Here is a 57,671-nt window from a genome sequence, read left to right on the forward strand (position 1 = left end):
ATCAGGGTGTAGCGGCTCAGCCCGAGCGGGCCCGGGCCTTTGACCAGTGACCGGTGCGCCCGTCGGAGGTCGGCGTCGTGCTCGACCAACCGGTCCGGGCGCATCACCTGTCCGGCGTGCCGGACCGCGGCCGCGAGCCCCTTCTCGCCCAGGCCGTCGACGCCGCGCGCGGACTGCAGCAACACACCGGTGACCTGCTCCAGCTCGGCCGGGTCGGCCAGCCCGCGGATGCTCTGGTGGAACCGGACGATCTGGGCGGCCTTGCCCACCGGCAACACCTCACCCCGCCCCGGGTCGGCGTCATCGGCGTCCGTGCCGGCGGCGACCGCCTCGACCACGCCGCCCAGCCGCAGGTCCTCGCAAGCGGCGGTGGCGGCGACGGCGTCCAGGTCGCGCAGGTCCCGCAATGGGATCAGTGGCGCCATCGCATGCGCCCAGTCCACCGGCCCCCAGCCGTCCCCGCTGCCCAGGCTGCGCCGTTTCGCCTCGGCCAGCACCGCCACCAGGTGCGCGTCGACACTGACCGCCAAGTCGCCCAGCGCGCTCATCGCCGCCGCGACCTCGGCATCGCTCAGCGCCCAGACCCGGCCCGGCTCACAGCCAGCCAGCGCCGCAACCGCCGCCGAGACCACACCCAGCACCGGTCGGCCGCGGTGACCGCTGGGGTCGCCGCCCGTTCGGGGGGTGGTGTCGGGACTGATTGCCATGACGACCACGTTAGACCCGACCACTGACAGTCCAACTCACTCCCGCTGGCGCGAGATCGGTTGCACCCCAACGCAATTCGACACCTGTGGACAAGCTGCAACGAGTATGGTTCGTGATGCGATATCGCGCAACCGCGACGCCGCAACGGCACCGATACGGCACCACAGGACCACGCGAGGGTGCGGCGGTCAGTGGGTGACGAGCCGGGCCTTGGCGGTCTTGACCTGAAGGGTCTCGGGGGTGCCCTGGATGGTGACGTCGCCGGGGATCGTGATCCAGGTGCCGCCGTTGACCCGGTACTGCCCACCGTAGGTGACGTCGGCTCGCACCTGGTAGCTGCCACCCCTGGCGTACTCGTGACGGATGTCGCCGTCGGGGTACGGGCCACCCAGCGAGCCGGTGCGGCCGCTGCTGGTGCCGTCGCCGTAGACGTAGACCACGGACTTGAGCCGAGGCCGGATGTCTACCCGGAACCCGGCCATCCGGCCCGGGTCCACGGAGTCGACCTCGTCAGGCTGAAAACCACTCGAAGGCCATTTCAGCTCGAAGTAGGTCGGCAGCCTCACCAAGGTGACGTTCCCCTCGGGCTGGATGTTGACCGTGGCAAGCGCGAACTTCGTGTCGTGGAACGCGGCCTGGATCTGAGCCATCGTCAGACGGGGCTGGTTGCCGGGGACCATCTCCGGCAGGCAGGTCACACCCAGTCGCTGCCACGCCAGGGCGGCAACGGGCTGGTCCTGGTCGTTGACCGGCTTGCCGTCCTTGTCGATCCGCGCTTCCCAGACAGCCACGGGCGGACCCTGACCCTGTGCTGGGGTGTTGCGCTCGCACCGGGCGTCGGCACCACACGCCGTGTCGACGTCATTGTCCGGTCGAGCCCCGCCACACAGCCCCGTCGAGGCGTACCTGAAGAACGGACCCTTGGGCACCGGCAGACCGATACGACCCGCCTTGCGCTGCAGCTCCTTCATGTCGGACTGCCCCATCGTGCCGACCGTCGTGCCCGTGTCGGTGTACTGGCCGTTGGTACCGTCACATGAAGGTGGGCATGCCGCCCATGCGGCACTCGGAACGGCGATGGTCAACGCAACTGCAGCGACCAGGCAGAGGGCGATCCTGCGACTCATGCCTTGTCCGCTCCGTAAAGCTTCCACGACCCGTTCGCCCAGACGATCGCGATGCTCACTTCCAGTGACGACACCTTGTCCTGGTGGACCTTCTTGCCACCCCCGTCGACCACCCACGCCCCAAGCTGAGCGGAGGTCGCCTGGTAGTAGAGCTGCCCCTTCGGTGCGCCCTGAAGTGGGGCAAGGTTCTTGAGTGCCAGCGGCGGAGTGGAGTACTTACCTCCGCCCGCGACAAGGTCCTTGACCGATTGTTCGTTCCTCTGACAGAAGACGCACGAGGTGGCCGCGATGCCCGGGATGACGCCCACCCGTGGGCGCTGAAAGACCTCATTGAGGGTGGCGTAGTAGTACTCGACGAAGGCCTTGCCGCCTTCGACGGTGTGTGCCCGCGCCGCCGCCGGATAGCCGTCGGCTGGACCGCTCGTCGTGGTCGTCCTCGTGGTCGACGGTGCGCTCGGCGTCGTCGTTGTGGACGACGTCGACGTGCTCACCGGCGGGTCATCACCCCCACCCGTGCACCCCGCCAGGCCGAGCAGCGCGACCAGGCCGCACGCGGCATACCCATGACGTCGAAGCACGCCCGAACCCCCCTCCGCAGCCTCCCCGGCCGTCCCGAACTGCAGGCGAGTCTACGCAAACACCGGACAAATGGCCCGTTGTCATCCACAGGCCACGGGCGCGCTCAGCCGCCGTAGGGGACGGTGATGATCTCGAGGCTGTGGCCGTCGGGGTCGTCCCAGTAGAGGCCCCGGCCACCGTCGTTGGTGTTGATCTCGCCCGCCACGTGGTGGAACGGGTCCGCCCAGTAGGTCAAGTCGCGTTGCGCGATGCGCGCGTGGATCTGGTCGAACTCCTCCTCGCTCACCAGGAAGGCGTAGTGCTGCGGATGCGGGCTGCCGTGGTCGTCCGCGTAGTCGAGCGAGACCCCGTTGCCCAGCTCGACGACCAGGAACGGTCCGTAGCGCGTGGGCGGCTCCAACCCCAGCAGGTCCACGAGGAAGCCCGCCGATACCGCCTTGTCGGTGCAGTGCACGATCGTGTGGTTCAGCTCGGCGGCCATGGACCTTCCTCCCAGGTGTGCGGCACTCGAGTGTGCGGCTCTCGAGTGTGCGCCTCCCGACAGCACGGTATGCCGGGTGGTGACCACCCGGCATACCGAACGGTGGGCGTCGTGTGGCTGCCTGCCGGCTCAGGCCTGGAGGCCACCCGCCAGCCGGCCGAGCGCGTCGTCCCAGTGCTGCAGGTCTCCGCGGGGGTCACCGGCGATGCCACGGCCTTCGTGGAAGACCTCGACCCTCGTGCCGTCCCCGTCCGGTCGCAGCTGGACGTCGAGCATGCTCAGTGGCCCGTCCTCGTGCGGGTGCCACGTGACCCGCACCTGTTCGACGGGATGGAAGCTGCGCACCACGCCGTACGACCCGTCGGCCGCGTGCCACGGCTCACCCTTGTTGCCGATCCGAGCGCCCTCGCCGATGAGGGCTTCGGTGCCGGCGGCACTGATCAGGTGCTGCCAGACCTGCTCGACCGGCGCGGGGATCGTGACCCCTGCGCGCACGCCTGCCTCGAGGTCGCCGGGATCTGTGTCATCCGGGACCGTTTCGACCACACTGCTCATGGAGAACCTCCGTCCGAGAGTCACTCCCCGGGTGGGCGTGACCCACAGGGAACAGTCGACCAAGCCTTGGGCCCGCTGGCAACAGGTGCGCACGATTTCGGGCAGGTATGCCGGGTATTGGACACCCGGCACACCTCGCCCCTCGTGCTCAGACGAGGGATTCGGCGAGTACGGCCTCCGTCAGCTCGTTGCCGCGGGCTCCCTTCGCCACCAGCCTGCCCCCGAAGACCAGGGTCCAGGCCAGGTACACGGGGATGGTGAAGTAGACCGGCAGCAAGATCCCGCAGATTCCGGCGATGACCGAGAAGGCTCTCAACCAGCGGGGCAGCCCGGCCCGCGCCGCCAGCAGGATCGCCAGGGCCCCGATGAAGAACGCCGGACCACACAGCGCCAGCAGGTTGGCGATCTCGCTGATCGTGTAGATCACGGGGTGCGGGACACCCTGCTGGACGTCGGTTCCTCCCTCGGCGAGGGCGACGACGAGGCCGCCGCCGACGAAGGCGCCGACCACGCTGATGACGGTGCCGGCGACCGACATGCCCCATGCGGTGTCCCCGACCACGCCTCCCAGCCGCCGAAGTCCGTGGCCGAACGCGAGCAGCCCCAACGCGGCCAGGGCGCCGAGGTACCAGAAGGCGAACGAGCCCAGATAGTGGCTGGGGTCGACGTAGCCAGCGACGATGTCCGGCTCGTAGTCGCCCCCGGGACCGCCTGCACCGACGAAGGCCGTCGTGGTCCCGACTGCGTAGACCAGGAGCCCGATGCCGGCGCTGCGTGGAATGGTGTTCATGGTTCCTCCCTGTGGTGGTGGTTGTCTGTTCGACGGTAGGAAGCCGAACTCGGGTCGTCGTCCTGCCCGGGCACGAAATCGTGGTGTCCGACAGCAGGATTCGCGCATCCTCCGCAAGGAGGACGTGCAGTTCGCGGCGCGCGGGTACCGTCGGTTCCGTGACGCGCAGGAACTGGGCGTTCGACACCGCCGTCGCGGTGGTGGTCGGCGTCCTCGGTCAGCTCGAGGCGTGGTGGGGCATCACATCGACGCACCGCCAGGGGCCGTTGTGGGCCCAGGCCCTCCTGTATGCCGTGACCGCTGTCCTGCTCGTGGGTCGCCGGCTGAACCCCCTTGCCTGCCAAGGGGCGATCGTCCTCGCCAGCACGGTGGAGTTCGCCACCTTCGGCTCCCCCGAGGGAAACGGCGTCATGCTGCCCATGCTCGTCGCCACCTACACCGTCGGACGACGGCTGCCGCCACGGCGGGCGTGGTGGGGGCTGGTCCTGGCCGCGACGTTCTGGCTGTCGTGGTCGAGCCTGGACCCGACTGGCATGCACGCCACGATGAGGGAGCGGCTGCTCACCCTCTTCTGGCTGAGCCCGTCGGTGATCGCCTGGCTGGTCGGGGCAGTCGTGCGTCTCACCGTCCTCAACACCGAGCAGCGACGGGTGAACCGTCAGCAGCGGGCCTCACAGGCGGTGGCGGAGGAACGCAACCGCATCGCGCGCGAGCTGCACGACGTCATCGGGCACAGCGTCAGTGTGATGACCGTGCAGGCCTCGGCGGTGCGTCGCCGTCTCACGACCGACCAGGACGCCGAGCGGCAGGCTCTGGAAACCGTTGAGGCAGTGGGCCGCGAGGCGCTGGCCGAGATGCGCCGGATGGTCGGCGTGCTCCGAGAGTCGGGCGAGGAGACCCAGCTGGAGCCGCCACCCGGGCTCGACCAGCTGGACCGCCTCGCGGAGAAGTTCCGCACGGCCGGTCTGCCCGTCGACCTCCAGGTGACCGGCGTGGTGCAGGCACTGGCGCCGGGGCTGGACCTCACGGCATACCGGCTCGTGCAGGAGGGGCTGACGAACACCCTGCGTCACGCGCGGAACCCCCGCAAGGCGGCCGTCGCCATCGACTACGGTGCCGAACGGCTCGAGCTCGCGGTGCGCGACGACGGGCAGCGTCCGGCGAGCGCGACTCCCCCGGCCGAGGCAGGCAGTGGACTGCTCGGGATGCGAGAACGCGTTGCGGTGTATGGGGGTTCGCTCGTCGCGCGGGTTCGTCCGGAAGGCGGCTTCGAGCTCGTCGCGACCCTTCCGCTGGAGTCGGCATGATCGACGTGCTGATCGTCGACGACCAGGCTCTCGTACGGGCCGGCTTCCGGATGATCCTGGAGATCGAGCCTGACATCCACGTGGTCGGTGAGGCCGCCGACGGGGAACAGGCGGTGGCCCAGGTCGCCGCCCTCAGCCCGGACGTCGTGCTCATGGACGTGCGCATGCCCGGAGTCGACGGCATCGCGGCCACGAGGCGGCTGATGGCCGACGGGCCGCGCGCCACCCGGGTCGTGATGCTCACGACGTTCGACATGGACGGGTACGTGTACGAGGCGCTGCAGGCGGGGGCGAGCGGCTTCCTGCTCAAGGACGTGCAACCGGAGCTCCTGGTCGCGGGGATCAGGGCAGTGCATTCGGGCGAGTCCCTGCTGGCGCCCACGGTGACCCGCCGCATGATCGAGTCGTTCCTCGCGCGGCCGCGGGTACCGGAGGGTGAGGCCCGGGACCAGCTGGCCTCCCTGACGCCACGGGAGCTGGAGACGCTGTCGTTGCTCGCGCGCGGGCTCACGAACGCCGAGGTCGCCGAGGAGCTGTTCGTCTCCGAAACGACCGTGAAGACCCATGTCGGTCGGGTGCTGATGAAGCTGGGCCTCCGCGACCGCGTGCAGGCCGTGATCTACGCCTACGAGACAGGGCTGGTCAGCGGTGCCGGTGCGGAGCGCAATCCCAGGTAACCCGGACCTTCGCCAGCTGCGCTGAGGTATGCCGGGTTCTCGCCACCGGCGCACCTCACCCCGGGCTGCCCTAGTCCGTTTGGTCCGTCTGCTGCCGGTAGCGCGGTCCGCGCCCGCTGGGTTGGGGACGATGGACGGCGACGTGAATGCCCCCGACCGGGGCGTGGGGAGGGCCGGTGTGGAGCTCGACAAGGTGGAGCTGTTGTGGCTCGAGGTGTCGGCGCAGTGCGGCTGTGGTGAGCCGTTGGCGCGCGGTGAGCAGGTCGGTTTCGAACCGACGGCCAAGGAGCTCCTGTGCCTCTGGTGCCTGGCCGACCTCAGAGCCGGACGGCCGCGCCCGGCGCGTCGAGCTCCGCGCCCGGACACCAGCGGTGCGGTCGCAGGCGCGGCCGCCCTTCCCGCCCCGGCGCCGTCCATGCCCAGTGACCCTTGGGCAGGCACCTCGGTGCCCGCCATGCCCGCAGACCCGTGGGCAGCCTCCCCGGCACCGGCCATGCCCGAGGATCCTTGGGCGCGCCCCGTGGCGCAGGACCCCGCTGGGTCGCCCACGGCGTACCTCCCCCCACGGCAACGACGGTCCGGACCGGGCACCGCGAGCACGCTGATCGTGGCAGTCCTCCTGGTCGCCCTCGCCGTCCTGGGGATCCCGCGCCTGATCGCCAGAGGTGCTGCGGTCAACGGCACCGGCCCGGGCGCGCAGTCAGCGTTCGGCGACATCGCGATGGGTGCCCCGATCACACCTGTCGCCCCGTCGGGATCGGGCCTGGCCGAGCCGCCCGTGCCCGCGGACGCACGATCTACCAGGCTGAGTCCGTCACCCACGAAGCGGTCCTCGTCCACCGCCTACACGTTCCTGCGCACCACCGCGTCCGGACTTCCGGTGGCCTTCGACCCGTGCCGCCCGATCCACCTCGTGGTGAACACGGATGAGTCTCCTCGCGGTGGTGAGGAGCTGATCAAGGAAGCCGCCGCGGAGGTCAGCGCTGCGACCGGGCTGGTGCTCACCGTGGACGGTCGGACCACCGAGGCGCCGACCATCAGCCGGCCAAGTATCGACGAGAAGCTCTACGGCAACCGGTGGGCGCCGGTCCTGGTGGCCTGGACGCACGACAGCGCCAACGCCGAGCTCGTCGGCCCGGTCGTGGGGATCGGTGGGCCTGCGATGGCGCCCTATCGCTCGGCGGCCGACATGCACTACGTGACCGGCACGGTGCTGCTGGACGCCCCTGCGTTCGACCACATCCTCGACGAGCCGGACGGCCGCGTCATCGCGCGAAGCATCGTCATGCACGAGCTCGGGCACCTCGTCGGCCTGGGGCACGTGGCGGACCAGCGCCAGCTGATGTTCGCGTCGATGGTGGGACAGACCGGCTTCGGCGACGGAGACCTCGAAGGACTGCGCCAGGTCGGCTCGGGCCCCTGCTTCAACGGCTAGCGCCCCTGCTTCTCCGGCTGGCGACTCAGAACCACTGGTGGGGATGCTGACAGGACTCGCGCCGGCCGGCGATCAGGCGCCGACCGAACCGGACGACGGTCCAGCACCACCAGCGGTCGATGTCCCGGGTCGCCAGGTCCGCGCGCCACTCCCAGTAGCCGCACAGTTCCTCGAGCTCGGCATCGTTCAACGACAGGCACACGTCCACGAAGAACCCGGGGCGTCCGTCGATGGGGTTGACGTACGGCGGCCCGTCGTACGTCACCCAGGTCGTCCCCGCATCGAGCCGGTTCACCTCGCCCATGAGGCGATCGTCGTCCCGAACGAGGGGTTTCGCCTCCGTCGATCGATGGAGATCGGACTCGCGCCGATGCCGCACAGGCGGGGTATGCCGGGTGGTGACCACCCGGCATACCCCGCCTGTCGTGTCCCGTTCGAGGCGCGGCTCAGTGCTGGGCGATGACGGTCTTCCAGCTGTAGTCGTAGGCGAAACCGGTCGGGAAGTTGTCGTCCGTCGCGCTGGAGTCGAACACGCAGAACTGCACCCACGCGGCGCCCTTGGCGAGCTTCCCCGAGACGTAGTCGGTGCCGAACGGGTGGTCGACGAGCTTCACCGTGAACCGGTTGACGTGCCACCGGCCGTCGCACTGGATCGTCTGTCCTGCAGGGTCGTTCGCGTACTGGTAGTTCGTGTCGTACCACGCGTCCGACAGCATTCCGGATCCCTCGGCTGTGGGGTCTGCGCCGCCCTGCTTGATCGACGCCCACAGGTGCGTGCCTGTCTCCCCGCCTCCTGTTGTGGCGTGGTCCTGATGCGGCGCACCTCGACGCTAAAAGGGCTCGGGCATGCCCGGATCCCGCCGAAGGGTGACGGGTCCGGTACGCAGGGTGCGGTAGCGCCGGGCGGGACTGCCAGCGAGAGGTACCGCCCGGATCCGCGGGCAAACTCAGGTATCCGCCAATTGCACGATCAACGATGCCGGGCGACCGGAGGATGATGCGGTGGGCAGGGCACACCCCCACCGCCGGGCCCAACCCGGTCGGCTGAGCAAAGGCCACGGCATGGCTGTCGATTCAGGCGTGAGTGTCGGCGTCGCCGACGCGGTCAGGAACTCGATCCGGGACGCCCGGACGTCCATCGCATCGGTCTTCCGCAACCCCGCCCTACGGCGCATGCAGCTCGCCCTGGCGGGGTCGATGATCGGCGACTGGGCGTACAGCACGGCCGTCATCGTGTGGGCCTACGGAGTCGGCGGCGCCAAGGCAGTGGGTGTGTGGGGAGCCATCCGGTTCCTGCTCATGGCGGTGACCTCCCCGCTCGGCTCGGCGCTGGCCGACCGACTGCCGCGCAAGAAGGTCCTGATCGCCTCCGACCTGCTGCGCGCGCTGGTGGTGGTGGCGGCCACTGCCTGTCTGGTCCTCGACACCCCCGCCTGGCCGATCTACGTCCTGGCCACCGCCGCGTCGCTCATCGGCTGTGTGTTCCGGCCGGCCCAGATGTCGTGGATGCCGTCCCTGACCAACCGGCCAGAAGAGCTGACGGCGTCGAACGGCACCTCGAGCACCATCGAAAGCATCGCCTTCTTCGTCGGCCCGGCGATCGGGGCCAGCTTGATCGCGCTCACCAACATCGAGACGGTGTTCCTGCTCAACGCGGCCACCTTCCTGTGGTCCGCGTTCCTGGTCCTGGGCATCCACCCCCACTCGTCCGTGGTCGCATCGACGGTCGCGCGTGCCGAGGCGGACACGGACGGGGGCCCGGACAGTTCCGACGGGGGTGTCGGGGTCGTCGGTGGCGGAGGCGCGGGCGACGGCGACGACGCCAAGCCGGGCATGCTCGCGGAGATGGCCGCCGGGTTCAGCACGATCGCCAAGAATCGCGACCTGCTGATGGTCGCCATCATCGTCTGCGCCCAGACCGTGGTCGCCGGCGCGACGCTCGTCTTCACCGTGATCTTCGCCGTCGACATCGTCAAGACCGGCCCGGAGGGCGTCGGCTTCATCGACTCGGTCTTCGGCGTCGGCGCCATCGTGGGCGGCTTCTATGCGATCGCCCGCGCCAGCCACAACAAGCTCGCCGGCGACATGGCGACGGGCACCATCCTGTGGGCCATACCGCTGCTGCTGGTGGTGGTCTGGCCATCACCAGTGACCGTGTTCGCGTCCGCGATCATCATGGGGTTCGGCAACCCGTTGGTCGACGTCAACTTCGCCACCATCGTCCAGCGGATCACCCCTGATGCCGTCCTCGGCCGAGTGTTCGGCGCCTACGAGGGCGCGCTCATCGGGACGATGGCCCTGGGCTCGGCTGTCATGCCCTTCCTGATCTCCTGGGTGGGCCTGCGCCCCGGACTCGCGCTCCTGGCGGTGCTCGTGGCTGCACCCGCGATCGGGTTCCTCCCACGGTGTCGCAGGCTCGACGCGACGCTGATCGAGCCGGAGGACGCGAAGCTGCTGCGCGGCATACCGATGTTCTCTCCCCTCACCCGCGCCACCCTCGAGCTGCTGGCGACCCAGCTCACCTCGGAGTCCGCACCTGCCGGCAGGACGGTCGTTCGTGAGGGCGAGGAGTCGGACCGGTTCCTCGTCATCAAGTCCGGCGCTGTCGAGGTGAGCCAGAACGGCATGTTCCTCCGCATCGAGAGGGCCGGCGACTACTTCGGCGAGATCGGCCTGCTGCGCGACGTCCCGCGGACCGCCACCGTGACGGCGACAGAGGACACCGAGCTGCTCAGCCTGTCGCGCGCCGACTTCCTCGACGCCGTGAGCGGCAGCGAGGAGTCGCGGGTCGCGGCCGACGACATCATCTCCCGCCGGATGGGCTGACCTGCATCATCACGGTTCGAGCCGCAACACGGTTCGAGCTGCACCACACGGGTCCTGAAGTCGGGACCTTTGGCCAGGATGCGCTGTCGCGAAGCGCCATACGTTCGGTATGCCGTCCACGTCGGAGAGTCCCCTGCTCCCATCCGACGTGGACGCCGGCCCGGCTGTCACAACCGACGCCCTCGTCTTGTCTTTGATGGTGGAAGGACAACCGACGAGGGAGACGATGATGAAGATTTTCGTTGCAGGAGCGACCGGGGCGATCGGCCAGCAGCTCGTGCCACAGCTGGTCCAGGCGGGCCACCAGGTCCACGGGATGACCCACAGTGCTGCGAAGGAGCAGCTCGTGCGCGAGCTCGGCGCGGAGCCGGTGCTGGCCGACGCGCTCAACGCCGACCAGGTGGCCGAGGCGGTGGGACGAGTGCAGCCAGACGTGATCGTCCACCAGCTGACCTCCATCGGGCCGCTGGACTTCCGGCACTTCGACCGCGGTTTCGCGATGACCAACCGGCTGCGAACCGAGGGCACCGACCACCTGCTCTCGGCTGGGCAGGCGATCGGCGTGAAGCGGTTCGTCGCCCAGAGCTTCTTCGCGGCCTACGAGCGCGTCGGTGGGCCGGTGAAGACCGAGGACGACTCGTTCGGTGTCGGACCGGCCAAGGAGATGCGGCAGACTGTGGCGGCGATCTGCCACGTCGAGGAACGCGTCCTCGCAGCGACGTGGACCGAGGGAATTGTGTTGCGGTACGGCGGTTTCTACGGTCCGGGCACGTCGCTCGGACCCGACGGCGAGCAGACCGAAGCGGTCCGGGGACGCAAGTTCCCCGTGGTGGGCAACGGTGCCGGCGTGTGGTCGTTCATCCACATCGCCGACGCGGCGGAGGCGACCGTGGCGGCGATCGACCACGGCCGCGGCGGGGTCTACAACGTCGTCGACGACGAGCCCGCCCAGGTCGCCGAGTGGCTGCCGGTCCTCGCGCGTACGTTGGGTGCCAAGAAGCCGATGCACGTGCCCCGGTTCGTGGCGCGGCTGCTGACCGGAGAGATCGGAGCGGTGATGATGACCGAGCTGCGGGGCGCGTCCAACGCGAAGGCCAAGCGCGAGCTCGGCTGGAGCCCGTCGCACCCGACCTGGCGGGAAGGCTTCGCTGGCCTCACGACTCCACACCCAGTTGGCCAGGAGGTCAGGTGAGCGACCGGGACGCATTGCTCGACGCGCTGCGGCCGACGGCGTTCGCGATCGCCTACCGGATGCTGGGCAGCGTGTCCGAGGCCGAGGACGTGGTGCAGGAGGCGTTGCTGCGGGTGCATCAGTCGCTCGACGCCGGTGAGGACATCGCATCACCGCGCGCGTTCGTCGCCACCATCACCACGAGGCTGGCGATCAACGAGCTCCGTTCCGCGCGCGCCCGGCGGGAGCACTACGTGGGCGAGTGGCTGCCCGAGCCGATCGTCACGGATGGCCGGGAAGACCCAGCTCGCCACGCCGAGACGGCGGACTCGCTGTCGCTGGCGATGTTGGTGCTGATGGAGAGCCTGTCCCCCGAGCAACGTGCGGTGCTGCTGCTGCACGACGTGTTCGGCTACGGCTACCCCGAGATCACCGACATCGTCGGGAAGAGCGAGGACAACGTCCGCCAGCTCGCCAGCCGCGCCCGCAAGCACGTCAAGGAGCGGCGACCCCGGTTCGAGACCACCCGTGAGCAGCAGCACGAGCTCGCCGCGCGGTTCTTCGCAGCCGCCGAGCAGGGCGACCTGGCCGGGCTGGAAGCGCTGCTCGCCCACGACGTCGAGCTGACCGGCGACGGTGGCGGCAAGGTGCCGGCCCTGGCCCGATCGCTGCGCGGTCGAAGCCGGGTCGCGCACACCCTCGCGAACTGGCTGCACGCGCTCGCCCGGTTCCCCCAGGTGTCGATGCGCACGGTCGACATCAACGGCGACCCGGGAGCGATCTACGTCGACGACCAGGAGCGAATCCTCGGCGTGTGGGGTCTCGAGATCGCCGACTGCGAGATCATCGGCATCCGCTCGATCGTCAACCCCGAGAAGCTCGCCCACCTCGGTCCGGTCGGTGACGCCGTGGCCATCCTGCGCGCCAACCGGTGACGAAAGGGTCGTGGGTATGCCGCGGGGCTCGGCCCCGCGGCATACCTCACCTCTTGCTCAGGCGACCCTGATCAGGCGACGCGCTGCTGCGGCGCCGTCTCCTTGGTCTTGCCGGGGTCGCGCTCGACGATGTCGCCGAGGACGTCGTCGATCTGCTTCATCAACGCAGGCTCGAGCTTCACGCCCGCTGCCTTGACGTTCTCGTGCACCTGCTCCGGACGCGAGGCGCCGACGAGCGCGGCGGCGACGTTGGGGTTCTGCAGGACCCAGGCGACGGCGAGCTGCGCCATCGACACGCCGGCTTCGTCGGCGACCGGCTGGAGGCCCTGCACGCGGGTGAGGACGTCGTCGTTCATGAACCGCTTGATCATGTCGGCGCCGCCCTTCTCGTCGGCCGCCCGCGAACCCTCCGGCGGCTGCTGACCGGGCTGGTACTTGCCGGTGAGCACGCCCTGCGCGATCGGGCTCCACACGATCTGGCTGACGCCGAGCTCCTCACACGTCGGGACGACCTCGCCCTCGATGACCCGCCACAGCATCGAGTACTGGGGCTGGCTCGAGATGAGCTGGAAGCCGAGCTCCTTCGACAGCTTCACGCCCTCCCGGATCCGCTCGGCCGTCCACTCGCTGACGCCGATGTAGAGCGCCTTGCCCTGCCGGACGACGTCGGCGAACGCCTGCATCGTCTCCTCGAGCGGCGTCTCGGTGTCGTAGCGGTGCGCCTGGTAGAGGTCCACGTAGTCGGTCTGGAGCCGCTCCAGGGAGCCGTTGATCGACTCCATGATGTGCTTGCGCGACAGGCCGGTGTCGTTCTTGCCGCCGGGGCCGGTCGGCCAGTAGACCTTGGTGAAGATCTCCAGGCTCTCGCGCCGCTCACCCTTGAGCGCCTCACCGAGGACGGTCTCCGCCTTGGTGTTGGCGTAGACGTCCGCCGTGTCGAAGGTACTGATGCCCGCGTCGAGCGCGGCGGCCACACACTCCTTGGCCACGTCGTTCTCGACCTGGGAGCCGTGGGTGAGCCAGTTGCCGTAGGTGATCTCAGAGATCTTCAGTCCGCTGTTGCCGAGGTATCGATAGTCCATGCTTCAACCGTATGCCGCCGGCGCCCGGGCCGCCGAACGGGGTGAGGTATGCCGCGGGGCTGAGCCCCGCGGCATACCTCACTCTTGTTTGGCTCCCCCGGTCAGTGGGCCGGCTCGAGCTGCACGTCCTGCGCGTCCTCGGGCGCGGTGGCGTTCGCCGCGTCGAGGTCGCGGTCTCGCCTCGCGAGAGCACTCGGCCACCACATCCGACCGCGCAGCTCGAGGTTGAGCGCCGTGACCAGGACGGAGCGGACGACGAGGGTGTCGAGCAGGACGCCGAGGGCTACGGCGAACCCGATCTCGGCGAAGCTGACGATCGGCATCGTGGCCAGCACCGCGAACGTCCCAGCCAGGACCAGCCCAGCCGAGGTGATCACCCCACCGGTTGCGGCGAGACCCGTGAGCGCGCCTTGACGCGTCCCGACCTCCTTGGCCTCTTCGTGGACTCGCGTCATGAGGAAGATGTTGTAGTCGATCCCGAGCGCGACGAGGAAGACGAACACGAACAGCGGCAGCGACGAGTCCGCCCCTGCGAAGCCGAGCACGTGCCGGAAGATCAGCGCCGACAGTCCCATGGCCGCGCCGTAGGACAGGACCACCGTGGCGATCAGGACCAGTGGCGCCGTGATCGCCCGCAGCAACAGGATCAGGATCAGCAGCACCACGGCCAGGATGATCGGGATGATCCGCTCGTTGTCGGTCGACGATGCCCGGAGGGTGTCGGCCCGTGTGGCAGTGTCACCCCCCGCGATCGCGTCGGCACCCGGCACCTTGGCGATGGCCGCGCGGATCCGGTCGACGCTGTTGGTGGCGGCGTCCGAGTCGGGTGCGGCGGTGAGCGTCGCGTTGATGAGCGAGCGGCTGCCGCGGGTGATGGGGTCGGCGACAGCAGAGACACCCTCGACCGACTTGAGCGTCGTCACGACAGCGGCGGCCTGGTCGGCGTTCGCGAGCACCATCACCGGCGAGCCGGCCCCAGCCGGGAAGTGCTTGGCCAGGACCTGTTCTCCCACAACGGATTCCGGTGTGCCATAGAAGGCGTCCTTGTTCTGCAGCCCGACCGCGTTGAGCTGCAGGACACCCAGGGACGCGATGGCCAGCAGCAGAGTCGTGACCACCCAGGTGCGGCGCGGGGCGCGGGCGATCCGGGCGCCGGTCCGCCCCCAGAAGCCGTCACGGGTGTGGTCGACCGACCCGTAGGACGGGCGCACCGGCCAGAAGATCCAGCGACCGCAGATCACGAGCAGGGCGGGCAGCAGGGTCAGCATCACGAGTAGGCCGACGGCGACGCCGATGGCGGCGACGGGACCCAGTCCCTTGGTCGAGTTCATCGTCGCGACCAGCAGGCAGAGCATGCCGGCGATGACCGTGGCACCCGAGGCGAAGATCGCGGGCCCCGCTCGGTGCAGGGCGAACGCCATCGCCTCGTGCCGGTCCTCGTGTCGGCGCAGCTCCTCTCGGTAGCGCGCGACGAGAAGCAACGCGTAGTCGGTGCCGGCCCCGAAGACGATGACCGTCAGGATCCCCGAGCTCTGCGCGTTGACCGTCAGGGTGTCGTCCTTGGCGAGGAAGTAGATGACGGCCTGAGCGACGAACAGCGCGGTGCCGGCCGAGATCACCGGGATCAGCCACAGGACGGGGCTGCGGTAGGTCAGCAGCAGGATGAAGATGACGACGCCCACCGCGGAGAAGAGCAGCTTGCCGTCCAGTCCGGAGAAGGCGTCGGACGAGTCAGCGGAGAAACCGACCGGGCCGGTCACCTGCATCGACAGCCCAGCCGGGCGGTCCTGGGCGATCGCGCGCATGTCCTTGACGGTCGCGCCGAGCGAATCCCACCCGGCATCCCCCGCGTCGACCGGCACGATCACCTGTAGCGCCTTGCCATCCTGCGACGGGATCGGGCCCACGCTCTCGCTCTTCACCGGGTCGAGGGCGTTGAACTTCGCGACCTGGGCGGTGACCGCCTGCAGATCGGCCGGGGTCAGCCCCGCAGGCCGCTCGTAGACGAGGACGGCCGGGAACTCGTTCTTGCTCTGGAACGCCTCGATCTGCTTAACCACCTGGGTCGACTGGGCGTCCGCCGGCAGCCACGCGACAGCTTCGTTGTTGAGGACTCCGGTCAGCTTGCCCGCGGGCCCGAACGCCGCCGCCAGCACCAGCACCCAGAAGACGAGGACGAACCACTTGGTCATCCGTGACGACGGGAACCACGCCAGCCGTCCGACGTCCCCGATCCGTGTCTGTGCCATCGCCGTTGCCTCCCGTAGCGGTGTCGCACCTCCTGCCGGGCGCAATGTGCTTCAACCGTAGGTCGCGGTTGCGCTGGCGTACATCGGTTTCCCACCCAGTGAGGGTCGGGTTCAGGGGTCGCTCAGGGCTGACCCTGAGAGCGTGATGGGACAAACCAGCCCGTATGCCGCGCGGCTCGGCGAGCATGCCCGTGGCCCCGCCCTGGCGGGGCGGGGTGTGGGGCGGGGTCACGCTGGTTCCTTTGCGGCGCGGCGGGCCAGGAGCTGGTCGTAGCTGCCCAGGGTGCGGTCCCACTCGACCCGTTCCCCGGCGTCGCCTTGCAGCACCCGCCCGGCGTACCGGCGGCTGTGCACGATGGTGTGGTGACGCTCGCACAGCAGCGCGGCGTTGCCCAGGTCGGAGGGCCCGAAGTCGGCCCAGTGCACCAGGTGGTGGGCGTCGGTCCAGTGCGGCGGCATCGAGCACCCGGGATAGGTGCAGCCACCGTCCCTGAGCCACAGCCGGCGGGTCTGGGCCGGGGTGAAGAACCGGACTGCGCGCCCCTGGTCGAGGACCTCCCCCTCGGACCCGAGCACCACCGGGACCACCGAGGCGTCACACGCCAGTCGGCGCACCGTCTCCGGCGCAAGCACCGTGCCGGTGTCCGAGCCGCCGACCGTGACCCCGGCCCCCCGGACCCCGGCGGTCAGGGACTCCCAGTCCATCGTCACGATCAGCTGCGCCTTCGGGTTCGTCCCCACCGACTCACCGGCGGCCACTGCCCGGCGCACCAGCTCCACCAGGGCTTCGCCGCGGCGCTGGTCGCAGGCACGCAGGTCCCGCTCCCCCTGCACCGGTCTGGGCGCGGACAACGGCCCGAGGGCCGCCTCGAGGACAGCCTTGCCCTCGACATCCAGGACCAGCCGGTACTCCGCGGTCCCGGTGCCGTCCTCGACCGGTTGCGACAGCGACACGAACCGCCTTGCGACGTCCTGCTGGGTCTGCAGCTCACCGTCCTGGCCGTACCTGGCCAGCAACGCCGGCCGCACCATCCGGCACCCCCGCGGCCCGTGCTGCGCAGCCATCTCGATCAGCCCCGCCAACACCGGCGGCCCGGCTCCGTCGACCAGCAACGGCCGCAACCGGTCCGCCTCGGCCAGCACCACAGCCGCCGACCGCACCGCCAGCACACCAGCCCGCACGGCCTGCACGACCGGCGCGTTCACCGGTTTCCCGAACTCCTGAGCCACCGCCACCAGCTGACCGGCGCCACCCGCCCGGGTCGAGGGCGCGTGGTGCCGCACCCACTGGGTCACGGTCATCGCCGCCGCCCCGTCAGAGGTTTCGCCCCGCTCCATCGCCTCGGCCACGATCGACACCTTCGCCGCCTCGCACGCCGACCCCAGCGCGTCCACCTCGCCGAGCAAACCTGCCAGGCCACCACCACCGCCGGGGACCTGCCACAGCGACCCATCGATCCCGGCCAGCGCCTCGCGCGCGGCAGCGATCTGCTCGCGCCGCTGCTCAACCGTCAGGCTCCCCTCCATGACCCCAACACTAGACGCCACCACTGACAACCCAACCGCCTACCAAACGCGTCAATTCCATTGCACTGCAGCCTCTTTCGGCGACACATTACGACGCTCAGGGCAAGCCTCGATGCCCCACATGTGGACAACAGAGGGGCGCGCGCCCGTCTGTGGACAACCGCAACAGTTGCCGCATCACAACCGCCACGAGGTGCCGGGACCGGACAGCAGGTCGCCCCGACACCTCACGCACGCCGCGGGCAAGACCGCGCCCACGACTCCCCCGGGGACGCGGTGACTTACTGGCCGCGGTGGCCCGAGTCGGATCCGAGTCCGGCGTCGCGAGCCAGGACCGCCGCCTGGGTCCGGTCGACCACCTGCAGCTTGGTGAGGATGTTCGAGACGTGGTTGCTCACCGTCTTGGGCGCGAGCCGCAACCGGTCGGCGATGGTGCCGGTCGGGAGCGCCGCGGCGAGCAGCTCCAGGACTTCCAGCTCGCGGGCACTCAGGGAGGGAAATGGGGCAGGCGTGCGGGCAGCAGGTGCGTTGAGGTGGTGCAGCACGCGCTCGGCTACCCCTGGCCCGAAGATCACCTCACCGGCCGCGATCGCGCGCACCGCTCGGGCGATCTCCTCCTGCTCGGCACCCTTGAGCAGGTAGCCGTGGGCGCCGGCGCGCATTGCGGCGAACAGCGAGTCGTCGTCGTTGAACATGGTCAGCACGCAGACCCGCGTCGTCGGTGCCACCCGAGCGATCTCCCGAATCGCGGCGAGTCCGTCCATCCCCGGCATCTGCAGGTCCATCAGGGCCACGTCGGGTCGATGGAGCACAGTCTCGCGCACCGCCTCGGCTCCGTCGGCGGCGACACCGACGACCTCAAAGCCGGCCAGGGTCGAGAGCACGCCGGACAACCCGGAGCGCACGACCGGGTGGTCGTCGACCACCAGGACCGTGATCATCGGGCGGCCATGGGTAGGAAGATCCGCACGTGTCCCCCTTCGGGACCCGTCCCCACGTCGCAGCGCCCCCCGAGCTCAGCTGCCCGTTCGCGCATCGAGCTGATGCCCACCCCGGAAGGCCAGCTGCCGTGGACGGCCCCGTCATCGAGCACCTCGCAGCGCAGCTCCCCGTCACAGGTCAGTCGCAGGCGGACGGTCGTCGCACTCGAATGGCGGACGACATTGGTCAGCGCCTCGGTGGCGATGCGGTATGCCGCGAGCTCGACGGCCGCCGGCATCCGCGGCAGGTCCGCGGGGATCTCGACGTGCACAACCAGGTCGGAGCCATCGGCCCGCCGGGTTGTCCGGGCTGCACGGATCCGTAGAGCTTCGGCGAGGCCGAGCTCGTCGAGGGCCGGGGACCCGAGGTTGTCGACGATGCGACGTACCTCCCGGATCGCGGTCCGACTGTCGCTGCGCACCTCGTCGAGCCGTGCCAGCAGCCGCCCGTCAGTGCCCGCGTCAGGACCGGCGCCAGAGCCCGCGCCAGGGCCCGCGTCGGTGCCAGAGCCAGCGCCAGAGCCGGCGTCACGGTCCGAGTCACGGCTGGCGTCAAGGCTCGCGTCACGGCCGGCGTCACGGCCCGCGTCCCAGCCCGCGGCACGGCCAGCGGACGCCAGGTTGTGGGCCATGTCGGCGGAAAGCGCCACCCCGGTGAGCAGCGGCCCGAGACCGTCGTGGAGCTCGCGCCTCAGCCGCCGCCGCTCATCCTCCTCGGCCAGGACCAGCCGTTCTCGCGAGACCTTGAGCTCGCGCAGCAGGTCGGTGGCGTGCAACGCGGTCGACAGCGGGCCGGAGAGCATCCTCAGGATGTTCGAGTCTGCTGAGGACAGACGGCGCTCCCCGCTGCGTAAGCCCACGACCAGCACCCCGCCTTCGAGCGGCAAGGACGCCGTCGACCCTCCGGGCGTACCACCCGCCGCGCGGATCTCGTCCCCCACGACCACTGCGACATACGGCAGCCGTAGCGCGGCGCGGACCTCTTCAAGGGTCTGGGACAGACCGCCGGAGAGGGACTGCCCCACCCGTGAGGCCACCCGGACCGGGTTGCCGCGCTCGCCGTACAGCAGCCTGTCGACAACCGCCTGGAGCCGCGCGCGGACTGGCAGTGCGAGCATGGCCACCAGCAAGGCGGACGCGACTCCCGAGAGCACCACGACGAGCCCGGCGTATGCCGCCAGCACGAGGCCGGAGAGCAACGCGTAGGTGACGACGCGGCTGACGACGAGCTTGATGTCGAGCAGTCCGTGGCGCAGCACGGCCACGGCAACGGCCGCTGGCAGCAGCGGGATCGTGAAGAGGACGAGCAGTGGTGTGCCGGCGACCAGCGCCCACGGCGTCACGGCCACGACGATCACGGCAACCGCGAGGACCAGCCAGAGCAGCTGACGGCGCACGGCCTCGGTCCCCCGGCGATAGCGGAAGGCCAGGCAGGCCAAGCCCACCAGGACCGAGAGTGCCCAGCGCACCTCGCTCAGCGTCCAGAGCCAGCCGAAGTCGTCGTAGCGCTGCAACGTCAGGTACGCACGCGGCATACCCAGTGGCGTTTCCTGTCCCAGCCCCACCTCCAGCAGGAACAGCGGCGAGGTGACTGCGACGGCTGCCGCGACCGGGACCCAGCGCCGCGAGGCGAGCCTGCCGTCCGGCAGCAGGAGCAACGACAACGGGATGGCCAGCCCGATGTTGATCGGCCAGGCCCAGTTGAACACGGTCATGTCGAGGCGCACGATCCAGAGCGGCGCTCCGTGCTCGTGGAGGAGCTGACCCAGCGGTGCGGCGAGACCCGACAACACCTGGCAGAAGCCACCCACGGCGTAGAGCCAGCCGAGCAGCAAACCAGGGCGGTGCCACGCGATCAGCGCACCACAGAGCGCGAAGCTCACCCCGATGACCAGGTTGCTGATCACGAAGGCGTTGAGGGTCTCGTCGAACGACCAGTGCACTGCCGTCGTTGCCACGACAGCCGCAGCGGACGTCACAACAGCCGCTGCTCCAAGTCCCGCCCCGAGCCACCGCACGGCCATCGGCATCTCCTCGCTCGCGCCACCTTCGACGATAGCGAGCGGCCCTCTCGACGTGTCGGGAAATCTTCCCGACCTGGTCGGGCAATCACCCGGTTCGCGGGACCGCCGCCCTTCTGGACGGGTAGGTCGCCGGCGGATCGTCGAGAGCACCATCACTCGCGAAAGGAACCACCATGAATTCCTCTGCTACCAGTCGCCGCGCAGGACTGGCGATCCTTGGCCTGCTGTCGCTGGCCGACAGCTCGATGCTGCTGCTCACCGACGGCACCACCCCGCCATACTCCGTTGCCGCTCTGGCGACAGCGCTCGGCTTGGTCAGCCTCGTTCTCGTTCTCCGCGCCTTCCAGGACGGGAACCGCCCAATCCGCCTCCTCGTGGGCCTCCGGGTGCTCTCCGCAGTCACCGCCCTGCCTGCGTTCCTCGTTGACGACGTGCCCGCGGTCGCGCAGGCCGCAGCCGCCGCCACGGTGGTCCTGACTGTTGTCGGCATCCTGCTGGTCGGTCGCAGCGACACCCGCGTGGTGACGTCATGAGCGCCCGCACCTCGTACGTCGCCACGGCACCTGCCCGCCGCTCGTCCCCGGTCTTCAGCACCTGGGCGACAGCGCTGCTCCTGCCACTCGGACCGGCGGCCGTGGCCGTTTTGCGCCTCGTACTCCCTTACTACACAGCGGGATCGCCCGAGGAGACGGTCGCCGAGGTCGGCCGCCACCCCGGCGCACAGTCCGCGGTCCTGTGGCTCGGGCTCGTCGCCGTGCTCACCCTGGTGCCAGGCGTGATCGCAGCGGCCGGCATCTGTCGTGCCGCCGCACCTCGACTCACCTCCTGGGCGCTGGCCCTGGCAGTTCCCGGCTACCTCGCGCTCGCGGTCATGCTGGGTGCGGACCAGCTCCTCTGGAGCGCGCACCAGGCCGGTCTGTCGGCCTCTCAGTCTGCAGCGCTGTTCTCAGCCGCACATCCGACGGTGGGCATCGCGACGGGCATCTTCGTTGTCGGCCACGTCGTCGGAACCGTGCTGCTCGGCATCGCACTCGTCCGGTCGGGACGCGTCCCCGCCTGGGCCGGCTGGGCGACCGCGGTCTCGCAGCCCCTGCACTTCGTGGCCACGGTCTTTCTCGGGAGCCCCCAGGTCGACTTCGTCGGCTGGTCCCTCACCGCTGTGGGGATGGCGATGGTCGCGCGGGAGCTGCTGCGTTCCGACTCGTCGACGGAGCCCGTGACGCCTCGTCCCTGACGAGGTATGCCGGGTGCTCGCCAGCAGGCGTGCCCGCCACCAGGCGTGTCGTCACTGCGTCACGCCTGCGTGGCGGGCCGTGTCCTGGCGGGTCGTGCCCTGGCGTACTCGGGCATGACCCGGGCCACCTCAGTGGGAATGGGGGCGTAGGGAGTGCTTGCCCCGAGTACCTTCCCTACCAACGTCCCTCACCGCCGAGGCGGCCGAGAGTGCGAACAGTCCGACGAAGCCCACAGCCATCACCCACGTCAGCGGGCGGGCGGTGAAGAACTCGTGCCTTGCTCGCACGGCGGCCACCGCGATCAGGGCGAACATCACCAGCTGCACCTGCCGCATCAGCCGCACCGCCTCCCAGCGGTGATCAGCCAGCACCACCAGCCCGGCCGCACCGAGGCAGAACGTCGCACCCACCACACGGCAGGTCAGCGGGGTGAGCGGCCACGGCCAGACCCGGAACACCCGGGCGGGGGCAACGAACATGGCCACACCGGAGAGGACCGCCAGCCCACCCGCGCCAGCCAGGAACCGACGCGCAACGCGCCCGAGGCGAGGTTCGTCGGGAGCCGGCCGACCGGCATACCTCTGGTTGGTGAGCCAGGCTGCGACCACGAGGAAGGGAGCGGTGAAGTAGAGGCCGGCCCACAGCCAGAAGGTGACCTTGCCGTGGGCGAACTTGTCCCAGTGCAGGACGGTGGCGACCCCGAGCAGCGTCGCGAACAGGGCGACTGAGACGAAGCCCGCGCGCACCGCCGCCCAGCGCCGTTCGACGAGGAGCACGCGGAGGAAGAAGAAGCAGCCGCCGAGGTAGGCGGACGCCAGGAGCATCGAGGTCATCTGCGACTGGATCGGCCACGCCCACAGCCGGGCCGTCTCGCCGGGGAAGCCGTAGAGCAGGACGAACGCCACGAGCAGGAAGGGCGCGATGAATGCCGAGAGGGCGCGGGTGGTGGCGAGCACCCGGTCGTCGCGCTCGAGGATCGGCGCGCTCATGCCGGGATCCGGGACACCGCATCGAGCAGGGCCGAGTAGGAGGCCACCAGCGCGCGCCGCTCGGCGGCCAGTCGCGGGTCGGTGAGCTCGCAACCGCCGGCCACCCACGCGTCCGACAGGTCCATCGCCTCGGCCCGCCAGCGAGCGGCTTCGTGCATCGTCTCCGGGGGCGCCGAGTAGACGTAGGAGTAGAGGTCGACCAGGGCGCGCTCGAGCTCGCCGCGGGTGGCCACGTCGTCGCGCTGGTGCGCCCGGTGCAGCCGCCACCACTCGACCTCCAGCTCCGACGCCCGGTGCGGGTCGAAGCTCAGGTCCGAGTGCCCGAGGACCAGCCGGTAGAACCGCATCATCGAGGCCCGCGCGGCGTCAGGATCGTTGTCGGGCACCGGAGCCCACGCCTTGTTGGCACGCAGCACGTGCCAAGCCCCGATGAAGGTCAGCCGCGGCCCCAGGCCGAAGCCCTGGTCGATCATCCCGACGAAGGCCCGCAGCGCCGGACCCCACTCGCGCCGGTAGTAGCTCGCCCACGCCAACGTCTCGAGGTGCCCGAGCGCGACGGGGTCGAACTCACGAGGACTGTGGCGACTCAAACTGTGTCGACGAACCACGCCGCACCTTGCTTTCCGGCCGGTGGCGTCCGTCGCAGCAACAGACAACTGTCGGCCCCGAGCGCTGGCAACCGCCAGCCCTGAGCTCGATACTAGAACGCGCAGGCCCACTCGGTCAGGGGGTTCGGATGCCCACTCTCGACATCGCGAAAGTCGTTGCGGCCATGGATGTCCGGCTCGTCCGGATGCCTCCCGAAAGGACCGCCCAGCGAGTGTTCCTCGAGACCTACCGACGGACCACGCTGGCCGTCGGGAAGGCCATCGAGGATGCGCAGTTCGAGGACCCGGAGTGGGTCGAGCGGTGGGACGTGGTGTTCGCCGACCTCTACCTGGCGGCGCTCGACCTCGACCTCGCGGGCAGTCCCGACGTGCCGCGACCGTGGCGGCTGGCCTTCTCTGCGCCCGAGTCCCTGCCTGCGCTGCGGCACGTCCTGCTGGGCATCAACGCGCACATCAACTACGACCTGCCGCAGGCCCTACTGGCAGTGATCAGCGACGAGGAGTTCGCGGACCCCGTGGTGATGGCGCGACGTGCGCGCGACCACGAACGGATCGACGGCGTGCTGTCCGGCCGCGTCGCCGCCGAGGACGACGAGCTGGGCGTGGTGTCCACGCGGACGGTCGTCGATCGGGTGCTGCAACCGCTGAATCGCTTGAGCTCCAAGCGATTCCTGCGCGAGGCGCGACAGAACGTCTGGCACAACACCGTCGAGCTCCAGCAGGCGCGCGTCGCCGGCAAGCAGGTGTATGCCGCGCGGCTGGCTGATCTCGAAGTGCTCAGCGCCGCCCGCATCGCCGACCTGCTGGCGCCGGGTCAGGTGCTGCTGCGACTGGCGGTAGCCGGGTTCGGGGTCACTCTCCCCCCGCCGGCCACGGGCAGTGTGGCCCAAGAAGCTCAGTGACCCTGGAAGTTCAGTGGAGCCCGAGGGCGCTGTGACGGCTGTGGGCTCGATGGACTGGAACCTTCATGGTCAGAACGAGAGCATCCCGCTTACCAAGGCCTGCCACGTCACGGGACCGACGATGCCGTCCACCACGACTGACGGGATGTCTGCGTGGAGGGCCTGCTGGAAGCCACGGACCGCCGCCTCGGTCTTCGGGCCGAAGACGCCGTCGATCGCGATTCCCTTGCCGGGATCGCCGGACAGGTTGCGGAACTGGAACTCCTCCTGCACACCGCGTACCGCGTCCCCGGTGGAACCTCGCCGCACGGTCACGATGAGGGCTCCCCATGTCTGGGGGCCGACGATGCCGTCGACGTTCAGGTGTTTGGCCTGCTGGAAGGAGCGGACTGCCTGGTCCGTCAGCGGACCGAAGATGCCGTCGACCGACACCGGGTAGCCCGCCTCCCGCAAGAGGTCCTGCAGGGTTTGGACGGGATGGTTGCGATCTCCCTGGCGAACGAGCGGCCACGGACTCACACCTGACATGGCTCTCCTCCCCAACACACGGCGTTACGCTTGTTCCACCATCCTCCGTAGGCAAACAACGGTCAATGAGCCAAATGAGCCCTCTATTCGGCTGGCCCTTGGGTTTAGGAATCGGTCAGCGGTGGCTGAGCTCGAAGGGCTCAGCGCCGCTCGCCTTGCTGACCTGGTGACGCTGGGCCAGGTGCTGCTGCGGCTGGCGGAGATCGAGTTCGGCGTAGCCCCCGGCTGCCGGTAGGCGAGGCGAGGGTGAATAGCGGCAGACCCCGCCAATCGTCCAGGGAACGGCGGGGCCTGTCCCGGCCCGCGAGAGGCCGGCCGACGAGCTGTGATTCGAGTCTTAGGCGAGGCCGCCTTAGAGGACGGCGTCAGCAGCGTGAGTTGCCTGCGCCTTCGTGAACTGATCTCCGGCAGAAGAGGAGAGCTGCTGGATGAGCCCCGAGCGCGACATCGGCATCATTTCCATGTAGTTCTTGGCAGCCTCCACTGCCTCAGCGTTCCAATCGACCTTGACGTGATTCGCGGCGTACGTCGCGTCGGCCTTGGAGTATCCGTCACCCGCAGGGGACGACAACTGCCGGATTAGACCGGCCTTGGACATGCCCATCAACTCGAGGTAGTTCTCCGCTGCGCGCATGGCATTGCGCTGACCGGACGTCAAGGTCGGCGCCTTGGGTGCCGCCGGCTTGGGAGCAGGCTTGGGAACCGCTGCTGCAGCCTTGGTCGTCGGGGCCGGCGAGACGGTCGCGGCAGCAGGTTCGGCGGCCTTGACGGCCGATGTCGTCGGGCTTGATGCGGACACCGGCTGGGTAGGCTCATCGCCGCCGCCTCCAAGGGCGGTAGCGAAGATGGCCAGAGCGACGATCCCCGCCGGGATCAGCACGCGCTTCCTGACGTACCACGAGCGAGCGGGCTTCTGTGCCGAGGCCATCGGAAGGGCTGCCTCAGTGGCCCCCGGAGCGAAGTGCTCCGTCCACTGCTGGCCATCCCAATACCGCTGCTGACCATCGTTCTGCGGGTACCAGCCCGCTGGCGTGCTCATCTCGTTGTTCCTCCAAGACTTGTCGGCCGTCAGTTGCGGATGCGGCCGTCTGAATGCCCGAATTGCGGGCGTTGTACAGAATCACGTAGGCGAACTTCGTGCGGTAGGGACCATTTGTCCCCAGGTCGCAGCGTTCGGCCATTGCTGGGTCAGCTGAACAGATGAGGCACGCAGAGCCGAACACCGGGGAGAGGCACTGGCCGCCTGGCCTGCGGCGCGTCGCGGCGACACGCCGTGGGCGCATCGTCCGAACGGACCTGTTTCCGGGATGAATACGACACGGGGCCACTGCGACTGCGACTCTTCACTGTCGTCACACCAGTCCCCTGTCTCCCACTATCCCCCCGGACAAAACGTGCGCCTGCTGCCTGCCTCCCTCGCTGCCCTGGTCATCACCCCCTTCTTCGTGGCCCTCCCCACGGTGTCGTTCGCCTCGACGGACACGCCCCATCCGGTGGCCCCGCACGTCCAGTCCACCGCGGTCCGCGGCGTCGACTCGACGGCGAAAGCGCAGCTCTGGGACCGTCGCGTCCTTCGTCCCGGACACGCTCTGAGCACCCTCACGCCGGTCCAGGAGCGAGCCCGGTTCACCGTGGCGGGAGTCTCGTGGGCTCGCACCACAGGGCTGTCCAGCAGTGACGTCATCGTCCAGATTCGCGTGCGTGAGGACTCCGGGTGGTCAAGCTGGGAGACGCCCGGGGTTACCGACGAGGGCCCGCAGAGCGGGACCGACGAGTCAGCCACTGCCCGCCTCGGGACGAACCCCCTTGTCACCGACGGCGCCACGGCGATCCAGGTCCGGGTGGACACCACGAACGGCCAGCCCCTCCCCGATGTCCGGGTCACGACGATCAACCCCGGCACGTCGTCCGCCGATGACGACGTTGTGGCCAAGTCCCCCGCCGCCTCAGCCTCTGCCGCGGCCACGATGCCCACGATCATCACGCGCAAGCAGTGGGGTGCCGACGAGTCGCTGCGTGGGTCGACGACCTACAACACGACCGTCAAGGCGATCACGATCCACCACACCGCAAGCTCGAACGACTACACCGCGGCCACGGCTGCCGCGCAGATCCGCGGCATCTACGCCTACGACACCAAGGGTCTCGGCTGGTCGGACATCGCCTACAACTTCCTGGTCGACAAGTTCGGTCAGATCTACGAGGGCCGGGCCGGCTCGATCACCCAGGCGGTGCGCGGAGCCCACGCGATGGGCTTCAACACCAACACGATGGGCATCGCAGCGCTGGGCAACTACCAGACCGTGAGTCCTCCCGCAGTCATGGTCGACTCGATCGCCAAGGTCGCGGGTTGGAAGCTCTCCCAGTACGGCGTCGACCCGTCCGCCACGACGAAGCTGACCTCCGCAGGCGGGACCGGCACCAAGTACGCCGCCGGCGTCGTCGCCACCCTGCAGACGATCAACGCGCACCAGAACACGTCCTACACGCTGTGCCCCGGCCAGTACCTCTTCCCGCTGATGGCCACCATTCGCAGCAAGGCAACGCTGTACGCGAAGACCTCGGTGACCACGCCCCCGCCGCCAGTCACAACGGCCAAGCTGTTCTCGGCCTACGGCAGCCTCACCCTCGCCACCGGCTCGACCGGATGGGCGGTCCGCGACCTGCAGCTCGAGCTCAACCGCCGTGGCTTCGCCGCAGGGACGGCTGATGGTGCGTTCGGCGCGACGTCGCTCGGTGCGGTGCAGCGCTTCCAGAAGGCCGCAGTGCTCACGGTCACCGGCAAGATCGCGTCCAACGACTGGCGCGCACTGTCCGGGCTCAGCTACACCAAGACCGGCGCTCCCCCGCCGCCGCCACCGCCCGCGAAACCCGTGCCGACCAAGGCGATTGCCGGTTTCAACGCCGACGGACGCGGCGACGTCATCGGCCGCACCGCGCCCGGCGACCTCTACCTCTACCCCGGCAAGGTCGGGGGCATCGGGGCCGCGGTGCGGATCAGCGGCGGCTGGAACGCCTTCCGCCAGGTCGTCTCCCCCGGCGACCTCTCCGGCGACCGGATCGCCGACGTCCTCGCCATCACCTCCACCGGCTCGGCCTACTTGTACAAGGGCAACGGCAAGGGCGGCCTGCTCGCCGGCCGCACCCTCCTGTCGAGCGCCTGGAAGTCCTACACCGACGTCCTCACGCCCGGCGACTGGACCGGCGACGGCAAGCCAGACCTGTTGGCGCGCAAGGCCAACGGCGAGCTGTGGCTCGTCGCTGGCAACGGCAAGAGCGGGTTCACCGGCACCTGGCGGCGAATCGGCACCGGCTGGCAGATGTTCAGCCAGATGATCACGCCGGGCGACGTCACCGGCGACGGTCGCGTCGACCTTCTCGGCCGCACGCCCGCCGGCAAGCTCTACCTGTACAAGGGCACCGGAGTGGCCACAGCCACCGCGACCGGATACAAGCCCGGGACGCTGGTCTCGTCCGGTTGGCAGGGCTACAACACAGTGATCTCGACCGGCGACCTCACTGGCGACGGCAAGGCCGACCTCATCGGCCGCACGACGGCCAACGTCGACTACGTGTATGCCGGGACCGGCAAGGGCACGTTCGCGGCACCCAAGAAGTTCACCGCCCCCTGGGGCGCAACGACCCGCATCACCGGAGTCCGCTAACGCAGCAGTGCGAGGTATGCCGCGTGGTTGCCAGGCCGGCTGCCTCGCCGCATGATCGCGAGCCCAGGCATTTCGGGATTGACCGGACATTGCTGTGCCTCCCTGGCAAGCTGCCCACGTGACGGGGAATGACGACAGCATGTTGGAGGGCTTGTACGAGAGCCTGATCACGCGCGGACTCGAGTCCCGCCTGACCGGAACCCACGGACAGGAAGTCGATCGCTCAAAGATCGATGAGGCCGATGAGCCCGAGGTCCTAGCTCGGCACGTTCGGGCCGTTGCCTTGCGGGCTTTTCGGGAGGAGCGAAACAGCGAACGTCGTCTGGCCCTGGTCAACGAGATCGTCGAACATCTTGGCGCAAACGAGGATCTGTTGCAGGGCGGCCTTCGCCACCTGATGGCGGTCAGTCGAAATGCCTCGCCCGGCATTTCTGCCCGGGCCTTCGTGGATCGTCCATCCACTCCCCTATCCGACGCCGCCCTGCTGACAAACGCGCACGGCGAGCCTGGGATGGGTCACGAAGTCCGGGCCGAGCTAGCCAGTGCCGACCGCGTCGACGTCATCATGGCGTTCGTCAAGTGGTACGGCCTAAGGCTGTTCGACGATCGACTCAAGTCTCTGCATGACCGCGGCGTGCCTCTCCGCATCATCACCACGACCTACATGGGCGCGACAGAGCGGGCCGCGCTCGACCGTCTCGTGCGTGACTTCGGCGCGGAGGTGAAGGTCCAGTACGACGACCAACGGACACGTCTCCACGCCAAGGCCTGGCTGTTTCGGCGCAACACCGGCTTCGACACCGCTTACGTCGGTAGCAGCAATCTGTCACGTGCAGCCATGCTCGACGGCGTGGAGTGGAACGTTCGCCTCTCCTCCATCGCCACCCCGTCCTTGCTCCAGAAGTTCAGTGCCACGTTCGACAGCTACTGGAACGACAACACGTTCGAGACCTACGACCCGGATACCGATCGTGACCGCTTGGACGACGCGCTGGCGGAGGCCGCCGGCCACAAGTCCCATGATCGCGTAACGCTCACTCTGTCTGGTCTGGAGGTTCGGCCTTACCCATACCAGCAGGAGATGCTCGACCAGCTCGAGGTCGAGCGCGTCGTTCACGGGCGTCATCGCAACCTAGTGGTGGCCGCAACGGGGACCGGCAAGACCGTCGTTGCGGCTCTTGACTATCGGCGTCTCGCCGAGGTTGCGCCGACGCTCCCCCGGTTGCTCTTCGTTGCGCACAGACGGGAGATTCTCCAGCAGTCCATGCGCACCTACCGCGAGGTGCTTAACAACCCGAACTTCGGCGAGTTGTACGTCGGCGGCGCGCGCCCGGAGCGCTGGGAACACGTCTTTGCGTCTGTTCAGTCGCTGACGTCCAACGACATCCACAACATTCCACCGGGCTCGTTCCAGGTCGTGGTGGTCGACGAGTTCCATCACGCCCAGGCGACGACCTACCGCCGCATCCTCAACCACCTCAACCCGCGCGAGCTCCTGGGCTTGACCGCGACCCCAGAGCGCGGGGACGGGCTGGACGTCCGGTCCTTCTTCGATGGCCGAGTCGCGGCTGAGCTGCGGCTGTGGGATGCGCTGAAAGCCGACCTTCTGACGCCGTTCCACTACTTCGCAGTCGCGGATGGCGTGGACCTCACGCGAGTCGACTGGAAGGCGGGTGCCTATGACCCATCGGAGCTCTCCAACCTCTTTACCGGCAACGACGCCCGCGCCCGCGTCGTTCTCAAGACCGTGCAGGACAAGGTCTCCGATCTGTCGTCGATGAAAGCTCTGGGGTTCTGTGTCTCCCGAGCCCACGCCCACTACATGACCGAGGTATTCAACAACGCGGGGATCCAGGCGGCGACCGTCCTGGGCGATACCTCGATGGACGATCGCGATGGCGCCATCGCCAATCTGCGGAACGGAACGGTCCAGGTCGTCTTCACGGTGGATGTATTCAACGAGGGTGTGGACATCCCGGCGATCAACACAGTGCTCTTCCTCCGACCGACCGAAAGCTCAACGGTCTTTCTCCAACAGCTCGGGCGGGGACTACGTCGCGCGAAGGACAAGGCAGTGCTCACGGCGCTCGACTTCGTAGGCCATCACCGCAAGGAGTTCAGGTTCGACCAGCGCTTCCGTGCGATGACCGGCAGCACCAGAGGGCAGCTTGTGCGCGACATCGAGCACGGCTTCCCCTTCCTGCCCGCAGGCACGGAGATTGTGCTTGACCGGCAGAGCCAGGAACTGGTTCTGGAGAACGTCCGCAGCCAGGTGGCTAAGCGCTGGACCACGATCACCTCTGAGCTGCGCGCTCACCCGACGGACGACTTGAGCACCTTCCTCGCAGAGTCGGGCGTTGAGTTGCCAGACGTCGTCCGAGGCGACAGGTCGTGGGCCAGGCTGCGCCGGGAAGCTGGGCTTTCGGTTGCGGAAGGCGGCGACCTAGAGATGGCGCTGCTCAAACGCGTCCGCGCCCTTGCCCATGTCGACGACCCGGACCGGGCGGCGGCTTACCTGCAGTGGTTAGCCGACGACGCGCCCACGTACGGAGACGCGGATCCGGCTCTCCAGGCGTTTGGGCGCATGCTGTTCTTCTCCCTGTGGCCCGACGGCGGTGGCTTCGATTCATATGCCGCTGGGCTGGCCGCGTTGCGCTCGGAACCCGCCGCGCGGGAAGACCTGCGCGAGGTCATTGCGCTCGGCCTAGCCGGTGCAGAGCGTGTCAGCACGCGACCTGGCGGAGAGCTCGGGCTACGACCCCTTCGGGTGCATGCGCGTTACACCCGAGAGGAACTTGTCGCTGCCCTGGACTACGTGGCCGTTGACGGTCGCAAGCCCAACAGCTTCCGCGAGGGGGTGCTGTTTGCGCCAGCAGCCAACGCGGACGCCTTCCTCGTGACGCTGCACAAGTCTGAAGCGGACTACTCACCCACGACTATGTACCAGGACTACGCAATCAATCCCGAACTCTTCCACTGGGAGTCGCAGTCGGGCACAACCGTCGCGTCGAAGACTGGTCAGCGCTACCTCAGCCACAGGGAGCAGGGCAGCCACGTGCTGTTGTTCACCCGACCGCAGAAGGTGACTGACTTCGGGTCAGGCGCTCCATATCTCTTCCTCGGGGAGGCCGACTACGTCGAGCATCGTGGCGAGCGCCCCATTGCCATCACCTGGCGCCTCCACACACCGATGCCCGCCGCCGACTTCGCAGCCGCCAGTGTTGTGGCCTGAGCACGCCTGCTACCTAGGCGTCCCACTCCGGCCCACTGTGACGCGCCTTTGGCTGACGGGGTCTGTCAGAATCCCACGAAAGTCGGCAGTCGAGGGCTTGCCCGCGGGCGTAACGTTTCTAGAGGGTCGCGGCAGCGATCTGCTGGGCCCGGAGGTAGGCGCACTGAGCGCGGAACTGAGGAGGTTGCGGAATGTTCGAACCACTAAGGGCGGTACCGACCATCGCGGTGTCAGACATCGAGAGGGCCAAGAAGTTCTACAGCGAGACCTTGGGATTGAAGGCCAAGGACGAGAGGGTCGACGGTATCCGGTATGAGGCGGGCGGAGGGACTTTGCTGCTCGTCTATACGTCCCAGTTCGCCGGAACTGCCAAGAGCACCTCCATGGGCTTCGACGTGGACGACCTCGACAAGGCCGTGGCGGAACTGCGCGAGCGTGGGGTGGTCTTCGAGGAGTATGACCTGCCTGGGTTGAAGACGATGAACGGCATCGCAGAGATCGAGGGCCTCAAGGGCGCCTGGTTCAAGGACCCCGACGGCAACATTCTGTCGATCGGTCAGGAGATCTGACATCGGTCCGCGCACGGTGCGAGGCAGCTGCAGGTCGGGGAGTTGTCTTCTGCACCCGTGACGGTTTGTCTCGTGGACCCGTCCTCTGGCTGATGCTTGACGGTCGACGTCCGCCTCTCGAATGGAGCACGCGGACGTCGCGGGGTGGGCCGAGGCAGCGGTGCCACGCCAGATCCTCTGCGACGACTGGGTTACTAGTTGATCACTCAGGGGCAGTATCCGGCACACGCGGGCACGCACGTCGGAAGGGCCTCCGACGGCGTTCCGCTGGTCAGAGGCCCTTCCGATGGTGGGCGATCCTGGGTTTGAATCAGTGCTCCGACACCGACTGGCGCCGCGGCCAAGGACCCGAGGTGGCCGGCCCGATCGGTGCCATCCTGCTCCTGCGCACCGGCCGGACAGCCGCTCTAGAACAACTCGCCGGCGAGGGGGCGGACGCCCTTCGGTTCACCGAGACCCGAACCGCGTAGATGGACGGCACCGACGCTCACGCATGGCAAGGGTCGGACTTCTCCCCTGGACACCGGCCCGTCATGCCGATCAACTCGCGTCCTATTGCCTAAGGGCTACAGATCTGCTCATCACAGAAGGCGCATGCTCCAATCAACGACGGTGGGCCCGGAGCGAAGATCGCTCCAGGCCCACCTTCGTTGATTGGCTAGATCAGCTGTCGAGTTGTGTCGAGCGACGGGCCGAGTTGCGCTGCGACACTCGTTATCGTTTTATCATTGCGTTATCGTTATCACATGAGCACTCGCCCACCCAGCAACCGGGCGGTCGCCCAACTCGCGGAGGACGTCGGCCGAGCGCTCTTGCGTTTCGCGGACACGCTACGCGAAGACGCAGCCGTGCCCACGACGACCCGCCGGCCGGAGGGACGGGCGCGTGGCCAGTTGCAGGAGCGCGTACTCGGGTTGAAGAACCTGACAAGCGAGCACGGACTGGCTGCAAGCGAAGTGGCGCAGCAGCTGGCCGTTCCGCAGTCGAACGCGACTCGCGCCCTAAACACGCTCGCCGAGCGCGGCGATCTTGTCGTCGTGCCGGGTGAGCGACCATCAAGATGGCGCGCGACCGGGCCGTAGGTGCTCGTGCATGACCACCCGCGACCGGTCGCCGGACATGTCGACCGTGCTGTGCGGCTGCATGACCTGCCGGTGGTGGTGGTGGAGCGAGTAGCAACGCGTCCCTCTGGCGCGCCTTCTGCACTCCGGCTCGGCAGCCGCCAGGAGCTGCCCACCGACCCGCGTCACGCACGGCCGCGCTGGAGACGCGCCCTAGCACGCTGAGCAGCGTACGGCGCCCGCCTTTACAGACGTGACCCGCAGGGTTCCCACGGCCAGTGCTGCTGCGGGTAACCGCCCACCGATCTCGAACCCCGTTACTACGTTCATCGGGTCCCGGCACCGCCTGGGCGGTCGCAATTCCACGTCTCGGCCCGTTGCCGATTCGTCGCTGGACGGATGGGACCCGGCGGCGCAACACTTGGGGACCAATGGGTGAGGGGTCGGGAGCACCGGGAGGCGTCGATTACCCAGAGTAAAGGTGGGGACAGTCCAGCGGCTGCCTCCGTGTCGGGCCTCCGGAAACCGCCATCGGATGCTGGCGCGCAGCCGCAGAGTCCTGAATCGGCTCGGACCCTCGTCGGGCGACCTGGCGAGCTGGAAACGCTGTGGAGCTTCCTCGCCGACGCCGCGAACAGAGCTGGGTCCCTGCTGATCTCGGGCGAACCCGGGGTCGGCAAGACCGCCCTGCTCGGGGCCGCCGCGGCGCGCGCCGAGGACCTGGGTTACCAAGTGGTGCGCGCCGGCGGCGCCGAGTTCGAGGTCGACGTCAGCTTCGCCACCCTCAACCAGATCCTGGGTCCGTTCTTGGGGATGATGCCGCAGCTCGAGCCGGAGCACTGGGAGGCCCTTGGCGCGGTGATCTCGTTGGGAGGTGGCCGCGTCACCGACCCGCCGCGGGTCGCTACCGCCACCCTCGCGTTGCTCCGGCAGGCGGCCGCGAATAGACCTCTCTTGCTGGTGGTCGACGACCTCCCGTGGCTGGACAAGGCCAGCGCCCGCGTGCTGGCGTTCGTGGGCAGGCGTGTGACAGGCAGCCCGATCGCGTTCGTTGGTGCCGCGCGCACCGGTGAGGCAGGCTTTTTCGAGGAAGGTGACTTCCCGCGTCTCATGGTGCCCCCGCTGCAGGATGCTGCGGCTGATGCTTTGCTCCAACGGACCTTTCCCGCGCTTCCCGGCCGAGTGCGTCAGCGAATCCTCGACGAAGCTCGTGGTAACCCGCTGGCGCTGCTGGAACTGCCGGCGGCTTTGGGCGACCTGCGGCAACCTCACTCGTACACGCACCCGGACGTGTTGCCGGTCACCGAGCGTCTCCAAGCCGTGTTCGCCGCACGTGTCGCTTCGCTGCCTCCCGAGTCCTCAGAGCTCCTTCTGCTCGCGGCCCTCGAGGGAATCGGCGACCTGCGAGTCCTCACCGAAGCGGACTCGCAGCAAGAGGGCCAGGACAGCCTGGAGGCGCTGGGGCCGGCCGAACGCGCTCGCCTGGTGTTCGTCGACCCGACGACCCGGCGCCTGCAGTTCCGACATCCCCTGACCAGGTCCGCGGTCGTGGGACTAGCCACTGACGGTGAGCGGCGCCGTGCTCACACCATCTTGGCGAGCCGCTTGGCGGACAACCCTGAGCGGCGGGCCTGGCACTTGGCTGCGGCCGCTCTTGGAGCTGACGAGATGGTTGCCGCGCTCCTTGAGGAGGTCGCCCAGCAGGCGGCCGACCGAGGGGACCCGGTCGGAGCGGTGGCGGCCTTCGTCCGAGCCGCCGACCTGAGCCCGGCGCGCACCAACAAGTTCAGGCGCATGGCCCGTGCTGCCTACCTTGGGGCGAACGTCACCGGCGACCTGGGGATGGCGCCGCAGCTTCTGGACGAGAGCGCTCTTGAGCAAGACCCCGATGCGTCCTTGATGATGACCCTGGCGGCGGCGGCCCAGCTCCTCAATCAGGACGGGGCCTTGGATACCACCTACCGGTTGTTGGTCAACGCCATCGACATGCACATCGGCCCATTCCGCGCGGACGACGTCATCCTCGGTGAAGTGCTGCACACGCTGCTGTTGGTCTGCTACTTCGGTGGACGTCCCGAGCTGTGGGAACCGTTCGACATTGCGATGGCGCGCCTGGACCCCGAACCACCTCTGGACCTGCGTTTGGTCAGCGGCACGCTGCGAGACCCCGCACGGACTGCGGAGTCGGTGCTGGACGACCTCGACACGGCAATCGCCAAGCTGAACCAGCAGCAGGACCCAGCCCACATCCGGCGCGTCGGTATCGCCGCCGTGTTCGTCGACCGGGTGGGAGGCTGCCGCCAGGCGTTGTGGCGGGTCGTTGAGGACGGCCGCGCCGGAGGGGCCATCACCTCCTCCATCGACGCGCTGTTCCTGCTCGGCAACGACGACTACCTGGTCGGCGCCTGGGACGAGGTGGACGAGGTCACCTCCGAAGGACTGCGCCTGTGCGAGGAGCTCGGCTACCGGATGCTGGAGTGGCCCGGACGGTTCCTGCGGGCCTTGGTGGCGGCCGCACGCGGAGACGACGCGACGGTTCAGTCGATGACCGAGCGCATGGCGGCGTGGGCGTTCCCGCGCCGCGTGGGCTCCGTTCAGGGCTACCTCGCCCAAGTCGCCTGCCAGGTCGCCCTGGCGCGCGGGGACTACGACGCCGCGTACCGGCACGCCTGCAGTGTCAGCCCCGCCGGGGAACTGGCGTCGCACTCGACCCTTCCACTCTGGCTGATCCTCGACTTGACCGAGGCCGCGGTCCGGTCCGGCCGCTCAGCCGAAGCTGCTGCTCACGTCGCTGCCGTCAACCAGGCCGGGGTGCGGCGGCTGTCGCCGCGCTTGAACCTCGTGACGCTCGGAGCCGCCGCCTTGGCAGCACCCGTGCAGGAAGCCACGGTCCGGTTCGATACGGCATTGGCTGCGCCTGACGCGCAGCTGTTCCCGTTCGAGCTGGCCCGCATCCAACTGGCCTACGGCGAGCATCTGCGACGCACCGCTCACGCCTCCGCAGCCAGAACCCAGCTCACTCAGGCCAAGGACATCTTCGACCGGCTGCGGGCGCGGCCATGGGCCGACCGGGCAGCGCGAGAGCTCAGGGCCACCGGCAAGGCCCAACTCCCTCCACAGGGAACACCTCCCCTTGCGCAGGGCGTTTCCGCGACCACTTTGACCCCACAGCAGCGGCAGGTCGCGGAGCTGGCGGCGTCCGGACTGACCAACAAGCAGATCGGGGAGCGCCTGTTTCTGTCGCCGCGCACGGTGGCGACCCACCTGTACGAGATCTTCCCAAGGCTTGGCATCACCTCCAGGGCCGCTCTGCGTGACGCCCTCGCCTCCGACGACGCGGTCACTAAGGACGGGGACGGGCGGTCGTGACGACCCTTCTGCGTCCAGCGAACTGAAGCTGCCCAAGCCGGTGGGTACCGGTGGTCCATGCCCGATGAGCGCAGACGAGCCGCGTAGTCGGTTGAGCCGCGGCTGCCTGACCAGTTGACTGACCGGCCCCAAGCCCAGTCATCTGACGCACGCGGCGTCACGCCGATTGCTCCTAGCGTCGAGGAACCCTCATCCCCCTCACCAGGAGACCATCATGAGCACCAAGAGCCCGACCATCGCGCTGGTCCACGGAGGTTTCGTGGACGGTTCCGGCTGGCAAGCCGTCCACGACCTGCTGCGCACTGATGGTTACAACGTTGCCGTCGTCCAGAACCCGACCCTGTCGCTGGAGGGCGACGTGGCCGCCACTCACCACGTGCTCGACGACTACGACGGTCCCGTCGTACTGGTCGGCCACTCCTACGGTGGTGCGGTCATCACCGAGGCCGGCACCCATCCGCAGGTGGAGGCACTGGTCTACGTCACGGCGTTTGCCCCGGACCAGGGCGAGTCCGTCCAGACCCTTATCGCCGACCCGCCGCCCGGCGCGCCGGTGCCGCCGATCCTGCCGCCCCGCAACGGCTTCCTCGCACTGGATAGGGAGAAGTTCGCTGACTCCTTCGCCGGGGACTTGAAGCCGGACCAGGCGACGTTCATGGCCAACTCTCAGGTGCCCTGGGGTCTTGAGGCCCTCGGTGGGGTGGTCAGCACCGCGGCGTGGCGGTCCAAGCCGAGCTGGTACCTGGTCGCGACCGACGACCGGATGATTCCGCCGCCCGCCCAGCGCGCAATGGCCGAGCGCGCCGGCGCCCAGGTCGTCGAGGTGCCCGGCAGCCACTCGGTCTACCTTTCGCAGCCCCAGGCCGTCGTCGACCTCATCCGCACCGCAGCCGAGTCCCTCACCCGCGCCTGACCCCCGGACCACCCCAGGCCACAACGGACAGGCGTACAAAACGCGCTGCCCAACCGGACGCGGACACAAGTCGGCCCGCCCGTCAGAGGCCCCCGCTGCGAGCCCGCCTCTCATCCTGCGACGCACGGCGCCGCCAACCAGCTCAACAAAGTCCAACGAAATCAGGAGATCACCATGGGTACCAACGATGTTTCCCGCCGCCAGGCGTTGGTGGCGGGCGCGGCTTTGGCCGGGTCCGCTGCACTGACCGCCACCGCCTTCGGTGCCGGACCCGCCGCCGCTGCCACTGCTCACAGCTCCAGCGGGACAAGGGTCAAGCCGACCATCGTGTTGGTGCACGGTGGCTACGCCGACTCCTCCTGCTGGAACAACGTCATCGCCCAACTGCAGGGCGCGGGCTACACGGCCATCTGCGGGTCGAACCCGCTGCGGGGCATCCCCACCGACGCCCCGTACATCGGAAGCCTGCTGGACTCCATCGCAGGGCCGGTCGTGCTCGTGGGGCACTCCATGGGTGGCACGGTCATCACCAACGCCGCCGCCGGCAAGGCCAACGTCAAGGCGCTGGTGTACATCGCCGCGTTCGTGCCCGACGTGGGCGAGACCCAAGGTGAGCTCATCACGAAGTTCCCCGGCAGCGAAGTGGGACCGGTCAGCGTTCCCGTGCCCTACACCAAGGCTGACGGGACCACCGGAATCGACCTGTACCTGGGCAAGAACGGGCAGGCCGCGTTCGCTGCGGACATCTCCACGTCGGCGTTCCAGGTGCTGCAGGCCACCCAACGGCCGTTCGACGCCGACTCCTTCATCTTCCCGACCACCGCCGCCGCGTGGAAGACCATCCCCACCTGGGCCCTGGTCGCCGGCCGTGACAAGGCCATCCCACCGGCGACCGAGCGGTTCATGTACACCCGGGCGAACGCACGCAAGGTCGTCGAGCTGCCAACGTCGTCCCACGTCGCCATGCTCAGCCACCCCAGGGCCGTCGCCGACCTCATCCAGGACGCCGCCAAGGCAACCAGCTGAGCAGCCGCCCGGCGCCACTTCACCGCACAGCCCCGGCCCGCCCAGCACGGGCCGGGGCACCGTGCACCCACCGCGCCTGCTCGTGCTAGCCCCAGCGCCGCAACCGCCCGCCTTGCCTGTACGTCGCACCTGAGCGGTGCCCGGCTGTCGCGAGGTCCACTAGCGTCGCGCCATGCAGGTGACCTTGGCCCCGCACCGGGCGCGCCAGCAGCACCCGGACCGGGTAGCGACGTGTTCGGCTCGCGCCGCCGCACGTACGCCGATTGCTACGACCGAGCGGGCCGGGCAGCCGCAGCGCTCACGGTGCTCGGCGTCCAGACCTGCGACCACGTGGGAATCCTGGCGCTGAACTGCGACCGGGGTACTACGAGGCACTGTTCGACATCCGGTGGCTGGCGCTGTGGTCGCCCCGTTCCTATCTCGGGCGCGGGCAAGCTGCTGAAACGCACCCCGCGCGAGCCGTACTCGTGAGGAACCTCAAGACGTCTGACCCCGCTCGGCCGACCTGCGCCCATCAACTCCCGCCAGCCAGCCAGAGCTGCCTTCGCTCAGCAGCGACCTCAGCACCACCGCAAGCACCGCCAGAACACTCGATGCCACGGCGCCGCGGACCAACCACTGCACCTGCGGGTCCCCGACGTGCGCCCGCCTGGACTGACCGTGAACGATGGCCATGAAAGCGAGTATGCGCACCGTTTCCGGCCGGCCGAAAGGCCCACCGACAACGGTGCCGGTGCTCAGCGCTGGTGGGCGGGTTTGGGTAGATGCCGGGGGCGGGGCGAGAGCAGGTGCGCCATCACGTCTGCGCGTGTCACCAGCACACTGACCTGCTCACAGGCCGTGTTCGATGAGGTGCCGCGAAGGCTGACCGCGGCGAGGTCGGTGCCGTGGTCCAGGAGCTTCGCGAGAGTTCTCGCCTTCGCCTTGTTCACGTACGCGGCCACCGCGGCACCGTCTGCGTCGGCTGTGATGGCGACCGCGAACGGGTCGTGCGAGTTGTTCGGTTCACGCTTGAGCTGGACTGCGGTGCCCGGGGAGAAGTTACCGCGTCGGCAGGCCGTCTTGTGGTAACTCTCGCCGCGCAGGTTGGACACGTAGATGCCAGCCGGGGCGAGCCGGCGGTCAGTTGGCCCCATGAGCAGACCCGTCGCGTCCTCGCACAGACGCAGGACATGTTCACCGCCGGAGTGGTAGCGGATGAGGTGCAGCAGCGGCATGCCCCCGTCAGGGTCCACGAAACGGTCCCGGTTCCCGTCCACCGGCACGTACCAGCGGTCCTGCCCCGTGAGTGGCACGGACCGCGTAGCCGTAGCGACCACGGTGTCCTGCGCATTGGCCACCGGCTCGGACGCTCGCCCGCCAAACAAGTCTCCCCACCCCATGACTCGAACGTACCCAGCGGCGGGGGTCAGGTCAGACGAATGGGAAATGTGGGGCAATCCGGCAGCAGCCTGTGTGTCCCGACGCGTCGCTGCTCAATGTTGCTACGACTTGTTGCAACATTTGCCTTGGCCGATGCACAGCGTCGGCTGCGGCTCCTCCGGTTGCGAAACCGGTAGCCGAAATCGGGGCATTCCACCGCGCGCGATGCCTGGGACGTGGCAGGGTCGGAGGGGTCCACCGGGCAGCACGGCTTCCCGCTGGCACCCGGACACTGGAGGGGGTCTGTTGATCAACACCGACGGCTGGAAGTACAACACGCCGCCAAACTGGCCGGCGCCGCCGACCTCGGACTGGCGACCGGCCGACGGGTGGAAGCCGGACCCGTCCTGGCCGGCGCCCCCAGCTGGGTGGGACTTCTGGATCCGTGACGCGCCTGCGACGCCCTCCCAGCCGGCAGTTCCGACGGCCAGTCCTACGCCCACGCCCGCGGCGGCAGCAGCGCCCACAGTCGCGGGAGTGGATACGCGCACCCGCGCCGAGCGCCGGGCGGACGCGTCGCCTGCCCCGACCGTCGCTCCCCCGTCCCCGTCCCCAGCGGCGGTCGACACCTCAGTCGGCCTGTTCGGCGCGCGCGGCAAGGCCCGCGAGCTCGGCGCCGAGGTCGAACGACTGACCGCGACAAACGCCGAGCAGACCGCCACGTTGGAACGACTGACCGCGGCGAATGCTGAGCTCACCTCGCAGTTGCGGGACATGGGGGCCTTGGATGTGCTCGAGCTGGAGAAGCGGCGAGCCGACGCCACCTCGCAGATGGAGCAGGAACGCATCGCGCACCAGGCCGCGGCAGCCCAGGAGGTCGCCGCCCACCATGCGACGCTGGCCGAACTCCTGTCGCGCAAGGTCGGCCTGGAAGCGCAGATCGAGTCCATCCGGGAGGAGCTCGTGACCACCCGCGACGACCTCGTCCTGCAAGAGGTCGGCGTCTATCAGTACACGCACCCGTTGGATGACTCCGTCGCGTACAAGGCCGAGCTTGCCCGCATCACCGACCGGATCAAGGCGATGAACCGGGTCGGCGGCGGCGCTGTGCACGGCTCCACCCAGATCACCATGAACGGCAACCTGGGCCAAGGGCAGAAGATGGTCAAGGAGTTCTCCAAGCTCCTGCTGCGCGCCTACAACAACGAGGCCGACAACATCGTCCGCGGGATGCGCCCCTACAAGCTCGACTCCGGCAAGGACCGCCTCACCAAGGCCAAGGGCACCATCGAGCGCCTCGGCAAGGGCATGGACATCGTCATCGACCCCAGCTACCACCGGTTGCGCATCACCGAGATGGAGCTGACGGCGGACTACATCGACAAGCTCGCCGGTGAGAAGGAACGTGAGAAGGAGGAGCGCGCCCGGCTGCGTGAGGAGCGGGCCGCCCAAGCCGAGTTCGCCCGGCAGCGCGAGAAGCTCGAGCGCGAACGCACCCACTACCTCAACGCGCTGGCCTCCCTCGAGGCCAGCGGCGACATCGAAGCCGCGGAACGCCTGCGGGCCGAGCTCGGCGAGATCGACAAGGCCATCGAGGACGTCGACTACCGAGCCGCGAACATCCGCGCCGGGTACGTGTACGTCATCTCCAACCTAGGCGCGTTCGGCGAACGGATGGTCAAGGTCGGCATGACCCGCCGCCAGGACCCCATGGACCGCATCAAAGAGCTGTCGGACGCCTCGGTCCCATTCAACTTCGACGTGCACGCCATCCACTTCTCCAACGACGCCGTCGGAGTCGAAGCGGAGATGCACCGGCGCCTGGCCGACCGGCGCGTCAACCGGGTCAACCTGCGCCGCGAGTTCTTCTACGCCACCCCGGCCGAGGTGCGCGACCTGCTAGCCGACGTGGCGGGTGACCTGCTCGAGTACACCGACTCCGCTGAGGCGTTCGAGTACCACCAGTCCGTCAACGACGCGGAGGCCCCGGCACTGACGGCTCCGCCGGCCGAGCCCTCCGAGCCGGTCTCGTCGAGTACGACCGTATAGCGTTTTTCGGCAAATCAAGCAGCGTATAGCGTGAGTTCTCGACCCGCTTCGCAGCCGCGTCTCAGGGCGCTGACCTGCGCAAACTACACTCTGGGACTTTTGTTCACGACACTTTGAGCCGATTCCACGCGACACTCTGGGCGCTACGACGAGGCGGTGCGCGACCGTCGGCCGGGCGCGCAGCCGGCCTCATCCAGACGCCGCGAAGGCGACCTCCTAACCGGCATCTCTCAGCCCGGCGCACAGGCGCTGCCACGCGTTGCGGCGACGGCACGCTGCTGGGTATGGAGGAACTCTCGGCACGCCAGCGCGACATCCTCGACTTCGAGGCGGGCACGTTCGCCGGCGCCGGATCCAAGGAGCAGGCCATCCGCACCCGGTTCGGGGTGGGCGCCACCAACTACTACCAGCAGCTCAACGCCTTGCTGGACAGCGAAGCGGCGCTGGCCCACGACCCTTTGCTGGTGAACCGCTTGCGACGTCTGCGCGCCCGGAATCAGCGCAGTCGCACCCCCCGCCGCAACGACTTCACCGAGCCCACGGCGGCCCCTGGTTCTCCCGGCCCGAGCCACGGCGGGCCCTGACGGCTGTGACCGGGCAGGCCGAGGGCTGCCTACTGCCTCAGGGGTACCAGGGCGACCTTCAGCTCGAGGACGTTCGCGACGCGAACCAGCACCTGGAAGTCGACCCAGCCGCTGCCCGCCTCCAGACGCGTGACGGTGGTGCGGCTGACCTTGGCCTCGTCGGCAAGCTTTTCCTGCGACCAGAACCGGGCGGCGCGTTCGACTCGCACTGCGGTGGCTACTTCGGCCGCGGTCTGAATCGCGAGCAGCGTCGCTGGGTCCTTCGCGGCCGGGAAGGGACCCTCGGGCCAGTTCGCCGCCGGACCGTAGGTCGCGGGCCCGGGACGGCGCCGATTCGATGAGGACACGTCCGGACGGTATGCACCCCAAACGTCCGACTTTCCCTGCAACGCACCACATGCTGCCTGCCTGCAACCGAATGCGTCCCGCCTACGACCGAATTTTGGGCCCGCACCGGCACGGTACTTCCTCGACAACCGCACCGCTCGAACCCTGAAGGACGCCTCCCCCTTGTCGGTGGCGTCCGCTTGCATTGCAGCAGGGTCGAGCCGAGCACCACCTGCGAACTGCTAGGAGCAGTCGATGAACGCACACGATTCGGTCGACACGAACGGCCAAGGCACAGACCCCACCCGAGGTCTGGCACAGCGCACCGCGACCACCATCACGCAGCTGTGGGCCCAGGACGGGCCGCCGCTGGCCGGTCCCGTGCGGATGTGGGAGCCGGAGCGCGTGCTCGCCACCTGCGCGCAGGTGCACCAGTCCTGGCCGGGACGCCCGCGTGGCCGGTTCGCGACCGCATCGGTGCAGCGGCTGCTGGGCGCCGTCATCGGGTACGGACGCATCCTGCACCCCCCACTGGGCTGGATCCTCGTTTCGGGCGGTAACACCACCGAGTCCGGGTCGGCCCCAGCTCTGGTGTGGAAGAACGACGCGACCAGCACCCTGGTGGTCGACGTGCTGCGCGCCCCGGTGCAGTGCGCCTCCCTGCTCGACGACGCGGCGCGGCATGCGCTGAACACGTGGACGTCAACGCAGCACGTTGCAGCCACCCGTGTCGTGGACCTGCACGCACCCCGGCGCACCCTGGTGCTGACGAACGACAGCGTTGACCCCAGCTTTGAGGCGCGCCCCGAGACGCTGTGGACCGCCCTCGAGCCCGCCGCAGCATCGGTCGCTGGCTCGCTTGCGACCGTCCTGGTGGTGGCCTGATGCTTCCGCTGAGCCAGCGCACCGCTGCCGTCTCCATGCTCACCGCCCAAGCGCGCCCCGACGGGTCGGTACCCAGGACCGCCGTTCACCAGGTCGCCGCCGCCTTCGGCATCTCACCGCGCCAGACGCAGCGCTACTGGTCCGCGCACCGAGCCAGTCTGACCGGAACCGGCACCGCGGGGCTCGACGACGTGCTCGACGAGGTCACCACCTTGGCCGGTGACCCGCAGCTGGCGGTGAACCGGTGGTGGTATCACCCGGAGGTGCTGTCCGCCCTTGCGGCCAACAGCACCCTGAAGGACGCCTGGCAGCAGCTGCAGTCGCACGCCGATATCGACGTTCCCGGGTACCCCGCCTTCACGCGGACCATGAAGAAGAAGACCGACTCGGCCCTGTACGCCACGGTGGCCCGCCGCGGTGGCCGTGAAGGTTTCATCAACAACAGCCTGTTCCTGACGTACACCGCGCCGCACCGCAACGCCGTCTGGCAGGCCGACGCGCAGGAGATTCCGGTGGACGTCACCACCGAGACCGGCGTGGGTCGGGTCAAGCCGTGGCAGACGACGTTCATCGACGACGCCACCCGCGTGGTCGTCGCCACAGTCATCACCGCAACTCAGCCTCGCGCCGATGACGTCGTCGCCGCGATTGCAGCCGGCGTCCGGGGCCAGCAGCTGCCCGACGGCACGCGCATCGGCGGCCTGCCCGAGACCATCCGGTGGGACAACGGCAAGGAGTTCCTCAACGAGGCTGTCACGACCGCGTGCGCTCGTCTGGGCATCAGCCCACAGGCGTGCACCCCGTACACCCCGTGGCAGAAGGGCAAGATTGAGCGCTGGCACCTCAGCAGCCAGGCCGAGTGCTACGACCGTCTGCCAGGCGCCACCCACGGTCCCAAGACGTTCACCGGGCGGCAGCCGTGGCGCAACACCCTGGGACAGGTGCTGACGCTTCAGACCCTCACGATGCACGCCCTCGCCTGGGTGCAGCAGTACAACAACGACCGGGTCCACGAGGCCCTTGGGTGCACCCCTGCCGCGAAGTGGGCGCAGGACACGACGCCCCTGGTCTTCGTTGACCCGGCAGTCCTGCACCAGTTCTCCCTCGCGGCGCCCCGCCCCCGCACCGTCAACCGCGACGGCATCAGCGTCGGCAACATCAAGTACCTCGCCTCCGAGCTCGGCTCCATCGTGCGTCGCAAGGTCGAGGTGCGGGTCCTACCCCACGACACCTCCGTCATCGCCGTGTTCTACGAGGGCAAGTACCTGTGCGAGGCGTACCCCGCCGCTGGGCTCGACGCCGACGAGCGTCGCCGCATCCTGGCCGGGCGCCGCGAGACGTACGCGACTGCCCGCGCCCACATCAACGACGCGGCCCGCTCCCGCACCCAGCGAGCCCGGACCGCAGCCACCGACGCCGCAGTCGACGCCGAACTGGCAGGCAGGCGCAAGCCGGTGCGGGAGGCGAACGACTGGGACATCGCCCCCGACGACGACGCCCTGCTGGCTCTGGACGACGCCCAGGAAGGACTCGGCCAGTGAGCACTCTGAGCAGTTCGGCCGGCCTGGTGCTGGCGTCGGTGCCGACCAAGGCGTTCCGCAAAGCCCAGCTCGGGCTCGCAGCAACAGTGCGCAGCAACGACATCGCCGCCGTCTACGGCCCTCCCGGCAGCGGCAAGACCCACGCGGTCCGGCACTTCATCAGCCACGACCCGGTGATGACTGGTCGGCGAAGCCACTGGCTGCAGATGTCCTACCGGCCGACCCCCAAGGAGCTCGCGTACCGGCTCACCGCCGAGATGGGCGCCAACCCACGCGGGCGCACTCAGTACGAACTGGTCGACCTCATCGTCGAACAGCTCAAGGGCAGCAACGACGTGCTGGTCATCGACGAAGCCCACCACCTGCCCGGCGCCGGGCTTCAGCAGCTGCGGTACCTGCACGACCGCGGCAACTCCAGCTGGGCGCTGCTCCTGGTGGGCTCCGACATTGGCAAGGCGCTCAAGAGCGCCGGGGAGCTGCGCAGCCGCGTCAGTGCGGCGATGTCGTTCGGCCCGCTGACCGACGAAGACCTCGTCGTGGCGCTGCGGCGCTTGCACCCCGCCCTGGACGCCCTCAGCAACGACACCCTGCGCGACATCGACGACAAGTTCCCGCGCGGCAACTTCCGCGACTGGGTCCACTTCACCCAGCACGCCACACGACTGGCCGCCGGCGGCCCCATCACGCCACAGGTCATCGCCGCCACCCTGTCCCTCTGCCTTGGACCCACCCGATGAACACCACAACCACAACGTCCTCATCGGCGGTCGGGACCCGCGAAGCGTTGCTCGCTCAGAGCGGAGGACTCGTTGCAGTCCACGACTTCGACGGCGTGCTGGCCCGGCTGTCCCTGCCCGCCCTCAACGACCCAGAGGCCGGGCTGGCCGCGTTCCAAGTCCGTCCCGGGACCCGACGGGCCGCGTGGCTGCCCGCTGACCTTCACACCGCGCTCGGTGCCGACCAAGGACTGACCGGTTGGGGTCGGGCCGGCGAAGGCGACTGGACCCAGGTCACCGTCGCTGCCCTCGCCCAGCGCATCGGACACATTCTGGTCCTGGATGCGTGGCTGCTGACCCCAGCGCTCCTGGGTGAGCTGCTGACCAACGTGCAAGCCACCGGTGCCGCCGTCTGGCTCGTAGGCCGCGGCGCCCTCAGCGACGACCAACGCGACGTCCTCACCGACTGGGTCACCGACCTCACCGACCCCCACACGTTCCTGAACGCCTGGGCCGACCGACCCGGCCTCGTCACCGAACCCGGCACTCCTGCCCGCCCGGCCTCCCTGTCGGTCACAGCGACCGCCAACGTCGCCGCCGACCCTTGGCCGCACCAGGTCCCAGACGCGGACTTCACCACGTTCCGCGCCACCTGCCGCGACCTGCTCACCCCCGAGCAGTTCAGTGCCGTCGACGACCACCTCCGCGCCACCGCTGTCGCAGCCCGTGACTGGTTCGCCACCCACCTCGCCCGGGACACGCACACCGACGCAGAGTCGGTGGCCCGACACCTGCACCAGGTCTGGCAGGACTCCCCCACCGTGCCGCACTTCCTCACCTCCATCCGCGCCTACCAGGTGGCTGCGTTCTCACTGGGGTGGGTCCTCCAGGTCAACAACGCCCAGCTCCTTGGGACCGCCAACGTCAGCCCTCGCCGCGCGGCACGAACGCCCGCACTGTGGGCTCGCCTCGGCGGCTACGCGAGCCCACACCGAGGAGCCATCTGTGCGCTGGCCGGTGCCGGCATCGACGTCGCCGACCAGGGCAACGTCCTGCTCGAGTCCGTCATCGACGCCGGACGAATCGTCATCCTGCCCACCGGGCGGCGCGTCCACATCGAGGACGGCGCCCACCGCTACGTCCACGCGCAGAAGCTGGCCCGGCTCATGAACGGCGCCGCCAACGACGAACCCCTCATCGCTGACGCGGACGGTCGGCCCCTGGTCCAACGCGCCATCGCCACAGTCCTGAACACCGCCCGCCTCGAGCTCGGGCTCAACCTCACCGGCCTGCGCTCGGAACGCCGCTCCCCCACCGGCGACCGCTGGTACACCCGGTGGGGCATCAGCATCCAGGAACTGACATGACCACCCACCAGCCACCACGCCTGTCCCGAGACCGCATCCGCCACCGGCGCCTCGAGCTCGGACTGTCCGAACGAGACGTCGCCGCGCACTGCGGCGTCAGCACCGCCGTCATCCGCAGCATCGAAGCAGGCCGCGTCGACGCCGACCTCACCCTCGGCCAGCTCGCCAAGGTCGGTGCCGTCCTCGGCCTCGACCTGCCCGAGCTCCTGAACACCCACGCCATTCCCCAGCCCGAACAGGAGTGCCCGGCCCCGGCCGGTGCTGACGACGACGTCGCCAAGGTCGGCTCGTTGCTGGCCGACGTCCGAGTCCTGGTCCCTGTCGAAGGGCTCGCCGACGCCCTCAACTGGGACCTCACCCGCACCCACGCCGCCCTCGACCGCCTCGACGCAGCCCTGCGTCCCGCCGGGCTGCGTCTTCACCAGCTACACCACGACGTGCGCATCGCCCGCACCGTCACCACCGTGGACCCGCAGACGCTCGAGGACATGTGGCGCATCCACCTCTCACGCCGCAGCCTGACCATCGCCCAGGTCCGGCTGCTCAAACAGATCCGAGACGGCGTCGTCCCGCTCGCCAGCAACAAGGACACGCAGAAGGTGCGGCTACCCGAACTCCGCAACGCCGGCCTCATCGCAGCGGCAGCGGCCGAGTCCGGTTCCACCGCCAAATGGGACCTGACCGACGACGTGCGGTTCAGCCTGCTGCTCGACGAACTGCCAACCACCGCGGACGTCCACGCCCCACCCAAGCCTGTACCCGCCCACCGAAGAGCCGCCGGGAGACCTCGATGAGACGCAACCCTGACCGCACGCGCCGGCTCGTCACCGTGACCCGTACACCGGGGCATCCGCGCCTCACGCTGCGCGGCATCGCCGGTCTGCTCGTCATCGTCCCGTGGCTCATCGGCATCTGGACCATCGCGGTCTGGTTGTGGGACCTCTTCGGCTGACGTTGCGTTCCTGTCCAAACAGGATTGGCTGTCGCATTCGCGAGCACGTGAGAGCGCCGTTCTGCCACACTCGCACGGGTGACGCCCGAGAATTCGGGGTTCGAGCCCCCAGGCGCGGGCTTGCCCTCCTTCGTTGAGACCCCGACTTCACGCGAGGTTCGGGATGCGTTGGCGCGCAAGCAGGCTCGCGTGTGGCTCACCGGAGTGGCATGGTCCGGCAAGAGTGCCGTCGTGCGTGCCCTGAGTGCTCGTGATTCATCGACGGTGTTCATACCTGCTCGCGACTTCGCGTCCGTGCAGGACGTCGTGCCGTCATTGCGCTCGGCCAGCCGAGGTGCCCGCAACCTGATCGTGGATGGCCTCGACGAACTCGGCTCCGGTGTAGATCGTGAGCTTGTTGCATCCATGGATCGGGCCGCAGGGTCGGCCAGCCTCCTCGTCACCAGCAGATGGGCAGAGAGCGACTTGCCCCCCAATTGGCGCCTGATAGTCATGGAGCCATGGGGTAACGAGACGATCCAACGCGCCGTCATGATGCGACTGCAGGAGCTCGACGCAGCGGTGGATGTCGACGCCCTGTACAGCTTGCTCGAACGACTTGGCGCACGTCGCCCTGTACAGGTGGTTGGGGCGGCGGAGGCGTTCATTCGCGGAGGTCTGGCTGCCGCCGAGCGCTGGCTCAGCGGCGGGGAACCCGGCGAGCCGGAGTTGATGCTTGTCGAAGGCGCAGCCGGGCGGGTGGCCGTGGCGAGGGCCGTCCGCATGCCAGAGTCGCTTCTGCTCACCCCGACATCGGAGCGGCTTCGCGCCGCGCCACTCGTCACCCTCGGTCGAGCCTCACGAGACTGGTCGGGCGAGATAGCCGAGTTGGAGGACCTCATCAACGACGCGGCCGTAAAAGAGCAGGACCTTCAGCGGTTTTTCGAACGCAATCCCAACTTCTTGACGGGCATCGAGTATGACCGCGTCGTGCCTCACCCCGTGTTGGCGCGTGACGGCGATGGACCCCTCATTCCGGACTTCATGCTCGATGTGACTGGGGCTCATGCCGACGTACTCGACTTGAAACTACCTACGGCGCCGCTCGTGACGGGGGCGAAGGACCGGCGCCACTTCGGCCGGGCCGTGCGGGATGCCCTCGCACAGGTTCGGGAGTACGGGGCGTACTTCGATATCCCCGCCAATCGTGAGAGTGTCCAACAACGGTACGGCCTGCTGGCGTACCGGCCCCAACTGACCGTCGTCATCGGACGCACCCCTGCGCTTGACGACCCGCTCCAGCTGCGCCGGCTTTGGGACGACAGGCCCCCCGGGTCGAAGGTCATTACCTATGACGACCTATTGCAGAATGTTAAGCGGCTTGAGCAGGCAAGGCGACGGTGACCATAGCCTCCCCGTCGCGTCCGAGCGAGCGGGTCAGACACTGAGTCCTCCGGGCGACTGACCCCCCAGGTTGGGCACGCCGCGAATCGGCGAAGGGGCCGGCAACGCAAGAAGAACGCCGCGCCGGGCGAGCTTGAACCGCAGCAGGGGGGCGGGGAACACCCATCGACGCCACCCGAACCGGTATCGCAGCGCGGCACACCACAGGTCTACGAAGCGCTGAACGTCGACGTGCGGCATCGGCTGTCCGTCGGAGAGCACCATGCCAGCCCCGGTCGTCGCTGGCGCCCGCCGCCATGCGGCCTGAGTCGCCTCGGCGACCTGAGGACGCAGCTGCGCGGTGATGGCTGAGTAGACCTCGCTCATCACAACGGACTCCCCGACCACCCAGGCACGCCTGCATTCCAGCGCTTCCTGTGCGTCGTGGGCGCGGCCCACCAGCTCGGCACCGACGTTGGGTTCGTTGGACGTGCGGCGGGCGACGCGGTACGGGAACTCGCCCCAGGCCACGAGGACCGCAGTGCTGTCCGCGTACCCGTCGCGTACTCGCTCATCGCGTTTGGCTCCACGTTCGAACAGCTTGGTGACCAGGACGGTCACCACGCCGCTGGTCAGGATGGCGGTGAGGATGACCCAACCGGCACCCTTGCCGTCGTCACCGATGATGGCTCGGAGGACGTCGTTCATCGTGACCACTTCTTGAGGGCGTCGCGCATGGCCTGGTTGGCGACCGGCCACACCACACCGTTCTGCGGGTTGCCGTGCGGGAGCTCTTCCCCGGGCCACTGCCCCTCACGGCGGAACGCCTCCTCGGACAGCACATGCAGGCGCACCCTCGTCAGCAGGTCCTCCAGCCCGTCGTCCCACAGCCAGAGCAGGGCGGGGTCGTCGCCGGGGTACTGCAGGCACAGCATCCGCGGGTCGAAGTCGTTGCGGTGACGCCAGGTCCGCCCGCGCCCGCTGACCGGGTACACCATCACCTTGCGCTCGCGCGTCACGACCACGCGAACCCGTTCCGCCGGGTACCCCTCCGCGGCGGCTTCGGGCAGGGGAAGGAGGTCCAGCTCGAGCTTGACCGCGAGCCCGTTGCTGAGTGGGCGACCCACGACGTTCGCCGCCCCCCACACCACGGCGCCGGAGGCGACGTCCTTGGCAACGCGGGCAGGGTCAGCCAGCAGGTCATCCATCGACGGTGCCGAGGCTTCGACCTTCGAGCGCGTGGAGGCCAGCGAGGTGGTGGGCAGGGTGCTGACCTCGTCGACGGCGACCGCGCGCCAGGGGCGGGCCGGGCGCGCGTTCCCGGCGGCCGTGGTCAGCAGGCCGTCCGCGGTCACGGCCCCACCGACCTGACCGATGGTCTTCAGACGCTCCGCGAAGCTGACGTCAGTCTGGGGGAACAGGTCACCGAAGACGTCGCGCCAGGCGTGCACGGCCGCGACCGGGTCGCCTGCGTTCTCCAAGCGCACCGCTTCGACGGCCTTGTGCCGGTTCTCTGCGAAGAACCGGAGGACCTGTGCGCGTTCGGCACCGGACCACTTGCCGGTCAGGTCGTCCTGCGCGAGCCCGGCGTACCACCCCGACAGCTTGTCCACGGCGACGGTGAAGATGGCGACCATGGCCTGCTGCGGCGCCATCTTCTTGGTGACCGCCTCGTAGGCAATGGACTCCACCAGCAGTCCGCAGACCAGCCCTTTGACCTCCGCGTCCCGGTCGAGGGAGTGCTTCGCCTGCCGGACCTGGTTGACCCAGACCCCACCGCAGTCCTGGTTGCGTGCGGCGACCTTGTCGCGCAGCAGCCGTACGTCGGACAGCTTGGTCCACTGGTCCTTCTCGCGGTCCGCGATGTAGAGCCAGCCGTCGTCGGGGCTCTCGGTCTCGAACGCCGGCACCAGGTCGACCGTGAAGTCCAGCCCGGGGATGGTCAGCTGGAGGGCGTGCGCGTGTTCCTCGTCCACGTCGAAGGCGACCCCGGGCAGGATGTTCGCAGCGACGATGGCCTTACGGAACTCGTCCATGGCCCACTGGGACATGCCGGGCTCGGTGCGGTGCTCCGCCAGGCGGTCCGGCAGGACCACGACCATGTCGACGTCCTTGAGCGGCGGGCGCATGGTCTTGCGGCCGAACGACCCCTGGAGCAGCCGGGACTGCAGCAGGCCCGCATCCCGCAGGCACTGCTCCAGGTCGGCGGCAACGTCGCGCGCCTGCTGGGTAACTGCCGGGTCAAGCTTCAACTTCTTGTCGAACGCCTTGAAGGCGTCAAAAACCTTGTCAGTCATCAGAATTCTCCTGTCGAAAGTGACTCGTTTAACACGTCGATATCTGGACGCGAACGACAGGAACGTGGTCTGATGTACTTGGAAATTTGCAGACTTCGTTCTGCCGACGATGCGCCCGGTTCCAGCCGGGCGCATCGTGCTTTTCGCCTACTGCCTTTTCTATTCAGTTGTCGAACGTCCACCGCCCCGGACCCCCATCAGGGGGCCCGGGGCGACGGCTTTGTCGGTGTTATCGCTCCGAGAAGCGATAACGATAAAAACTGTCACTCACGCAACTACGTGACACTCCGCGCAACTCGTGCGTGACATTTCCGCGCAACTCGTCATCAGCTGCAGCCGCTGGTGCTTCCGCAGCCTTCGCAGACGTAGCAGGAGCCGGCGGGGCGCATCTTGGTCCCGCAGGTCAGGCACATCGGCGCGTCGGCGGAGATGCCCTGGAACTTCTCCAGGAGCTCGGCGGACGAGTGGACCTCGCCCGACACCTCACGAGCTGAGGCGGCACCAGCACCGGACTTCACCTTGTCGGCGTCGATTGCCTTGCCCTCGACCGTGGCCTCGGACTTCGCAGCTGCCGGCTTGGTGACCGGGGCGGACTGGCTGAAGTTCTCCAGCTCGTCCTCGAGCTCCTCGTCCGACTCGTCGGCCTCGGTGTCCTGGTAGGAACCGGTCTCGAGCTGGCGAGCCCGCTCGGATGCGGTGTGGATGCCCATGAACGAACGGGTGTCGAAGTCCATGTGGTCCAGCGCCAGGCGGCGGAACACGTAGTCCATGATCGACTGCGCCATCCGCACGTCGGGGTCGTCCGTCAAGCCAGCAGGCTCGAACCGCAGGTTGGTGAACTTCTCGACGAAGGTCTCCAGCGGCACGCCGTACTGCAGGCCGATCGACACGGCGATCGAGAACGCGTCCATCACGCCGGCCAGGGTCGAGCCCTGCTTGCCGAACTTGAGGAAGATCTCGCCCAGGTCGCCCGACTCGTAGGTGCCGGCGGTGAGGTAACCCTCCGCGCCACCCACAGCGAACGACGTGGTCTGCGAGGTCCGGCGCTTCGGCAGGCGCTTGCGCACCGGGCGGTACTCGACGACTCGCTCGATCTTGGCCTCGGCAGCAGCCGTGACCTTGTCAGCAGCAGCGTCCTTGGCGGTGGACCCACCATCGGACAGCGGCTGGCCGACCTTGCAGTTGTCGCGGTAGACCGCGATCGCCTTGAGGCCGAGCTTCCAGCCCTGCATGTGGACGTCCTCGATCTCCTCGACCGTGGCGTTCTCGGGCAGGTTGACCGTCTTGGAGATCGCGCCGGACAGGAACGGCTGGACCGCCGCCATCATCCGCACGTGGCCCATGGCCTCGATCGACCTTGCGCCCATGGCGGTGTCGAAGATCTCGTAGTGCTCGGTCTTGAGGCCGGGGGCGTCGATGACGTGACCCTTGTCGGCGATGTACTCGACGATCGCCTCGATGGTCTCGCCGGTGTAGCCCAGCTTCTTGAGCGCACGCGGGATGGTCAGGTTGACGATCTGCATCGACCCGCCACCGACGAGCTTCTTGAACTTCACCAGCGAGAAGTCGGGCTCGATGCCGGTGGTGTCGCAGTCCATCATGAAGCCGATGGTGCCGGTGGGCGCCAAGACGCTCGCCTGGGCGTTGCGGTAGCCGTTCTTCTCGCCGACCTTGACCACGTCGTCCCACGCCTTGGTGGCAGCGCGGTGGATGGCCGTGTCCATCGTGTCGAGCGGACGGATCGAGTCGTTGGCGCTCTGGTGCTTGCGCATCACGCGCTTGTGGGCGTCAGCGTTCCGGGCGTACCCGGCATACGGACCGACCACGGCGGCCATCTCGGCGGACCGCTTGTAGGCGGCACCGGTGAGCAGCGAGGTGATCGCGGCAGCGAGGCTGCGGCCACCCTCGGAGTCGTACCCGTGACCGGTCGCCATGAGCAGCGCGCCGAGGTTGGCGTAGCCGATGCCCAGTTGGCGGTAGTCACGCGTGGTGTCGCCGATCGCCTCGGTCGGGAAGTCCGCGAAGCAGATCGAGATGTCCATCGCCGTGATGACCAGCTCGGCGACCTGCTGGAACTTCTTGGCGTCGAACGTGTCGTCGTCGCGCAGGAACTTGAGCAGGTTGAGCGAGGCCAGGTTGCACGAGGAGTTGTCGAGCGACATGTACTCGGAGCACGGGTTGGACGCGGTGATCCGGCCGGTCTCGGGGTTGGTGTGCCAGTCGTTGATGACGTCGTCGTACTGGATGCCCGGGTCGGCGCACTCCCACGAGGCCTCCGCGATCTTGCGGAACAGCTCGCGGGCGTCGACCGTCTCGATGACCTCACCGGTGCCGCGGGCGCGCAGCCCGAACTCGGTGCCGTCCTCGACCGCCTTCATGAACTCGTCGCTGACGCGGACCGAGTTGTTGGCGTTCTGGTACTGGACACTCACGATGTCCTTGCCGCCGAGGTCCATGTCGAAGCCGGCGTCACGCAGCGCGCGGATCTTGTCCTCCTCGCGCGCCTTGGTCTGGACGAACTCCATGATGTCGGGGTGGTCGACGTCGAGCACGACCATCTTGGCCGCACGACGGGTCGCGCCACCGGACTTGATCGTCCCCGCGGACGCGTCGGCGCCACGCATGAAGGAGACCGGGCCGGAAGCCGTGCCACCGGAGGACAGCAGCTCCTTGGAGGAACGGATCCGCGACAGGTTGAGGCCGGCGCCGGAGCCGCCCTTGAAGATGAAGCCCTCTTCCTTGTACCAGTTGAGGATCGAGTCCATCGAGTCGTCAACGGCGAGGATGAAGCAGGCGGAGACCTGCTGCGGGCTGGCGGTGCCGACGTTGAACCACACCGGGGAGTTGAAGCTGAACACCTGGTGCAGCAGGGCGTAGGTCAGCTCGTGCTCGAAGATCTCGGCGTCCTCGGCGTTCGAGAAGTAGCCGTGGTCCTTGCCCGCCTTGACGTAGGTCAGCACGACGCGGTCGATGAGCTGCTTGAGCCCGGTCTCACGCTTGTCGGTGCCGAGCGCGCCGCGGAAGTACTTGGTCGTCACGATCGTGGAGGCGTTGACCGACCAGAAGTCGGGGAACTCGACCCCGCGCTGCTCGAAGATCGTCTCGCCGGTCTTCCAGTTCTGCTGGACGACGTCGCGCTTCTCCCACGTCACCTCGTCGTACGGGTGCACACCAGGGGTGGTGTAGATCCGCTCAACCTTCACGCCTTTGCCAGCGCTCTTGCGAGCACCTGCCCTAGCGCCTGCGGTTTCAGTCATTCTCGTGGCCTCCCTAGCCCCTGGTACTTCTTAGTTTGATTGTCTCGTGCGGCACTGACAGTGCCGCGCTGCTCTGGTGGTGCGGTGCTTCGGTGGTGCGTTGCCGCTGGTGGTGCGGTGCTGCTCGACGTGCTGGGCATGCGGTGCCCAGTCCGTCGTGCCCGTGGTCCGGGCGGGAAGGCGGGTATGCCGCGGGCTCAGCCCGGCGGCATACCCGCCTGGGTCTGTGGTCGTGCTCGCGGCTCCGGCTCGGTGCCGGTGGCGTCGCGCCCTGCGCGGAGCAGGGTGATCGCACCCTCGAAGTCCTCGAGGCTGTCGAACGCCTGGTACACACTGGCGAAGCGCAGGTAGGCGACCTCGTCGAGCTCGCGCAACGGTCCGAGGATCGCCAGGCCCACCTCGTGGGCCTCGACCTCGGCCTGCCCCTGCTGGCGGATGCACTCCTCGACCCGCTGGGCCAGGATCGCGAGGTCGTCCTCGGTGACGGGACGCCCCTGGCAGGCCTTGCGGACGCCGACCAGGACCTTGCTGCGGCTGAACGGCTCGTTGGCGCCGGAGCGCTTGGTGACCGTCAGGCTCGCCGTCTCGATGGTGGTGAAGCGACGACCGCACTCGGGGCACTGGCGACGCCGACGGATGGAGCTGCCGTCATCGGTGGTGCGCGAGTCCATCACGCGGGAGTCGGTGTGACGGCAGAACGGGCAGTGCATGTCGATCTCCTTCCGGTGGTGGGGGTCGTCTGGCGGCAAATCTGGGGACAAGACTGTGGACGTACTGGGGACAACGTGTGGACAACCCGCCCTGGCCTGTGCACTACATGTGGACGAACTACAGCGGTGTAACCACTAGATGTAGGGATAGTGTGCCCCCCTGTGACCTAGGACGCAAGCCGTTCCCGGAAACTTGTCTCGAAGTGTGCATCGCCGCAGGTCAGCGGCCTGCGGCGGCGCGGCGCGACACGCCGCGACCACCCTTAAATTGGTGCTGGTGTGACTGGTGTGACGTCAGAGGCGCCCAGATGTGGGGTCGGCCGTCGCCCAGCGCCCCTACATGTGGTGGGTGCGCTTCCCACGCCCGCTCGTAGGCCCTCTCGGGCCGTTTCGGGCCGTTTCGGGCCGTGCGGGCCCCGGGGACTCAGGCCATCGAGAGCAGGAACGCGGCGCTGAACCCCACCACCGTGAGCAGGCCCACGAGCCGTCCGGCGTGCTCCACGGCCTCGGGCAGCATCGTGTCGGCGAGCATCGTGAGGATCGCCCCGGCTGCAAACGCCTGGATCGTCGCCACGACGGCCGGGTCGGCTCCGTCGAGCAGGACCCCGCCGAGCGCCGCTGCGACGGTGGAGGCTGCTGTGACCGCCAGCCACATGCCCATGATGAAGCGCGTGCTGTGCCCTGCCGACTTCATCCCGGCCGAGGACGACAGGCCTTCGGGGATGTTGGACAGGAACACTGCGGCGACGACCGCGACGCCCACGCCTCCCCCGCCGATCGTGCTCACGCCGATCGCCGCAGACTCCGGTATGCCGTCGAGCAGGGCACCGAGCGCGAGCGCGGTCCCAGCCGCGCCGGCCTGGGGGCCGTTGGGACTCTTGCGACGGTGGCCACCGCGGCTGTCGATCCACCAGTCGCCGAGGAAGAACACGACCGACCCGGCAAGCAGGCCCAGGACCGTCGAGACTCCCCCGGCCTTGTCGTAGGCCTTTCCCGCCAGCTCGAAGGTCAGCGCACTGACGAGCACCCCTGAGCCGATCGCCATGACCCAGCCGATGACGCGCTTGGAGGCAGGCAGCCAGATGCCTGCTGCCGCCCCGATGAGTAGCGCGAATCCCCCGACGAACCCCCAGAACCCTGCTTCGAGCACCCGCGTCTCCTGTCCTTCGGCGATCCACGACCACGCTGACCTGCGCCGATGCGGCAGCAGGACCTTGGACACTACTCGCGCAGTCCGCGGCCGAGCACGCTCAAGGGACCACTTGGAGAGGACCACCATGAACACCTGTCGACTCGGCAGCACGGTTGCCGTCATCACGGACGGGGCTTCCGGAACCGCCCCCGCCAGCGCCCAAGCGCTCGCGCGCTCCGGTGCCGCCCTCTCGTGCTGGACCTGGACGGGAGCGCTGACTACGCGGTGCTGTGTGGAGGCTCATGAGGGCCGCTGCGCAGGGATCTCGCGCCACTGCCGGGTGGTTGAGTGGGTGGATGAGCGAGGAGGTCTGGGAGACGCACCCGGTGACGCCGGACCGGTTCGAGGACTTCGCCGACGTCATCAACAGGAACCGTCGGCCCACCCACTGCTGGTGCCTGTCGCACCGCCTCCAGGCCAAGGAGATCACTGAGCTCGGCGGACCCGGCAAGGACGCACGGGAGCGGGCGATGCGCAACCTCTGCGAACGAGAGCATCCGCCCGGGGTGGTCACCTACCT

General features: G+C 68.7%; 50 protein-coding genes (1 of these 50 running past the window's edge). 26 read left to right on the forward strand and 24 right to left on the reverse strand.

Annotated features, from left to right (window positions below):
- The 6 genes from EAH86_RS19080 to EAH86_RS20345 all read right to left on the reverse strand — a co-directional run.
- Window positions 1–707, reverse strand: a 707-nt coding sequence (locus EAH86_RS19080) for a hypothetical protein (protein ID WP_140743742.1), incomplete at its 3' end; no start/stop codon positions are given.
- A 189-nt stretch (window positions 708–896) separates the two neighbouring features.
- Window positions 897–1,835 carry a hypothetical protein gene (locus EAH86_RS19085; protein ID WP_140743744.1) on the reverse strand — a complete coding sequence of 313 codons (939 nt, stop codon included), beginning with the start codon at window positions 1,833–1,835 and terminating at the stop codon, window positions 897–899.
- A complete protein-coding gene (locus tag EAH86_RS19090) occupies window positions 1,832–2,413 on the reverse strand; it encodes a DUF6318 family protein (protein WP_140743746.1) in 582 nt (193 codons plus the stop codon). Before EAH86_RS19090 ends, EAH86_RS19085 begins: the two co-directional genes overlap by 4 nt.
- A gap of 104 nt (window positions 2,414–2,517) precedes the next feature.
- Complete coding sequence (locus EAH86_RS19095; RefSeq protein ID WP_140743748.1) at window positions 2,518–2,895, reverse strand: VOC family protein; 378 nt, start codon at window positions 2,893–2,895, stop codon at window positions 2,518–2,520.
- Window positions 2,896–3,024: 129 nt separating this feature from the next.
- A complete protein-coding gene (locus EAH86_RS19100) occupies window positions 3,025–3,450 on the reverse strand; it encodes an SRPBCC family protein (protein WP_170212831.1) in 426 nt (141 codons plus the stop codon).
- A 148-nt stretch (window positions 3,451–3,598) separates the two neighbouring features.
- Window positions 3,599–4,240, reverse strand: a complete 642-nt coding sequence (locus EAH86_RS20345; RefSeq protein WP_161988712.1) for a hypothetical protein — start codon at window positions 4,238–4,240, stop codon at window positions 3,599–3,601.
- 158 nt (window positions 4,241–4,398) lie between these two features.
- Between EAH86_RS20345 and EAH86_RS19110 the strand changes: the two genes are divergently transcribed.
- The 3 genes from EAH86_RS19110 to EAH86_RS19120 all read left to right on the forward strand — a co-directional run bounded on the left by EAH86_RS19110 (window position 4,399) and on the right by EAH86_RS19120 (window position 7,659).
- Window positions 4,399–5,547 carry a sensor histidine kinase gene (locus EAH86_RS19110; RefSeq protein WP_161988713.1) on the forward strand — a complete coding sequence of 383 codons (1,149 nt, stop codon included), beginning with the start codon at window positions 4,399–4,401 and terminating at the stop codon, window positions 5,545–5,547.
- Entirely contained in the window at window positions 5,544–6,224 is a 681-nt protein-coding gene (locus EAH86_RS19115; RefSeq protein WP_140743752.1) for a response regulator, read from the forward strand. Before EAH86_RS19110 ends, EAH86_RS19115 begins: the two co-directional genes overlap by 4 nt.
- 130 nt (window positions 6,225–6,354) lie before the next feature.
- Window positions 6,355–7,659, forward strand: coding sequence for a hypothetical protein (locus EAH86_RS19120; protein ID WP_140743754.1), 1,305 nt, complete (start codon window positions 6,355–6,357; stop codon window positions 7,657–7,659).
- A 25-nt stretch (window positions 7,660–7,684) separates the two neighbouring features.
- Here the strand turns inward: EAH86_RS19120 and EAH86_RS19125 are convergent, their stop codons facing one another.
- Window positions 7,685–7,963 carry a hypothetical protein gene (locus EAH86_RS19125; protein WP_140743756.1) on the reverse strand — a complete coding sequence of 93 codons (279 nt, stop codon included), beginning with the start codon at window positions 7,961–7,963 and terminating at the stop codon, window positions 7,685–7,687.
- A 142-nt stretch (window positions 7,964–8,105) separates the two neighbouring features.
- Window positions 8,106–8,375 (reverse strand): hypothetical protein, encoded by a 270-nt coding sequence (locus EAH86_RS19130; RefSeq protein WP_140743758.1) that lies wholly within the window; start codon window positions 8,373–8,375, stop codon window positions 8,106–8,108.
- A 346-nt stretch (window positions 8,376–8,721) separates the two neighbouring features.
- Between EAH86_RS19130 and EAH86_RS19135 the strand changes: the two genes are divergently transcribed.
- The 3 genes from EAH86_RS19135 (at window position 8,722) to EAH86_RS19145 (ending at window position 12,591) form a co-directional block, all read left to right on the forward strand.
- Window positions 8,722–10,485, forward strand: a complete 1,764-nt coding sequence (locus EAH86_RS19135) for an MFS transporter (protein ID WP_140743760.1) — start codon at window positions 8,722–8,724, stop codon at window positions 10,483–10,485.
- Between the two features lie 226 nt (window positions 10,486–10,711).
- Window positions 10,712–11,677 (forward strand): NAD-dependent epimerase/dehydratase family protein, encoded by a 966-nt coding sequence (locus EAH86_RS19140; RefSeq protein ID WP_241668464.1) that lies wholly within the window; start codon window positions 10,712–10,714, stop codon window positions 11,675–11,677.
- Window positions 11,674–12,591 (forward strand): RNA polymerase sigma-70 factor, encoded by a 918-nt coding sequence (locus tag EAH86_RS19145; protein WP_140743762.1) that lies wholly within the window; start codon window positions 11,674–11,676, stop codon window positions 12,589–12,591. Before EAH86_RS19140 ends, EAH86_RS19145 begins: the two co-directional genes overlap by 4 nt.
- A 71-nt stretch (window positions 12,592–12,662) precedes the next feature.
- Here the strand turns inward: EAH86_RS19145 and EAH86_RS19150 are convergent, their stop codons facing one another.
- From EAH86_RS19150 to EAH86_RS19170, 5 genes are all read right to left on the reverse strand, one after another.
- Window positions 12,663–13,673, reverse strand: a complete 1,011-nt coding sequence (locus EAH86_RS19150) for an aldo/keto reductase family protein (protein WP_140743764.1) — start codon at window positions 13,671–13,673, stop codon at window positions 12,663–12,665.
- Window positions 13,674–13,774: 101 nt separating this feature from the next.
- Window positions 13,775–15,922, reverse strand: a complete 2,148-nt coding sequence (locus EAH86_RS19155; protein ID WP_140743766.1) for an MMPL family transporter — start codon at window positions 15,920–15,922, stop codon at window positions 13,775–13,777.
- A 228-nt stretch (window positions 15,923–16,150) separates the two neighbouring features.
- A complete protein-coding gene (locus EAH86_RS19160; protein ID WP_140743768.1) occupies window positions 16,151–17,449 on the reverse strand; it encodes an HNH endonuclease signature motif containing protein in 1,299 nt (432 codons plus the stop codon).
- 281 nt (window positions 17,450–17,730) lie between these two features.
- Complete coding sequence (locus EAH86_RS19165) at window positions 17,731–18,390, reverse strand: response regulator (protein ID WP_140743770.1); 660 nt, start codon at window positions 18,388–18,390, stop codon at window positions 17,731–17,733.
- Window positions 18,387–20,453: a sensor histidine kinase gene (locus tag EAH86_RS19170; RefSeq protein ID WP_161988714.1), complete on the reverse strand. Its 2,067-nt coding sequence runs from the start codon at window positions 20,451–20,453 to the stop codon at window positions 18,387–18,389. The genes EAH86_RS19165 and EAH86_RS19170 overlap by 4 nt, the downstream gene beginning before the upstream one ends.
- 173 nt (window positions 20,454–20,626) lie before the next feature.
- Between EAH86_RS19170 and EAH86_RS19175 the strand changes: the two genes are divergently transcribed.
- Together EAH86_RS19175 and EAH86_RS19180 are read left to right on the forward strand one after the other, a co-directional pair.
- Complete coding sequence (locus tag EAH86_RS19175; protein ID WP_140743774.1) at window positions 20,627–20,986, forward strand: hypothetical protein; 360 nt, start codon at window positions 20,627–20,629, stop codon at window positions 20,984–20,986.
- Complete coding sequence (locus EAH86_RS19180) at window positions 20,983–21,687, forward strand: DUF4386 family protein (protein WP_140743776.1); 705 nt, start codon at window positions 20,983–20,985, stop codon at window positions 21,685–21,687. The genes EAH86_RS19175 and EAH86_RS19180 overlap by 4 nt, the downstream gene beginning before the upstream one ends.
- Window positions 21,688–21,816: 129 nt before the next feature.
- Here EAH86_RS19180 and EAH86_RS19185 read toward each other — a convergent pair whose 3' ends face one another.
- Together EAH86_RS19185 and EAH86_RS19190 are read right to left on the reverse strand one after the other, a co-directional pair.
- Window positions 21,817–22,677, reverse strand: a complete 861-nt coding sequence (locus EAH86_RS19185; RefSeq protein ID WP_140743778.1) for a hypothetical protein — start codon at window positions 22,675–22,677, stop codon at window positions 21,817–21,819.
- Entirely contained in the window at window positions 22,674–23,267 is a 594-nt protein-coding gene (locus EAH86_RS19190) for a hypothetical protein (protein WP_140743780.1), read from the reverse strand. Before EAH86_RS19190 ends, EAH86_RS19185 begins: the two co-directional genes overlap by 4 nt.
- 146 nt (window positions 23,268–23,413) lie before the next feature.
- Here EAH86_RS19190 and EAH86_RS19195 point away from each other — a divergent pair, with 146 nt between their 5' ends.
- A complete protein-coding gene (locus EAH86_RS19195) occupies window positions 23,414–24,187 on the forward strand; it encodes a DUF5995 family protein (protein ID WP_140743782.1) in 774 nt (257 codons plus the stop codon).
- Between the two features lie 69 nt (window positions 24,188–24,256).
- Here EAH86_RS19195 and EAH86_RS19200 read toward each other — a convergent pair whose 3' ends face one another.
- Window positions 24,257–24,715: a peptidoglycan-binding domain-containing protein gene (locus EAH86_RS19200; protein WP_140743784.1), complete on the reverse strand. Its 459-nt coding sequence runs from the start codon at window positions 24,713–24,715 to the stop codon at window positions 24,257–24,259.
- A gap of 352 nt (window positions 24,716–25,067) precedes the next feature.
- A complete protein-coding gene (locus tag EAH86_RS19205) occupies window positions 25,068–25,754 on the reverse strand; it encodes an Ltp family lipoprotein (protein WP_140743786.1) in 687 nt (228 codons plus the stop codon).
- A gap of 355 nt (window positions 25,755–26,109) precedes the next feature.
- On the opposite strand from EAH86_RS19205, the gene EAH86_RS19210 reads away from it, so the two are divergent.
- The 7 genes from EAH86_RS19210 (at window position 26,110) to EAH86_RS19240 (ending at window position 38,550) form a co-directional block, all read left to right on the forward strand.
- Complete coding sequence (locus tag EAH86_RS19210) at window positions 26,110–28,380, forward strand: FG-GAP-like repeat-containing protein (protein WP_161988715.1); 2,271 nt, start codon at window positions 26,110–26,112, stop codon at window positions 28,378–28,380.
- Between the two features lie 139 nt (window positions 28,381–28,519).
- On the forward strand, window positions 28,520–31,612 hold the full coding sequence (locus EAH86_RS19215) for a DUF3427 domain-containing protein (RefSeq protein ID WP_140743897.1): 3,093 nt from the start codon (window positions 28,520–28,522) through the stop codon (window positions 31,610–31,612).
- A 191-nt stretch (window positions 31,613–31,803) separates the two neighbouring features.
- Window positions 31,804–32,181, forward strand: coding sequence for a VOC family protein (locus tag EAH86_RS19220; protein ID WP_140743790.1), 378 nt, complete (start codon window positions 31,804–31,806; stop codon window positions 32,179–32,181).
- Window positions 32,182–32,927: 746 nt separating this feature from the next.
- The gene (locus tag EAH86_RS19225) at window positions 32,928–33,263 is read left to right on the forward strand and encodes a helix-turn-helix domain-containing protein (RefSeq protein WP_140743792.1); all 336 of its coding nucleotides are present in this window, start codon (window positions 32,928–32,930) and stop codon (window positions 33,261–33,263) included.
- 486 nt (window positions 33,264–33,749) lie between these two features.
- Window positions 33,750–36,611, forward strand: a complete 2,862-nt coding sequence (locus EAH86_RS19230) for an ATP-binding protein (protein WP_206665896.1) — start codon at window positions 33,750–33,752, stop codon at window positions 36,609–36,611.
- A gap of 214 nt (window positions 36,612–36,825) precedes the next feature.
- Window positions 36,826–37,524, forward strand: coding sequence for an alpha/beta fold hydrolase (locus EAH86_RS19235; protein WP_140743796.1), 699 nt, complete (start codon window positions 36,826–36,828; stop codon window positions 37,522–37,524).
- A 174-nt stretch (window positions 37,525–37,698) separates the two neighbouring features.
- Window positions 37,699–38,550, forward strand: coding sequence for an alpha/beta fold hydrolase (locus EAH86_RS19240; RefSeq protein WP_140743797.1), 852 nt, complete (start codon window positions 37,699–37,701; stop codon window positions 38,548–38,550).
- Between the two features lie 737 nt (window positions 38,551–39,287).
- Here EAH86_RS19240 and EAH86_RS19250 read toward each other — a convergent pair.
- Window positions 39,288–39,932, reverse strand: coding sequence for an HIRAN domain-containing protein (locus EAH86_RS19250; RefSeq protein ID WP_140743799.1), 645 nt, complete (start codon window positions 39,930–39,932; stop codon window positions 39,288–39,290).
- Window positions 39,933–40,449: 517 nt separating this feature from the next.
- Here EAH86_RS19250 and EAH86_RS19255 point away from each other — a divergent pair.
- Complete coding sequence (locus EAH86_RS19255) at window positions 40,450–41,961, forward strand: DUF4041 domain-containing protein (protein WP_241668465.1); 1,512 nt, start codon at window positions 40,450–40,452, stop codon at window positions 41,959–41,961.
- A 284-nt stretch (window positions 41,962–42,245) separates the two neighbouring features.
- Window positions 42,246–42,545 (forward strand): DUF3263 domain-containing protein, encoded by a 300-nt coding sequence (locus EAH86_RS19260; protein ID WP_140743803.1) that lies wholly within the window; start codon window positions 42,246–42,248, stop codon window positions 42,543–42,545.
- Window positions 42,546–42,574: 29 nt separating this feature from the next.
- Here EAH86_RS19260 and EAH86_RS20580 read toward each other — a convergent pair whose 3' ends face one another.
- Window positions 42,575–42,892: a helix-turn-helix transcriptional regulator gene (locus EAH86_RS20580; protein WP_194150795.1), complete on the reverse strand. Its 318-nt coding sequence runs from the start codon at window positions 42,890–42,892 to the stop codon at window positions 42,575–42,577.
- Window positions 42,893–43,127: 235 nt separating this feature from the next.
- Here EAH86_RS20580 and EAH86_RS19270 point away from each other — a divergent pair, with 235 nt between their 5' ends.
- From EAH86_RS19270 to EAH86_RS19295, 7 genes are all read left to right on the forward strand, one after another.
- Window positions 43,128–43,757: a hypothetical protein gene (locus tag EAH86_RS19270; protein ID WP_140743807.1), complete on the forward strand. Its 630-nt coding sequence runs from the start codon at window positions 43,128–43,130 to the stop codon at window positions 43,755–43,757.
- Window positions 43,757–45,298, forward strand: a complete 1,542-nt coding sequence (locus EAH86_RS19275) for a DDE-type integrase/transposase/recombinase (protein WP_140743809.1) — start codon at window positions 43,757–43,759, stop codon at window positions 45,296–45,298. The genes EAH86_RS19270 and EAH86_RS19275 overlap by 1 nt, the downstream gene beginning before the upstream one ends.
- A complete protein-coding gene (locus EAH86_RS19280) occupies window positions 45,295–46,035 on the forward strand; it encodes an ATP-binding protein (protein WP_161988716.1) in 741 nt (246 codons plus the stop codon). The genes EAH86_RS19275 and EAH86_RS19280 overlap by 4 nt, the downstream gene beginning before the upstream one ends.
- Window positions 46,032–47,381: a hypothetical protein gene (locus EAH86_RS19285; RefSeq protein WP_140743813.1), complete on the forward strand. Its 1,350-nt coding sequence runs from the start codon at window positions 46,032–46,034 to the stop codon at window positions 47,379–47,381. The genes EAH86_RS19280 and EAH86_RS19285 overlap by 4 nt, the downstream gene beginning before the upstream one ends.
- Window positions 47,378–48,175, forward strand: coding sequence for a helix-turn-helix domain-containing protein (locus EAH86_RS19290; RefSeq protein ID WP_140743815.1), 798 nt, complete (start codon window positions 47,378–47,380; stop codon window positions 48,173–48,175). Before EAH86_RS19285 ends, EAH86_RS19290 begins: the two co-directional genes overlap by 4 nt.
- Window positions 48,172–48,333, forward strand: a complete 162-nt coding sequence (locus tag EAH86_RS20350) for a hypothetical protein (protein WP_161988717.1) — start codon at window positions 48,172–48,174, stop codon at window positions 48,331–48,333. The genes EAH86_RS19290 and EAH86_RS20350 overlap by 4 nt, the downstream gene beginning before the upstream one ends.
- Window positions 48,334–48,411: 78 nt before the next feature.
- Entirely contained in the window at window positions 48,412–49,716 is a 1,305-nt protein-coding gene (locus EAH86_RS19295) for a Shedu anti-phage system protein SduA domain-containing protein (protein WP_140743817.1), read from the forward strand.
- A 33-nt stretch (window positions 49,717–49,749) separates the two neighbouring features.
- Here the strand turns inward: EAH86_RS19295 and EAH86_RS19300 are convergent, their stop codons facing one another.
- The 5 genes from EAH86_RS19300 to EAH86_RS19320 all read right to left on the reverse strand — a co-directional run bounded on the left by EAH86_RS19300 (window position 49,750) and on the right by EAH86_RS19320 (window position 57,109).
- Window positions 49,750–50,403: a hypothetical protein gene (locus EAH86_RS19300; protein WP_140743819.1), complete on the reverse strand. Its 654-nt coding sequence runs from the start codon at window positions 50,401–50,403 to the stop codon at window positions 49,750–49,752.
- Window positions 50,400–51,992: a nucleotidyltransferase domain-containing protein gene (locus tag EAH86_RS19305; protein WP_140743821.1), complete on the reverse strand. Its 1,593-nt coding sequence runs from the start codon at window positions 51,990–51,992 to the stop codon at window positions 50,400–50,402. Before EAH86_RS19305 ends, EAH86_RS19300 begins: the two co-directional genes overlap by 4 nt.
- Window positions 51,993–52,318: 326 nt before the next feature.
- Window positions 52,319–55,249: a vitamin B12-dependent ribonucleotide reductase gene (locus EAH86_RS19310; protein ID WP_140743823.1), complete on the reverse strand. Its 2,931-nt coding sequence runs from the start codon at window positions 55,247–55,249 to the stop codon at window positions 52,319–52,321.
- A 197-nt stretch (window positions 55,250–55,446) separates the two neighbouring features.
- Window positions 55,447–55,959 (reverse strand): transcriptional regulator NrdR, encoded by a 513-nt coding sequence (gene nrdR / locus EAH86_RS19315; protein WP_140743825.1) that lies wholly within the window; start codon window positions 55,957–55,959, stop codon window positions 55,447–55,449.
- Between the two features lie 424 nt (window positions 55,960–56,383).
- On the reverse strand, window positions 56,384–57,109 hold the full coding sequence (locus EAH86_RS19320) for a ZIP family metal transporter (RefSeq protein WP_140743901.1): 726 nt from the start codon (window positions 57,107–57,109) through the stop codon (window positions 56,384–56,386).
- Window positions 57,110–57,447: 338 nt separating this feature from the next.
- Here EAH86_RS19320 and EAH86_RS19325 point away from each other — a divergent pair, with 338 nt between their 5' ends.
- Window positions 57,448–57,671 carry the start of a GNAT family N-acetyltransferase gene (locus EAH86_RS19325; RefSeq protein WP_338325264.1) on the forward strand. It continues 256 nt past the right edge of the window, so only the first 224 of its 480 coding nucleotides appear in the window; its start codon is at window positions 57,448–57,450; its stop codon lies off the right edge, out of view.

This window comes from Pedococcus bigeumensis (assembly GCF_006438965.1).
Classification (GTDB): Bacteria; Actinomycetota; Actinomycetes; order Actinomycetales; family Dermatophilaceae; genus Pedococcus; species Pedococcus bigeumensis_A.

Excerpts from the sequence above, each read along its gene's own strand:
- EAH86_RS19085 (WP_140743744.1), bottom strand. The coding sequence starts at position 1,835 with ATGAGTCGCAGGATCGCCCTCTGCCTGGTCGCTGCAGTTGCGTTGACC.
- EAH86_RS19095 (WP_140743748.1), bottom strand. The coding sequence starts at position 2,895 with ATGGCCGCCGAGCTGAACCACACGATCGTGCACTGCACCGACAAGGCG.
- EAH86_RS19100 (WP_170212831.1), bottom strand. The coding sequence starts at position 3,450 with ATGAGCAGTGTGGTCGAAACGGTCCCGGATGACACAGATCCCGGCGAC.
- EAH86_RS20345 (WP_161988712.1), bottom strand. The coding sequence starts at position 4,240 with ATGAACACCATTCCACGCAGCGCCGGCATCGGGCTCCTGGTCTACGCA.
- EAH86_RS19115 (WP_140743752.1), top strand. The coding sequence starts at position 5,544 with ATGATCGACGTGCTGATCGTCGACGACCAGGCTCTCGTACGGGCCGGC.
- EAH86_RS19120 (WP_140743754.1), top strand. The coding sequence starts at position 6,355 with ATGGACGGCGACGTGAATGCCCCCGACCGGGGCGTGGGGAGGGCCGGT.
- EAH86_RS19125 (WP_140743756.1), bottom strand. The coding sequence starts at position 7,963 with ATGGGCGAGGTGAACCGGCTCGATGCGGGGACGACCTGGGTGACGTAC.
- EAH86_RS19130 (WP_140743758.1), bottom strand. The coding sequence starts at position 8,375 with ATGCTGTCGGACGCGTGGTACGACACGAACTACCAGTACGCGAACGAC.
- EAH86_RS19135 (WP_140743760.1), top strand. The coding sequence starts at position 8,722 with ATGGCTGTCGATTCAGGCGTGAGTGTCGGCGTCGCCGACGCGGTCAGG.
- EAH86_RS19140 (WP_241668464.1), top strand. The coding sequence starts at position 10,712 with ATGATGAAGATTTTCGTTGCAGGAGCGACCGGGGCGATCGGCCAGCAG.
- EAH86_RS19150 (WP_140743764.1), bottom strand. The coding sequence starts at position 13,673 with ATGGACTATCGATACCTCGGCAACAGCGGACTGAAGATCTCTGAGATC.
- EAH86_RS19155 (WP_140743766.1), bottom strand. The coding sequence starts at position 15,922 with ATGGCACAGACACGGATCGGGGACGTCGGACGGCTGGCGTGGTTCCCG.
- EAH86_RS19160 (WP_140743768.1), bottom strand. The coding sequence starts at position 17,449 with ATGGAGGGGAGCCTGACGGTTGAGCAGCGGCGCGAGCAGATCGCTGCC.
- EAH86_RS19165 (WP_140743770.1), bottom strand. The coding sequence starts at position 18,390 with ATGATCACGGTCCTGGTGGTCGACGACCACCCGGTCGTGCGCTCCGGG.
- EAH86_RS19170 (WP_161988714.1), bottom strand. The coding sequence starts at position 20,453 with ATGGCCGTGCGGTGGCTCGGGGCGGGACTTGGAGCAGCGGCTGTTGTG.
- EAH86_RS19175 (WP_140743774.1), top strand. The coding sequence starts at position 20,627 with ATGAATTCCTCTGCTACCAGTCGCCGCGCAGGACTGGCGATCCTTGGC.
- EAH86_RS19180 (WP_140743776.1), top strand. The coding sequence starts at position 20,983 with ATGAGCGCCCGCACCTCGTACGTCGCCACGGCACCTGCCCGCCGCTCG.
- EAH86_RS19185 (WP_140743778.1), bottom strand. The coding sequence starts at position 22,677 with ATGAGCGCGCCGATCCTCGAGCGCGACGACCGGGTGCTCGCCACCACC.
- EAH86_RS19195 (WP_140743782.1), top strand. The coding sequence starts at position 23,414 with ATGCCCACTCTCGACATCGCGAAAGTCGTTGCGGCCATGGATGTCCGG.
- EAH86_RS19200 (WP_140743784.1), bottom strand. The coding sequence starts at position 24,715 with ATGTCAGGTGTGAGTCCGTGGCCGCTCGTTCGCCAGGGAGATCGCAAC.
- EAH86_RS19205 (WP_140743786.1), bottom strand. The coding sequence starts at position 25,754 with ATGAGCACGCCAGCGGGCTGGTACCCGCAGAACGATGGTCAGCAGCGG.
- EAH86_RS19215 (WP_140743897.1), top strand. The coding sequence starts at position 28,520 with ATGTTGGAGGGCTTGTACGAGAGCCTGATCACGCGCGGACTCGAGTCC.
- EAH86_RS19220 (WP_140743790.1), top strand. The coding sequence starts at position 31,804 with ATGTTCGAACCACTAAGGGCGGTACCGACCATCGCGGTGTCAGACATC.
- EAH86_RS19225 (WP_140743792.1), top strand. The coding sequence starts at position 32,928 with ATGAGCACTCGCCCACCCAGCAACCGGGCGGTCGCCCAACTCGCGGAG.
- EAH86_RS19235 (WP_140743796.1), top strand. The coding sequence starts at position 36,826 with ATGAGCACCAAGAGCCCGACCATCGCGCTGGTCCACGGAGGTTTCGTG.
- EAH86_RS19240 (WP_140743797.1), top strand. The coding sequence starts at position 37,699 with ATGGGTACCAACGATGTTTCCCGCCGCCAGGCGTTGGTGGCGGGCGCG.
- EAH86_RS19250 (WP_140743799.1), bottom strand. The coding sequence starts at position 39,932 with ATGGGGTGGGGAGACTTGTTTGGCGGGCGAGCGTCCGAGCCGGTGGCC.
- EAH86_RS19260 (WP_140743803.1), top strand. The coding sequence starts at position 42,246 with ATGGAGGAACTCTCGGCACGCCAGCGCGACATCCTCGACTTCGAGGCG.
- EAH86_RS19270 (WP_140743807.1), top strand. The coding sequence starts at position 43,128 with ATGAACGCACACGATTCGGTCGACACGAACGGCCAAGGCACAGACCCC.
- EAH86_RS19275 (WP_140743809.1), top strand. The coding sequence starts at position 43,757 with ATGCTTCCGCTGAGCCAGCGCACCGCTGCCGTCTCCATGCTCACCGCC.
- EAH86_RS19285 (WP_140743813.1), top strand. The coding sequence starts at position 46,032 with ATGAACACCACAACCACAACGTCCTCATCGGCGGTCGGGACCCGCGAA.
- EAH86_RS19290 (WP_140743815.1), top strand. The coding sequence starts at position 47,378 with ATGACCACCCACCAGCCACCACGCCTGTCCCGAGACCGCATCCGCCAC.
- EAH86_RS20350 (WP_161988717.1), top strand. The coding sequence starts at position 48,172 with ATGAGACGCAACCCTGACCGCACGCGCCGGCTCGTCACCGTGACCCGT.
- EAH86_RS19300 (WP_140743819.1), bottom strand. The coding sequence starts at position 50,403 with ATGAACGACGTCCTCCGAGCCATCATCGGTGACGACGGCAAGGGTGCC.
- EAH86_RS19305 (WP_140743821.1), bottom strand. The coding sequence starts at position 51,992 with ATGACTGACAAGGTTTTTGACGCCTTCAAGGCGTTCGACAAGAAGTTG.
- EAH86_RS19310 (WP_140743823.1), bottom strand. The coding sequence starts at position 55,249 with ATGACTGAAACCGCAGGCGCTAGGGCAGGTGCTCGCAAGAGCGCTGGC.
- nrdR (WP_140743825.1), bottom strand. The coding sequence starts at position 55,959 with ATGCACTGCCCGTTCTGCCGTCACACCGACTCCCGCGTGATGGACTCG.